The following is a 51,109-nucleotide window of genomic DNA, read 5'->3' on the forward strand; positions in this document are numbered from 1 at the left end:
AGGATGCGCCGGTAAAGAATCAGTCATCGAACAGCAACCACGCGTTCGACGAAAGTGGTCGAAGCGCTTCGACTACAACGTCGGCGACAACCCGGCTTCGATGCGCGCCGCCAGGCTCCGCGCCGCCGTGTACCCGCGTGCTGCCCAATCGGCGAGTGTGGCGTCATGATTGCCCAGCGCGTATCCGTCCCCTGCGGTCCGCCGAGCCGCGCCTCGAAGGCGGTTGATCCGTACATCCTCGCGCTGCTGAGCTGCGTCGCCCTGGCCGCGGCCTTCCCCGCCACCGGGGCGGCGCAGTATGCGGTGAACCACGCGGCCGACGCGGCCGTCGCGCTGCTGTTCTTCCTCTACGGGGCTCGCCTGTCCGCTCAGGAGACGCTCGCCGGGCTGCGCCACTGGCGCCTGCAGACCGCCATCGCCACCAGCACCTTCGTGTTGTTCCCCGTGCTCGGGCTGGCCCTGTCGCCGGTGCTGAGCGGGCTGGTCGGTGCGCGTCTGGCGACCGGCGTTCTGTTCCTGTGCCTGTTGCCGTCGACGATCCAGTCCTCGATCGCCTTCACCTCCGTCGCACGCGGCAACGTTCCTGCGGCCGTGTGCGCGGGCACCTGCTCCAGCCTTCTGGGCATGGTCCTCACCCCGCTGCTCGCTGCCGGGTTGCTGGGCACCGCGGTGCGGTTCGACGCCGCGCGCCTGGGTGACCTGGCTGGCAGCATCCTGTTGCCGTTCGTCGTCGGGCAAGCCGTTCGCCGCTGGATCGGTGTCAGCCTTGCCAGTCGAAGGCGCCTGCTCGGCTACATCGACCGGGGCTCCATCCTGCTCGTCGTCTACACCGCGTTCAGTCAGGGTGCCGCCGACGGGCTCTGGAACAGCCTCACCCCCGCGCGCCTGCTCACGCTGCTGGCCATCGACGTCGGCCTGCTGGCCGTGGTCCTGGGCGTCACGTCAACCGTCGGGCGATTGCACGTCTTCGAACCCGCGGACCGGATCACCCTGGTCTTCGCGGGTTCGAAGAAGAGCCTCGTCAACGGCATGCCGATGGCGGCGGTGCTGTTCGGGCCGGACGCCGGCTCCGTCGTCCTCCCGATCATGATCTTCCATCAGACGCAGCTACTCGTCTGCTCCGTCATCGCCAGACACTGGTCGCACGCGCCGCCACCAGAGCGAGCGTCAGAACCAGAGTCGGCTCCGGCACCACCCCCACTAAGCGTCCCGCTTGCGAAACAACACCGCCCCACCAATAAGCGCGATCGCCGCGTAAGCCGTGAACACACCGAACCCGGCCCACGCCGACAGCATCGGCACCGCGTCGCCGCCGAGCTTGTGGATGCCCCAGATCTGGCTCCCGGCCAGGAACGGAATCCACTTGTCGACGTGCACCGCCCAGTCGTGCGGCAAGAACTGCGTCATGATGAAGGTCACGAACAGCAGCGCGATCGCCGCAGTGATAGCCCCAGCGGTGTGCCGTAGCAGGGCGGCCAGGCCGAAGGCGAGCAGGCTGCTGACCGCCAGGTAGAGCCCGCCGCCGATCACCGCCTGCAGCACGTGCGGGGCGCCGAGGGTGGTCGACAGGTGCAGGTGGACCGGGGCCGACGGTACGGGCTGGTCCGGGGAGCCCGGCTTGACCGGTCCGAAGTCCTGCAGGGTGACGTCGTTGAAGAACGTCTGGCCGATGAAGAAGGAGGTGAAGCTGCAGAACAGGCCGGTGACCAGCGCCACGAGCGTGAACACGGTCAGCTTGGCGCCGAACACCACGCCGCGGCGGGGCATCGCCGACAGTGAGGTGCGGATCATGCCGGTGGTGTACTCGCCGGACAGGGTCATCGCCCCGATGACGACGATCACCAGCTGGCCGAACACGATCCCGAACATCGAGCTGCGCACCGGGTCGAAGTTCGGCAGGTCGCCCTGGCCGAGGTGGCCGGACTGGCCCCAGGCGAACAGGGTGCTGATGCCGATGGTGACGATGGCGGTGGCCAGCAGGGTCCAGGTGGTGGAGCGGACCGAGCGGATCTTGGTCCACTCCGAGCGCAGGGCGCCGGGGAAGCCGGCGCGGCCCTTGGCGGGCGGTAGGCCGACGGCGGTCAGGGTGGTCATCGTCAGGCCTCGGCCTTCTGCTCGGCGCCGGATTCGGTACGTTCGGCAACTTCGGCACGCTGAGCGGCGGGGACGGCGGCGTGGTACTCGACGCTGTCCTTGGTGAGTTCCATGAACGCCTCCTCCAGGGAGGCCTGCACCGAGGTCAGCTCGTGCAGCCGGATCCCGTTGTCGAAGGCCAGGTCGCCGACGCGCTCCAGCGGCAGGTTGGCCACGTGCAGGGTGCCGCCGTCGGCGGTGACCCGGCCGCCGGCCGCGGAGACCAGCTCGGCCAGCTTGTCGGCGTGCGGGCTGCGCACCTTGACCTGCTGCTCGGAGTTGCGCTCGATGAACTCCGCGACGGTGCAGTCGGCGATCAGCCGGCCGCGCCCGATCACCAGCAGGTGGTCGGCGGTGTGCTCCATCTCGGACATCAGGTGGCTGGAGACGAACACGGTCCGTCCGTCGGCGGCCAGCGCCTTCATCAGGTTCCTGATCCACAGGATGCCCTCCGGGTCCAGTCCGTTGACCGGCTCGTCGAACATCAGCACCCGCGGGTCGCCGAGCAGCGCCGCGGCGATGCCCAGGCGCTGCCCCATGCCCAGGGAGAAGCCCTTGGACCGCTTGCGCGCCACCTCCGCCAGGCCGACCATCTCCAGCACCTCCCCGACCCGCCGGGTGGGCAGGTCGTTGGTCTGGGCCAGGCACAGCAGGTGGTTGTAGGCCGAGCGGCCGCCGTGGATGGCCTTGGCGTCCAGCAGTGCCCCGACCTCCCGCATCGGATGGTCCGCGGCGACGAACGGCTTGCCGTTCACCGTCACCGTCCCGGACGTGGGCGCGTCCAGCCCCAGGATCATCCGCATCGTGGTTGACTTCCCCGCCCCGTTCGGCCCCAGGAAACCGGTCACCTGACCGGGCCGGACGCTGAAGGACAGATCGTCGACGGCGAGTTTGTCGCCGTATCGCTTGGTGAGGCCCGCAGCCTCGATCATGACAGTCGCCTCCCGTTCGGCGGGCGGGCCACGGCGTCGCGCCGGGCCCGGGGCCGACGGTAGCGCCGTCGAGCGGCGGCGAGCGTCCGACTGGGAGGGGAGAGGGTCGTACTCCGTGAGGATGAGAGGCGTCATCCTCCGATGTACCGCTCCCGGCTCATGCGCCGAAGCGGTACCGGGTCTGGCTGTACGGGCTCTTGCCGAACGCGAGGACCTTCACCGGCGCGACACCGAAGACGAGCACGTCCCCGCTCGGGCTCTGGGGATCGCGGAACGCGTCCTCGGCGACGTCGAAATCCCAGTCGAGCTTCGATTTCCACAGCGCCGCGAGCCGTTCGAGCTGAGCCCGGTCGATGACGCGGACGGCGCTTCCCTCGACCACCACGTCCAGACCCTCGCGGAAGTGGTTGGAGCCCGTGCTCAGGACGCAGTGTGCGTTGGACCGCAGGTTCACGGCCTTCTGCTCCCGGGAGCCGGTGCAGAAGTGCAGCGCTCCGTCCAGCCAGACGGTCGGCAGCGGCACGACGTGCGGACGGCCGTCCGCACGCACGGTCGACAACCAGAACATCTCCGAGCTCGACAGCAGCTCGGCGACCTCGGCCCAGGGCCGGGCGCTGGCAGCCGGCTCGCTGAAGTCCGCGTTGAAATCCACGGTCGGTTCGGTCTGGGACATCGGTGTCCTCCTGCGCGGGTTCGAGGTCGGGCTCGTGGTCGGGTTCCTGGTCGAATGGGTGGTCGAATGCGTGGTCGAAGAGGTGCCCGGTCGGAATCCTCCCGCGATCCTGCCACGGCGTCGCCCCGACGCTGCCGTCCGGCATCGGTGATTACTCGAGCGGGTGCTCCGCATCGAGATCAACGGCCGGACGCCCGACGCCGACGTCCTGACCGCCGCGCGTCCCGTGGAGCCTGCGCAGCGTGCGCTACCAGCGGCCGCTGGCCCACATCAAGCAGGTCGGCGGCAGCTTCGGCCAGATCTACCACGGCCGCGCCGCCGAGGACGCCGGCTACGCCGACGCGCTCCTGACCGCGGATGACGGCACGGTTTCCGAAACCTCCATCGCCAACATCGGGTTCTTCGACGGCGCGGCGATCACCTGGCCCGACGCCCCGGCGCTCGACGGCATCACCAAGCAGCTCCTGCAACGCCACGGCCCGAGCGCCGGACTGCTTTCGAAGACGGCCCGAGTGACGCTCGACGACGTGGCGACCTACCGCGCGGCGTTCGTGACGAACTCGCAGGGTGTCGCGCCGGTCGCAGCGATCGACGGGATGCCGCTGGCTGTCGACGACGACCTCATGACGACGCTCTACCAGGTCTACGAATCAGCGCCCTGGGAGATCGTCTGACATCGTTGAAGTTCGCGCGACGCGAAGCAACGCAGCGACGCAACGCGGCCTGAAGCGACCCGAACCTAACGCGGCCCGATCCGGCCCGAAGCGACCTGACCGGCCCGAACCGGCCCGCCGGACCACCTACTCCCGATGCCCCCGCCGCCGCAGCACCCGCGGCGCACCGACGTGCCGCGCGAACCCCAGCGCACGCCGTGCGTCGTCCAGGCAGGTCCAGCGCGGGTCGATCGGCGGGCTCTCGGCGAGGCCGACCACCTGCTTCAGGCTCGCCTGGATCCGCCATCGGTTCCCGCAGCGACAGGCCACGTCGACGTGCGTCCCGGTCGCGGCGATCAGCCAGTCGGTGACGCGATGGCAGCGCGGGCACTCGATCAGACCCTGGATCTCCCGGCCGTCGCCGGACGGTGCGGATCTGACGTGCGCCCGATCCGCCACGCGCAAAAGCGTCGTCGATTCCCACCCGACGGACACGGTGCCTCCCTCGTCGGCTCCACTCGTGCGTGTCGAGGACGACTCGACGTTCGCACAGTGGCGGGCTGCTGTCCACCGTACGGTCGTGGATCGTTGGTGGATGGTTATGGTGGATGGTTCGGGCAAACGGCCCGGCGCGGCCTTGCGGCCGGGCGGCGCGCGCCGACTAGGATCAGAGTTCTGATCAGACACTCGCATCGCTCGGCGACGGGGAGAGGCGGTCCGCGGTGGAACCGACGACGTTTCTGGTGGCCGCCGGATTCAAGGCGCTGAGCGCGGCGGGCGGCGCGGTCGCCAAGCGGGTCGGTGAGGGCGTCGGTAAGCCCGCCGGAGACGCGATGGTCGACTGGATCCGTGCGCACAACGCGACGGCCGCCAAGCTCCTGAAGCGGAAGAAGGCGCTCAGCGACTCCGACGCCCGCGACCTCGCGCTGCTGGTGCTGCGCCAGGTCGACTCCGCGCCGGACTTCGCCGGTCTCCTCCGCGACTGGCTGGCGAACCTCATCGACGCCGAGATCATCGGCCCGGAGTTCCAGCTGCGCCGTGCCGAGCCCGAGTACCCGCCGGAGCCCCGGATCTTCGCCGACCGCGAAGCCGAGCGGGCCGCGATCGTCAACGCCGCACACGCCGGCGGCGACATCGCGACGCTGTTCTACCTCGCGGGCCAGCCGAACATCGGCAAGACCGACCTGGTCCGGCACTGGGTGCACCATCCGGAGACGCAGCACTTCGCCGACGGCATCTACTACGTGGACCTCAAGGCCCTGAGAGCCGGCGTCCCCGCGGACCCCGGCGCGGTCGCCGCGCGGCTGCTCTTCCAGATCGGGCTGGTGCCCTCACTGATCCCGCTGGAGCCCGGCCGCGCCGTCGAGTGGTGGCGACGGCTCACCCGGGGCCGGAGCCTGTGCGTCGTCTTCGACCACGTCACGCAGCCCGGCGAGGTCGAGCCGCTGCTCCCAGCCTCGGCGACCAGCATGGCGATCGTGGTCGCCGACCAGAAGATCGCGGAGTTGCTCGGCGCCCGGACGATCCACCACGAGCTGCGCGGCTTCGGCCCGGAGGCCGCAGCCGAGTACTTCGAGCAGGTCCTGCTACCCGGCCAGCTCGATGACGACGACGCCCTGGAACAGGTGGTGCGCGCCTGCGCCGGAATCCCCGCGGTGTTGTGGATCGCCGCCGGGATCCTGGTGGGCGAGACCGGGAGCACCATGAGCGGCCTGGCCCGCCGCCTGGCCGACGGCGCTGCGGAGATGGACGAGCTCCGCTCCGTCGGCACGGGCGCGATGCGGGTGTTCGACGAGTCCTACGCACGCCTGCCCCCAGACGCTCAGCAGGCCTACCGCACGCTGGGTCTGCTACCGGACCAGGGATCGGCGTTCGGCGCCGCCTGGCTCGCGGAAGTCTCCGGGCTGGGAGCCGCGACGCGGCGGGCACTCCTGGACCTCAAGGTGCGGTACCTGATCGACGTGGCTCTGACCGGGCCGGATCTGTCGGCCAACCACGTGATCCGGATGCACGCGCGGGAAATGCTCCAGCAGGCCGGGGAGTACTCGACCGCCAGGCACGAGGAGGCGCGCGTGGCCCTCCGTGACTGGTACGCGGCCATGATTCAGTACGCTGACACGGCCACCTCCCGCAACGCCCCCCTCCGCCTGGCGAGAGTGCCCCTCGACGCCGCCACGAATCCGTTCACCTCGTCGTCGCAGGCTCTGACATGGGTCGGGCAGCACGAGGACCGGCTGGTCGGCCTCATGAACGAGGCGTTCCTCGAAGAGGAGTACGCCCTCGTGGTCCGGATGGCCGAGGCCATGCAGACCTACTTCGTCAACCGCCGCCCCGGCATGGCGTTCGTCGACGTCTACCGGCTCGCGGCCACCGCCGCTCAGCGCCTCGGCGACAACCGGTACGAGGCCAGGATGCGGTGCCTGCTCTCGCGTCCGCTAAGGGAAGCCAGACGGTTCGACGAAGCCCAGGAACAAGTGGACGCCGCCGCCGCGCTCGTCGCGGGCCCCGCCGATACCTCTCTTGACGCGAAGCTGAAGGCCTCGGTGACGGAGTTCGTCGGACTCGTCGCGCTGGACAAGAGCGAGTCCGAGGCGGCGTACAGGCTGTTCCAGCAAGCCCGACACGGCCACGAGCAGATCGGCAACGACCGCGGCGTCGTGCTCATGTCGCAGCTGATGGGCCGTGCGCTCACCCGATCGGGGAAGTCCGATCAGGCCGTCCCGATCCTGCAGGAAGCGCTGCGGCGGGTCGGCGAGAAGGACGACCGGCTGCACGGTCGGCTCTGGCTTGACCTGGCAGAGGCACAGCTCGCCGTCGGCGACGGCGCGAGTGTCGCAGAAGCTGCCAAGAACGCCATGCCGTACCTGCGCGATCAGCTCATGTCGGAGGACATGGAGACGGCGAAGATGCTGCACGCACGGGGACTGTCGCTGTCCGGCGACTGACCGAGATCCGCAGCTCCGGCCCGAGCGGCCTGCGCGCCTGGAACACCATCGCGTGCGCTGCGGCGGCGATGACGCGTGGGTCGAACCCGGGCGGCAGCCGATCGGTGACGGCTTCGAACGTCCCCTGGCCGCGCAGGGTGAGGACCACGCGGCCGGGATACACGACGGCTCGCACGTAGGCGGCCGGGTAGTCGGCGAGGTCGATCTCTGCCTCAGAGCTGGCTTCGGCCTCGGTACCAGTCGCAGTGTCCGTCGCGGTGTCAACATGCTGAATCAGCACCGTCGCCGCACGGACCAGCCGGGGGTTCGGGTCGAAGACGTCCGCCAACAGCCGGGCCTTGCCCGAGCCGGCGTCCGGCGACGACCAAGGCGCGGGCCACCTGAGGACCGCCACCTCATCCGCGTCGATCTCGGCTTGGAAGTACCAGGACGTCGGTGCCGAGTCGGGCCGCGTCGGCAGGGGCACGGCCGCCGCCTGCCGAATCCACTCCGGCGCGGGCAGATCCATCAGGCGATAGGCGACCGTCGTGATCCGATCGAGCGACCGGCCCTGGTAGTCGAACGAGCGCGCTGCCAGGGCCTCGGCCTGCTCGGCCACCGGGCCCGGAACCCGGCCGGCCGCCTCGATCAGCGCCTCGACCTGCGGCCAGACCGGCTTCTCGGCGGCGAATCCGGCCGACGTCCCGGTCAGCGCGGCCATCGGCGTGTCAGGGGCGATCTCCTCCCAGCTGAAGCAGGCCAAAGCGGTCGGCCGGCCCAGCGCCGCCGCGTAAAGCGTCACCGATCCGTGGTCGCCGATCACCGCGTCGGCGGCGACGACGGCCGCTCGCCACTCGTCATCCGGCGACAGCAGCATCAATCCGCGGTCCAGCGCGGGCCGCAGCCAACGGCGGACCTGCTGTTCGGAGTGCCAGGCCCGGACCGCCGGGTGCAGGACCAGCGCCACGCGATAGTCGTCCCACGGCAGGTCGGCGGTGAGCCGTTCGACGAGGTCGGGATGCCGCGCGAACAGCGAGGCCGGGCCCCAGGTCGAGCTCACGACGACCAGGCGTTCCGGACCGAGGCCGAAGGCGGCGCGGTACTGCGCGCGGCGGTGCCTGCTGGCCAGAAGCCGGTCCCAGCACGGGTCGCCGATGATCTCGGCACGCGGCAGCGCCGGCGGGCACTGCTCGGCCAGCCGGCGCGCGTCGTCCGGGTGCGGCAGTCCGATCGCGGCCGGGACGACGCGGCCGTCGTGCATCAGCTGGTCCGGCGCCATGCCGAGCACCGGCGCCGAGCCGCCGGGTGTCAGACGTCTGCTGTGGCCGGCGCCGTGCGGGACCACGAAGACCGGGGCGGACAGGCGGTGCAGCGGACCGTTCGCGCTGGCGGCGAGGGCCAGGTCCCACGGCTCGTCGGCGGCGCGCTCGAAGGGGACGGCGGTCACGCCGGAGGCGGCCAGCTGGTCGGGCACCTGGGTGCCGAACGCGGAGCCCGCGTCATAGGCGAACGTCACGCTGACCCGGCGGTCGCCGTCGAGGACCGCCAGGAGGTCCAGGACCCGGCGGGTGGCCGGCACGGTGCGGGCCACGGCCAGGACTCGCCGGTCCACGGTCAGGGTCGGACGCGGCACGGCCTCAAATGCCGGCCTCATGTCCGGTGTCCGGTGTCCGGTGTCCGGTGTCCGGTGTCCGGTGTCCGGTGTCCGAAAGATCATGCATTCTACCCTAGTCGCCCGGCGGACGCAGCGCTGATCTCCTCCCGCCCCGATCCGCCCCGATCCGCTCCCGTCCCTGCGCCGCATCGGTTACGCGGACATCTTGCGCCATCAGGGTATTGGGATGCATGTTCTCGGTATGCCCGTAAGGATCCTGTCAAAGCGGGCACTGTCAAGCAGCCGTGGATCGCGCGGAATCATCGGCGCTTCGGTGACGACCCGGCCAGGAAACAGCAGGGAGATTCATGTTCCGCATGGTTCGATCAGGGCGTCGCACGCCACAGCGAGGTGGTTTCGTCGCGGTGCTGTCCGCCGCCGCGTTGGCGTGGGGCATGTCGGCGCCGGCCGCGGCCGCCGGCGCGATACCGAAGACGGCACCCACAACCGCCGGGGATTCCGCCGCCGGCACTCCGACCTTCCAGTCCGTCTGCGGCGTCCCGAAGCCGGGGACGTTCTCCTGCTTCGCGCTGCGCCGCACGGACGTCAAGCAGTCCACCCACGCGCAGGCCCTCGACGCCGCCCCGGCCGGCTACGGCCCGGCCGATCTGCGAAGCGCGTATTCCCTGCCGTCCGACGGCGGATCAGGGCAGACCATCGCCATCGTCGACGCCTACGACGACCCGACCGCCGAGGCCGATCTGGCCACCTACCGCCAGCAGTTCGGTCTGCCCGCCTGCACCAGCGCCGGCGGCTGCTTCAGCAAGGTCGACCAGACCGGCGGCACCCAGTACCCGCCGCCGAACGGCGGCTGGGCCGGGGAGATATCCCTGGACCTCGACATGGTCTCCGCGATCGCGCCGAACGCCCACATCCTGCTCGTCGAGGCCACCGACCCCAGCAGCACCAACCTCGGCGCGTCGGTGGACGAGGCGGTGGCTCTCGGCGCCAAGTTCGTGTCGAACTCCTATGGCTCGGAATACACCTCCGTCCCGGGTTCCGGTGAGGACCCGGCCGACCCGACTCAACTGGACCCCTACTACGACCACCCCGGCGTCGCCGTCATCGCGTCCTCCGGCGACTCCAGCTACGGCGTGGCGTACCCCGCGGCCTCGCCCTACGTCACATCCGTCGGCGGCACGAACCTGACCCGTGCCCCGGGCACCGCTCGCGGCTGGACGGAGTCGGCGTGGTCCGGCGCCGGATCCGGCTGCTCGCTCTACGAGCCCAAGCCCGCCTTCCAACGCGACACCGGCTGCGCGCACCGGGCGGTCGCCGACGTCTCCGCCGTCGCGGACCCGAACACCGGCGTGGCCGTCTACCAGAGCGGCGTCTGGAGCGTCTTCGGCGGCACCAGTGTGGCCGCCCCGATCATCGCCGGTGTCTACGCCGACGCGGGCACCCCGGCCGCCGGGACCAACCCCAACTCGTATCCGTACTCTGCGGGCACGGGCCTCAACGACGTCAACATCGGCACCAACGGCGGTTGCACGGTCGCCTATCTGTGCAATGCAACGTCCGGCTACGACGGCCCGACCGGCCTGGGCTCCCCTAATGGGCTCCAGGCGTTTCGGACCGGCCCGCACGGCACGCTGACCGGCACGGTCAAGGACCGCCGCGCAGACCGGCCGATCGTCGGAGCCGAGGTGAGCGACGGGACCGACGTGACCCACACCGACTCTCAGGGGCATTACTCGCTCGCTCTGCCTGCCGGACGCCGCGACCTCACCATCACCGCGTACGGATACAAGACCGACAGCACGACGGCAAACGTCGAGGCGGGAACCACTGCCACGAAGAACATCGGTCTGACGCAGGTGCCCAGCGCGACCGTCTCCGGCACGGTCACCGACGGCTCCGGCCAGGGCTGGCCGCTGTACGCGGAGGTCAGCGTCAACGGCGACCCCAATCCCGTCTGGACGGACCCGCGCACCGGCCGCTACACGCTGACCCTGCCTCAGAACAGCGACTACACCCTCGACTTCGCGCCCGCGACGCCCGGCTATGACGCCGTCACCAAGACCGTGCACGTCGCGCGATCTGCGCAGTCGGTGAACGTGGCGGCGACCGCCGACCCGTGGCAGGCCACCGCACCTGGCTACAAACTCACGCTGACCGGATCCACCGAGACCTTCGACTCCACCACGTCGGCGCCCGCCGGCTGGAGCGTCGTCACGGCTCCCGGCACGCCCGTCGGCTGGCAGTTCGACGACCCTGGCCAGCAGGGCAACCAGACCGGCGGCAGCGGCGGGTTCGCCGTCGCCGACACCAACCAGAACTTCTTGAGCAGCTTCAACACCGCGCTGGTCACCCCGGTCTACGACTTCAGTCGTGACACGCGCCCGGAAATCGCGTTCGACACCATGTGGTGGGACAACCCGTACTACCAGCAGATCGACGTGCAGGCCAGTGCCGACGGCGGCGCCACCTGGAGCACCGTCTGGACTCCGGACTCTGAGATCAACGCTGGTGAGTACATCCTCACCGACACGCATATCGATGTTCCGCTTACTGCTTATGCGGGCAAGTCGTCCGTGCAACTGCGCTTCCAGTACATCACCACGCGCTACGGCAAGTACTGGGGGATCGACGACGTCTTCGTCGGCCAGCGTGACTTCACGCCTATCGCCGGCGGCGTGGTCGTCGGGACGGCGCGTGACGCCAACACCGGCCAGGGAGCGGTCGACGCTGCGGTCACTGACAAGGACGATCCGTCGGTGCGGACGCAGACTGTCGCCAACCCGAACGACCCGTACCTGCCGGGTGGGTCCTTCTCGCTGTTTGTTCCGGGGCTCGGAAAGCATGTGCTGACCGCTGCCAAGGTCAACTATGTCAGCGCAGCTCAGACGGTGAACGTGCGCGCGAACAGTGCTGTCGCGGCGAACTACTGGCTCAAGGCCGGGCAGTTGCAGGTGCGGCCTGGTTCGATTTCGGCTTCGGTGGAGCCGGGTGGGCATACTCGCAGGACACTGACGGTCACCAATACGGGGAGTGCGCCGGCGACGCTGTTGATCGGGCAGCAGGCCGCGGCTTCGGCTTCAGCGTCGGCTCTCGCGCCGAACGCAACTCAGGGCGCTCCGCTTCAGCGGATCCCGGGTAGCTACGCGATGGGGCATATTGCGGGAGCCCCTCAAACTCAGGTTCCTGACACTAACCACCCGGCGCCGTCGCCGCCTGACGCGTGGCAGAACACGCAGTCGTTCCCAGGCGTCGTGATGGACGACGTCGCAGATGCCTACAACGGTCAGGTTTACGCAGGCTTCGGAGACGCGGGGCTGTCCTTCGGCGACGACACCAGCGGCAACCTCTACGTCCTCAACCCGACGGCCAACACCTGGACCCAGCTCGCCTCGGCCTCTGACGGCCGCCAGGCGCCCGGGCACGGCGTCATCGGCGGCAAGCTCTACGTTTCCGGCGGCTGGACCGCTACCGGGACCGTCGATAGCAAGCTGGAGGTCTACGACTTCGCTGGCAACACCTGGACCACCGGTGCGTCGGAGCCCACGCCGTACGCCGGGGCTGGCAGCGCCGTCCTGGACGGCAAGCTCTACCTTGTCGGTGGCTGTGGGAGCACGACCTGTGGGACCACCGACGTCTCCGCCTACGACCCGGCGACCGACACCTGGAGCCATACCGCTCCGTATCCCGAATCGATTGCCTGGACCTCCTGCGCTGCCATCAGCGACAGGCTCTACTGCGCCGGCGGCACCAACGCCAGTGGCGCGAACATCCCGCACACTTACGTCTACGACCCGGCTACCGATACCTGGTCCGCGCTGCCCGACATGCCGACTCCGTTGTGGGGCGCGGCGTATGCGGGAGCCGATGGCATGTTGGTCGTCTCCAGCGGCGTCACTACTGGAAGCGTCCTGACCAATCAGAGCGAGGCCTTCGACCCGAATACCGATGGCTGGCGCGCGTTGCCGAACGCCACCACCGCCACTTATCGGGGCGCCGGAGCTTTGGGCTTCTACAAGCTCGGCGGCTCCTCTGCCGGCATCTTGCCCACGACGGACGTGGAGCACCTGCCGGGGTACGCGGTGGACCCGAGTGTGACCGTCCCCTGGCTGACCGAGAGTGCGACGCGCCTTACTTTGCAACCCCGCGAGCGGAGGACCATCACCGTCACCTTGGACGCGAGCGCGTCGCAGAGTACGTCGCAGAGTGCTGAGCCGGGGACCTACACGGCCGGGCTCGTCTTCGGGAGCAGTACCCCCTACGCCATCCCGTCCGTCGCGGTGACTTTGACGGTCGCGGACAAGGGTTAAGGGGGCCCGGGCAAGGGTTCGACAACGTCGGCGGCGTGCCGGAGCCAGGTCAGATCAAGGACTGAGTCAGGGCTCTGGCACGTTGTCTAGACCTGTGGTGGCGATTACGTTGCCGCTCAGCGGGGCGGCCGGTCTCACCTCTCGGCCGACCGCCGATTCCCTGTCCAGGACGGAAGGCTCGTGGCGTGCCGCGAGTCCGTCGTCCCCTTGCCATGGAAAGGAGTCCGAGTGGACACGATTCGCTCGGCGTCACACATGCGGTCCGGGTGGACCGCTCGGCTTGCGGCGTTTGGTGCCGCGGTTGCGCTTCTACGTGGTACTTGACTGGGGCTACGCCGGGGGCGCCGGCTTCTTGGGCGGTTTGGGCGGATGATGGGGGGTGTTGAGCGTGTTGAGCGGGGTGTCCTGAGCGGGGTGTGCTGAGCGGGGTGCGCTGAGTGGGATGTGCTGAGCGGGATCTCGCTGAATTGAGGTAAGAGGGCCAGGCCGGGCAGTTTCTGGCCTGGTCTTTGAGTGCTCCTGGGTGCGACTTGTCTGTGGTTTGACAGGCGTTTTTTGACGGCTTCGCGCACGGTTTGATGACCTCGCAGGGGGACGCAGTTCGGTTGAGCGAAATGCGTCGCGCTGGCGGCCGCTGGTATTCGCGTCCACGACCGCGCGCTGGTCCGAGTCTGTGTATGGTGCGTTGGCGGGTGGCGGTTTTCGCGTGCACGACCGCGCGTGAGTCCGAGTCACTGCGCACACGTCATGCGGGCGGCTGTCTGCCGCGTTTGGTGGGTGCCTTGAGGCCTCTGGCGGGCCTCCTCGACGAGGGGGCGACCCGCGCGTCGGGTTGTTTGGCGGCGGTCCGCGACTGTTCGGCTTTCTATCCGCTGTTGCCTGCGTCGCGTTGTGCGGTGGCGGTCGCTGCTTGTGGTCGCCGGGTTCTGGGTCCCTCGCCGCGTCATCGCCGTAAACGGAACCAGCCCGGTTTGGCGGAATCAAGCCGCATCGCTGCTGCTGTGGTCCAGCTCCGTCCGGCTTGACACCGCCAAACCGGGCAGGTTGGCTGCGCCCGCTGACGCGGCGAGGGACCCAGAACCAACACCCCGCATGGTCCTTCGGACCCCCTAACAACATGGCCCGTCGCGCAGTCCCGTCGCCACTTGCAGTCGCCGGGGCGCCGGTTCTCGCTCGAGCCGTCGGCCTGGCCGCACTGGTCTCGTTCGCCGCGCCGCCGATGCTAGTCGTCGGCTGCCAAGGCGCTGGTTCTCCTCGATGCCGCCGGTTTGGCCGCACCGGCCTCGCTCGCCGCCCGGCCGATGCCAGCCGCCGGCCGCACCGCGCTGGTTCTCCTCGGTCCCGGCCGCCTGGCCGCGTCGGCCTGCTCGCCGCCGATGTCTGCGGCCAGCCGCCAGCTCTCTCAGCGGCAGCCCCGAAGCCCCCTCACACCATCGACCGAGGCCCCGGCACCTGGCTCCGGCCTGCCACCTCCTCGATCCGGCGGCGGTCGAACAGTCGTTCGGCGAATGAGCGCTGCCAGATGAAGTGGCCGCCGTCGAAGCCTCCGTACTCGTCCAGGTAGCCGGTGTCCTCGGGGCGGAAGGCCTCCACCGCCTCGGCGGACACGACCTCTGGGTACAGCAGGCGCGTGTAGTGCAGGGAGTAGAAGGCGCTGCGCTCTACTCCGAACTGCGCCACGCGTTCGCGCAGGTCGTTCAGGTAGTCCGGTGGGGCCTGGCGGATCAGGTGGGCCAGGTCCAGGAAGTTGCGGACCAGGAGGTCCTTGCCGCTCTCGATGTAGTAGAACAGTGTGGCGCGGAGGTGGATCTGGATCAGGGAGTCCAGCATCTGGTCCACCGGGTGCAGCATGCGGGAGGGTTCGCCGTAGAGGGTGGTCGGGAGGCTGCGGGTGAGGAAGTCCTCGGCGTCGTCCTTGATGCCCAGCATCGGTTGGAAGAGGCTGAACATCGTCGATACCAGGTATGACTCGACCACGTCCCGGTCGCCGAGGCGTGCGTAGGGCAGTGATGTGTTCGTCAGGTTCATGCGCCAGTACAGGACTGTGCGGCGGTCGAAGGGGACGATGGAGGAGCCGTCCGCGGACAGCTCGCCCATCTGGAGTCCGAGGCCCGCGGCCAGCTTCTCCCATGTCGGGTAGTTGTCGCGGCGCATGAAGACGTCCAGGTTGGAGATGCGGCGCAGGGCCGGGTCGTGGTAGACGTGCTCGCCGAGGACGGGGCCCTTGCGGATCAGGTATTCCAGGCCTGAGTCGTTCAGGGTGCGCAGTACCAGGGCGTACTCCTTGGCCAGGATCTCGTTGCGGCGGCGGCTGCCCTCGTAGACGTCGGAGTAGATCCAGCGGTAGGGGATCAGGGGCTTGCCCTCTTCGCTGTGCGTCAGGCGGTGGCGGGTCAGCTGGCGCGCGACGATGGGGAGCACCTGGTGGCGGCTCGCCTGGTCGATGAACTCGCCCCACTCCAGGTCGGCGCGGTGCTCGGTGAGGAAGGCGCGGATGGCTGTGCGGTCCGTCGGGGTCAGCTCCGGGCGGGCCAGGGCGACGATCAGGTGGTGCTCGGGGCGCGGCCAGGGGGACGGGGCGAGTGGGCGGTCTTCGCCGATGTCGCTCATCAGGGAACCATCCTCTGCGGGGTCGGGTCGGTCGGCGTCGTGTGCGCGAACTGGGCCGCGTGCAGGCGCGCGTACGCGCCATCGGCGGCCAGCAGCTCGGTGTGCGATCCCTGCTCGACGATCGCGCCGTTGGTCATCACCAGGATCACGTCCGCGTCCTGGATCGTGGACAGCCGGTGCGCGATGACGAAGCTGGTCCGCCCCTGCGCCAGCCGCGTCAGGGCCTCCTGGATCAGCAGCTCGGTCCGGGTGTCCACGGAACTCGTGGCCTCGTCCAGGAGCAGGATCGCCGGATCGGCCAGGACCGCGCGGGCGATGGTGATCAGCTGGCGTTCGCCGACGCTCAGGCCGGTGCCCTCGGCGTCGACGACGGTCTCGTAGCCGTTCGGCAGGGTTCTGATGAGGTGGTCCACCCGGGCGTCGCGCGCCGCCTGCCGGATCTGCTCGGCGGTGGCGCCGGGGCGGCCGTAGCCGATGTTCTCCTCCACGGTGCCGTGGAACAGCCAGGTGTCCTGCAGCACCATGCCCAGGCGCGAGCGCAGCGCGTCGCGGTCCACGTCCCGGATGTCGGTGCCGTCGATCGTGATCCGGCCGCCGGTGACGTCGTAGAAGCGCATCAGCAGATTGACGAGCGTGGTCTTGCCGGCGCCGGTGGGCCCGACGATCGCCACCGAGCGCCCGGGCCGGACTGTGAAGCTCAGGTCCTCGATCAGCGGGCGGTCGGGGGAGTAGCGGAAGGAGACGTTCTCGAAGCTGACCAAGCCCTGGACCGGCTCGTGCAGCTGAGCCGAGAAGTCGCGGTCCTCCTCCGGCGCCGCCAGGAATTCGAAGACCCGGTCGCTGGAGGCGACCCCGGACTGCACCAGGTTCGCCAGGCTCGCCACCGCCATCAGCGGCTGCGTGAACTGCCGCGAGTACTGGATGAACGCCTGCACCTCGCCGACCGACAGCGCTCCGGAGGCCAGCCGGAACCCGCCGACGACCGCGACGACCACATAGCTGGCGTTGCCGATGACCGTGGTGACCGGACCGATCAGCCCGCTCATGAACTGGGCCCGCGCAGAGGCCTGATACAGCGCCTCGTTCTCCTCGCGGAAGCTCGCGACGATCTCCTGCTTGCGGCCCAGCAGCTTGATCAGGCTGTAGGCGCTGTACGTCTCCTCGACGCGCGCGTTCAGCGTCCCGGTGATCTTCCACTGCTCGTCGAACCGGCGCTGCGCGCGAGCGCCGAGCACCTTGGTCAAGTACATCGACAGCGGCACCGCGACGATCGCGACCACCGACAGCAGCGGCGAGATCCAGAACATCATGCCCAGCACGCCGACCAGCAGCAGCGAGGAGTTCGTGATCTGACTCAGGGTCTGTTGAAGGCCCTGCGCGACGTTGTCGATGTCGTTCGTAGTGCGGCTCAGCACTTCGCCGCGCGTCCGGCCGTCCAGGTAGGACAACGGAAGCCGGGTGAGCTTGTCGGCGACCTCGGCGCGCAGCGAGAACATCGCCTTCTGCACGACGCGCGTGGTGAGCCGCCCCTGCAGGATCCAGCACGCGCCGGACCCCGCGTACGCCAGCACCGCCGCGACCAGCGTCCAGGCCAGGTCGCTTCCGTGCTCGCCGTGGAACACCAGGTCGGTGGCATGCCCGAGCAGCCAGGGCCCGCTCACGTTCAGGGCGATGCTGCCGACGCCGAGCGCCGCCACACCCGACAGCCGACGCTTCGGACCGAGCAGCCCGTACATCCGGCGGGCGGACTGGCGGAAGTCCGTGGGCGCCTCGATCGTCTGCTCCGTCACGATCCGACCTCCGCCTCGGTCGCCGCCGCACCGAGCTGCGAGCGAACGATGTCCCGGTAGACCTCGTTGGTGCGCAGCAGCTCGTCGTGGGTGCCGATGCCGGCCACGTGCCCGCCGTCCAGCACCACGATCCGGTCCGCGGCCCGCGCCGTGCTGGCCCGCTGCGCGACCACCAGGACCGTCGAGCCCGCCGTCTCGATCGCCAGGGCGCGGCGCAGCGCGGCCTCCGTGGCGAAGTCGAGGGCTGAGAAGGAATCGTCGAACAGATACACGGCAGGCCGCCTCACCAAAGCTCGTGCGATCGCCAGCCGTTGTCGTTGTCCGCGAGAGAAGCCGGCACCGCCCTGCGTTACCGGTGCGTCGAGCCCGGCGGGCTGGGCGGCGACGAAGTCCTCGGCCTGCGCTGTGCGCACCGCGTCCCACAACTCCTCGTCGGTCGCCTCCGGCCGGCCCATGCGCAGGTTGGACGCGATCGTCCCCGACAGTAGATAAGGCTCCTGCGGAACTAGCGTCACGTGCGCCGCCAACGTCTCAGGCGCCAGGGCTCTGACATCCTGCCCGCCGATCTCGATCCGGCCGTCGGTGGCGTCGATCAGGCGGCAGGCCAGCGCCAGCAGCGTGGTCTTGCCGGTGCCGGTCGAGCCGACGATCGCGGTCGTGGTGCCGGGCTCGGCGACCAGATCGACGCCGGACAGCACGTGTTCCTCGGCGCCGGGGTAGCGGAAGCCGACGCCGTGCAGCTTCACCCAGCCGGGCCGGCTCACCTCCCGCACCGGATCCGGCGGCGAGGCCACCTCGGGCACCGTGTCGAGCACCTCGGCCACGCGCACCGCGCACACCTGCGCACGCGGCAGGCCGATGACGAAGAACGCCGCGGACAGCAGCGCGCCCTGGATCATCACCAGATACGTGAGGAACGCCGTGAGCGCCCCGATCCGCATCCCGTGCCCGACCCGGTTCGAGCCGATCCACACCGCGGCCACCCCGGCGACGTTCACCAGGTTCACCACCAGCGGCATCAGCAGCGTCGAGACGCGGCCCAGCCGCGCCGAGACGTCGGCCAGGCCGCGGTTCGCGCCCTCGAACCGGGCCCGTTCGGCCGGCTGCCGGACGAAGGCGCGGGTGACCCGGATCCCCGCGATCTGTTCGCGCAGCACCCGGTTCACACCGTCGATCCGCTCCTGGAGCGTCTGCGACAGCGGCCGCATCCGGCGCACCAGCGCCGCCACGATCAGCGCGAGCGCCGGCACCAGCGCGGCCAGCAGCCCCGACAGCGCCACGTCCTGGCCCAGCGCCATCGCCACCCCGCCGACGGCCAGCACCGGCGCGGTGACCGCGGCCGTGAGCGCCGCCGTCAGCAGCATCTGGATCTGCTGCACGTCGTTGGTGGTCCTGGTGACCAGCGAGGACACCGGGAGTCGGGCCATCTCCGGCGCCGAGAAGTCCTGGACGTGCTCGAACACCGCCGCGCGCAGGTCCCGGCCCATCGCCGTCGATACGCGCGCGCTGAGCAGCACCGCCGCCACGGCCGCCGCGCCCTGCGCGATCGCGGCGCCGACCATCGCCGCGCCGTACCGGAGCATCAGGGCTTTGTCGTGGCCCAGTACCCCGTGGTCGATGATGGCCGCGTTCAGCGCCGGCAGGATCAGCAGGGCCACGGTCTGTAGCGCCTGCAGGACCAGGACGGCCCAGATCATGCCGGTGTAGGGCCGGGCGAAACGGCGGAGCAGCTCGATCACGACGCCGGCACTCCTTCCATCAGCAGCTCGTTCTTGCCGATCGGCGCGCTGCTCGCCAGGCGTGCTCCGGCTGCGGCGAACATCTGTCGGTACTCCTCCAGCGAGCGGTGCCGGCCGTCGGAGAACACCATCAGCTGCAAGTCCTTCAGCAGGACCTCGATCGGGGCCTGGACGGTGTCCACGACCTCGTCCACGACCAGCACCTTGCCGTAGCGGTCCAGGCAGCGGCCGATCAAAGCCGAAGAGTCGGCGTCGGACCAGCTGTGCACGACCGCCGACAGCAGGCACACGTCGGCCTCGCCGGGCAGATCGGTACGGAAGTCGCCGGCGACGACCTCGCAGCGTTCTGCGACGCCGTAGCCCGCCAGCACCTCCTGCGCACCGGCGACGGCGTACGGAAGGTCGACCAGGACTCCGCCGAGGTGCTGGTTCCGACTAAGAATCTCGCCGAGGATCGCGCCCCGGCCGCCGCCGATGTCGGCGACGCGCCGCACCGAGCCGAAATCGAAGGCCTCTGCGATGGCCGCACCGCGCCGCCGCGCCTCCTCGGTGGTGCGGCCCATCATGGTCTCGCCGACGCCCGGGGTCTTGTCGAAATACTCGAAGGAGTTCGACCCGTAGTGCTGCTCGAAGGCCGACCGGCCGGTCGTCACCGATTCCAGCAGCCGGCCCCAGCTGTCCCACTGCCAGGCCTCGCCGGCCGCACGCACCCGCGGCCACTGCGAGCCGGGGACGTCGGTGCGCACCAGGGTGCCGCGCGCGGTGAGTTCGAACGTCCCGTCGGGCAGCTCGTCGACCAGCTCCATCGCCCGGCACAGGCGCAGCAGCCGGGTCAGCGAGCCCTCGTGCGCGCCGGCCTTCAGCGCGAGGTCGGCCGCCGTGGCGGGGCCGGCGGCCAGCGCGTCGGCGATGCCGAGCTCGGCGAAGACGTACAGGGCCTGGCTGAGCCGGTACCCCAGGGCGAGGGAGCGCAGCGCCTTGGCATCCGGATCCATGGAACCGCCTTTCTCAGTCATCGGACATTGGATATCGGAGTGTGGGGCAGCTTCGGAAACGCCTCGGCGGCGGGCAGGTCGGGGTTGCCGGCGGCTCGGATCAAGGTCTGCTCCAGATCGCGCAGGAAGCCCGCGGGCCCGTGCGATCCGAGAAACCGCCGCTCACCGCCGAGTCGGAGGTAGGCCTGCTCGGAGGTGTTGTGGACGTGCACGAACAGGTTGGCCGTCTTCGGCGCGTTCCCGGGTGGCAGCTCACTGATTCGCGTCCGGGGGAGCGCCGCTTTGATCCCGGCGGCCAGCTCTGATGCCACGATGGGATCCGCGGCGCCATACCGCTGCCGTTCCAACCGGACGTCGTTGACGAAGCAGTACCCTTCGCTGCCGTCCAGACCGCGACTCCGCGCCGTCTCCGCCATCAGGGCATCGAGCTTGCGCGGATCGATCTCGCAGTTCCGCAGCGCGGAGAGCTGAGCGCCGGCCGTTTGCTGCACAAAAGCCGAAATCGGCTCATCGCGGACGCTCACCCGGAACAGGGCATTGAGATTGAACGCGCCGACGAGGTTGCGCGAGGCGGGCAGGAACCGGGTGGCGACGATCAGCCGCAGCGCCGTCTCCGTCTCGCCGGTGTATCCGGCGAGCACCAGCGCCAGACCGGCCAGGACCGGCGTTCCGGCCTCCACGCCGAAGCGGGCCGCCAGCGAGCGTGCGGCCAACGCCATGGCGGGGGAGTCGATCCGGGCCCACAGGAAGTCGGGCTGATCGGCCCGTCCGGCATGCATCAGCATGGGCTCCGGCAGATCGCCGAGCCGGTCGGCCCAGAAGGCCAGGGCCCGGCGCTCGCGCGCCAGACCGGTCTCCGAGGCCTCGTACTCGGCCCGCGCCAGCGGCTGCTGGCCGGCCGGCCCGAGTTCCTGGCCGGCAAGGAGTTCCAACAGGTCCGCCGACAGGATCGGGAAGCTGGATCCGTCGACCGCCATGTGCGAGATCGACGCGAACAACGCCTCGGGCACGCCGGCCCGTGTGACGAGTCCGAACCGGATCGGCAGATCGCGCGCGTTGTCGAACGGCTCCTGCCGCAGCTGCTCGCCGACGTTCTCCCGAGACGGCGCCGGGCTGCCCTCTTCGTGCGCATATATACGAAGCGACAGCTCTCCGGTCGCGTCGACTTCCTGGAGCGGGCCGTTCGGGCCCTGGAAGTACCGGGAGCGCAGCGAGTCGTGGCGTTCGACCAGCGCGGGCAGGGCACGTGTCACGCGGTCCAGATCGGTCCCCGGCGGTAGCTCCCACCAGGCGAGCCGGTTCAGGGTGACTGCGTCCGGACCGAGCCAGGCCAGCACGTCCCAGATCGCGGTCTGGCCCCAGGTGAGCGGACCGGTGCCGGACGTGGACCCGTGGAACGGTAGTGCCACTTCGTTCGCCGGTATCTCCGCCGACATTCCCGCCGACATTCCCGCCGCCCTCACCGGTGCCCGGATCCGGCAGCGGCGCGCACGGCCCGGTCCAGCTCGCCGACGATCCACTCCTGCAGATCGGTCTGCTCCCGCTCGGCGGCCTCCAACCACCGTTGGTACTGCTCGCGGCTCGGCTCCAGTTGCAGGCTCACATTGTGCCCCGGGCCGCGTCGACCGGCACGGCGGGCGTTCGCCTTCACGTGCCGGCGCAGCTCGTTGCGCGACCACTTGAGCCGCACGGCGAAGTCCAACCAGTGGTCCTGCTCGACCTCCGGCAGCGCCGCGACCTCCATGTGGTGCTGGAAAGTCAGGGTGTCTCGCCGGCGAGACGGCACGAAAGCGCGGGCGACCCACGCGTAGTTCCGCAGCGTCTGGTAGTCCAGCGTGGTCTCGGTCATGGCGCGCCGGTAGCGGTCCGGGTAGCGGTCGTGGCCGAAGACCAGCCAGTCGCCGATCCACCACGCCGAGGAGTCGCACACGGTGACCAGCCGCGTCCCGATCCGGCACCAGGCCTGCAGGTTCAGGTCCTCGGGCAGCTGCAGCCGGGTGCGGTCCACGACGGCGACCGCCTCCAGGCCGATGCCGTAGCCCCGCACCGGATCCGGCGGCGGCGCGGGTTCGGCCGGATCATGCGGTTTAGTCGACGCCATGTGCCCACTCACGCGGTGCGATCCCTTCCGGAGGCGACGGTTTCCAGCGCCCGAAGGGACCGTGACGAACGGGTGAATCAGATCTCTGATCGACGTTCGGCGCAGTGGTCCCCGTGGGGTCGAGTATGCATCAAACCCCCAACAACGGTCAGCAAGAACCAGACGGAATTTGGAAATCAGGCAACTGTCCGCACGGGGAAACGCTTCCCAGGACTCGCTGAACCGGTGTAATACGGCTCTTTGCTGACAACAAGGGCAAGCGGTCGGCCCAGCTCGCCGTCTCGCCGGCGAGACGGCGCGAGCACGCGTTCAGAATGCCTTGCGGCGCTTGGAATCCGGTGCGGATAATCCGAAGGTCACCAGCCGGACACGGCCGATATCCCGGATGGATACCTTGGTGGCGCCACGGGGCAGGTCCGGCGCATTTCCACCGGACCCGGCGCGGCGTACCCCGATGCCGTCGCGCGATTCCCGACTTGTCCTCGTCCATCTGCCCTGACCTGCGCCGGACCGGGAGATCTCATGCCTGATTCACTGTTCAGACAAACTGTGCTCAAGACTCCCCAGAAATCCTCGCCGCTGGACTTGTTGCGCCAGGAGATCCTGGATTCCCTGCCCGAATACCGAACGCACGGCCCGACCCACGCCTCCACTTGTTATGTGTGGCCGTCCTCGGAGTGCCCGGTCGGTTGCGGCCACTGCAACTACGCCTCCCCGCTGTCACTGAACCGCATGACCCGCTACAGCGTCGCCCGCGACCCGGGACCGGTGCTGCGGACCATGAACAGCATGGGCCTGTGGAAGGCCGTGCTCTCCGGCGGCGGCGAGCCGATGGTCGAGCCGGAGTTCTGCGAGCGCTTCGTGGCCGAGATCGACTCCCCGAACCTGGACGAGATCGAGCTCATCACCAGCGCGCACTTCGCCGAGACCGACGAGGAGGCCCGCGCGGCGCTGCTGCGGCTGGTCCAGGCCTGGCGCAACCGGACGCCGGACCTGGCCAAGGCCCGGTTCACCGTCCGCATCAGCCTGGACTGGTTCCACGCGCAGCGGATCGGCGTGGGACCTGCGGCGCGCGTCATCAGGATCCTGAGCGAGCCGGGCCTGGAAGACGTCGGCTGCTACATCCGCTCGGTGCTGCTGGACAACGACCCCACGATGGCCGACCTCGCCAAGGAACTCGGCGGGCACCTGACCGAGATGGACGACTACCAGCAGCGCATCGTGATCCCCGGCGGCCGCACCGTCCTGGCCTACCACAAGAACCTGATCATCGAAGGCCGGATGAACGAGCGCAAGCTGTCCCGGCTGCCGATCAGCGTCCCCACCGCCTCCCGCGCCGACGTGTTCGGCAAACGCTTCGAGAACGCCGGCGGCGAACAAGTCCCGGCCCGCACCTACAACGGGCCCACCGTCGTACACCTGGACGGCCTGGCCTGCCTGATCGACGACGACGGCAAAGCCCGGATCCTGGAGGGCAACGACCCCGGGCGCTGCGCCGACGTCCGCGACTTCCCCGACTGGCCGTCGGCCGTCTCCTACCTCTACGCCGACCCGCTCACGGTCTTCCTCGTCGACCACGGCCCGCAGGCACTGGCCGCGCTGATGGGGGACGCGTTCCCCGACGCGCCGCTCGCCGCCTCCGACACCAACCAGCTCTACCACCTCACAGAACTGCTGCTCACCACGCCCGAACGCCGGCTGTACGCGATGCTCCGCGTGCTGGAGATCCACCTCGCCGAGGAGCGCGTCACGGTCGACGCCGCGCTGATCGACCGGGCCTGGCGTGCGCTCGCCGACGAGGGTGTCGCCGTCCCGGATCGGGGCTGAGCGGCTGTGACATCGGCGATGCGTGGGGTGTCAGTGTTCTGTGTCGCGGGTCCACCGGGTGCCGGGAAGTCCACGGCGCTCATCGCGTTGGCCGCACGGCATCCGTGGCTGGCCCGGTTCGGCGTCCGGGACTACGGGATGAGCCTGGCTGAGGCGTCCGACCCGCTCGGCCTCGCGGTGCGCGACAGCCTGCTGCGCGGCGACCTGCTGACCGACGCACAGGTCCGCGAGGAGTTCGAGCACTTCCTCGCCCGGCTTCCGGGTGGCACGGGGGCGGTGGCCGTCGAGGGCTATCCGCGCAGCATGAGCCAGTGCACTGATCTGGCAGCCGCGCTCGACGGATGCGGGGCGCGGCCGGCTGCGCTGATCGTGGTCGACATCCCTGATGCGACGGCGCGCGAACGCGTGGTCGGCCGGGGGATCTGCACGCGCTGTGGAACCTCCGTCCCAGCGAGCAAGGGCCCTGACTGTCCGGATTGCGGTGGCGAAGTCCGAGCGCGCGAGGACGATGCTGCCGACAAACTGACCCGACGTCTCGCGGACTACCGGGCTTGCGATGCGGCGATCCGTGCCTCGTTCGACGAGCCCGGCCGGCTGTTCCTGATCGACGGTCTGCGCGATCCGCAGATCGTGGAGAAGGACCTTGAGACGGTGCTGTCGTCGGGACGGGGCGCGGCGTGGACATGATGACGGCGCGCCGCGAGGCGTTCGACGCTATGGCCGATATCCCTGCTGGCTCGGTCGTGGAGGCGTCGTTGGCGGCTGCCACGATCACCGTGCACGACTACGGTCTCGACGGCATCGCTGTCCCGGACAAGCTGGTGGAGACGGTGACCGATCTCCTGGATCGGGCCACCGGTCCCGGTGCCGCAGTGGTCGAGGGGCTGTCCGACTTCCTCGATGTCGATCTGGCGCGGAGCTTCCACGAGGCACTGTTCCGGCAGGTCTGGGAGAACTGCGCGTCCCGGTTGGGTGCTGAGCGGTTCGGTCGGCACGACCGGATCAAGGTGAATACGACCTCTGACGGCGCGATCCCTGTGGAGCTCTACGGCAGCGAGTGGAGCTTCAAGGACCTGCACAGCGATCGCGATGCCCTGCTGTTCTCCCACCTTTACGGCCCGGTCGCGGGCTTCGACGGCGGTGCGCTGCTGCTGGCCGACGTCCGAGGCTTCATGCGGCGTCATGGGCTTCGCTTCGCAGACCTCTTCGACTGGTCGGTCGAACCCACGCCGGGCAGCAAACCGGTGCTGCGCGCCGAACACGTGCCGCAGGTGCTGGCCGAGGCCGGGATCGACCTCGGTGCGCCGGGTCCGGACCAGATCATCTTCGTCAACAACTTCCCGGACGCCGGAATCCTGCACGGGGTCGCGCCGGTCGTGGTCACCGACCCGCAGCGCTACGTCCGCGAGTTCCATCGGTGCAGCGTCAAGCGAACGACCAGGAGCGATCCATGACCGACTCTTCCCGCCCCGAAGGCCGCCGGACTTCGATCATCGCCACGCTGGGCCCGGTCAGCGAGAGCCGGCCGGTGATCCAGGAGCTGGTCGCCGCCGGGATGGACGTCGTGCGGCTGAGCATGAGCAACGGCACGCGGGAACGCCATCTGTCCACGGTCCGGCTGGCCCGCGAGGCCGCGCGCGAACAAGGCCGCACGGTCCGGTTCCTGGCGGACCTGCAGGGCCGCAAGAACCGGATCGGCCGGCTGCCTGGCGGCACGGAGCAGTGGGACGCCGGGGACCGCGTCGTGCTCACGCGCGAGCCCGGGGAGCCGGCGCTGCGGCGGACGTGGATGACGTTCCCGTGGGATCCGGACACGACGCCGGTGGGCACGGCGATCCTCATCGACGACGGCGCGGTGACCTTGGAGGTCGTCGAGGTAGGTCGGGAGGAACTGCGCTGCGATGTTGTCGAGGGCGGCGTCCTGACCAATGGTCGAGGCCTGACGATCCCCGGCGTCACCGTCTTCCCGCCGGGCCTGTCCGAGCGCGACGCCGACGATCTGAAGTTCGCCGTCGACCTCGGCGTCGAGATGATCGCGCTGTCCTTCGCGTGCCTTCCCGGAGACGCCGAGGCGGTCCGGACGCTGGCCGGCGACCAGGCGGTCGTCGGCAAGGTCGAGAACCAGGCCGCCGCGGAGCGGCTGCCGCAGCTGGCGGCGGAGTTCGACGGGCTCATGGTCGCGCGCGGCGACCTGGCGGTCGAGCTGCCGTTCGAGGAGGTGCCGTTCGTGCAGCGGGCCGTGCTGGACCAGTGCCGGTACGCGGGCAAGACGTCGATCGTCGCGACCCAGTTGCTGCATTCGATGCGGACCGCGCTGCGTCCGACCCGGGCCGAGGTCGCCGACGTCGTGGCGGCGGTCCTCGGCGGTGCGGACGGGCTGATGCTGACCGGGGAGACCGGGTACGGCAGCCATCCGGTGCACGCCGTGCAGGTGTTGCGGCGCATCATCGAGCGCGCCGAGCAGGAGAAGCGGGACGAGGGGGCGGGCTGGTGAACCAGTTCTCTGCGATGGTCGAGCAGGTCGCGCCGGTGCTGCGGGCCAACGCAGCCCTCTGCGACGAGGAGTCGGCCTTTCCGGTGGCGTCGATGGCTGCTCTGCGGGAGAGCGGCTTGATGGGGCTGCTGGTCCCGCATGAGTACGGAGGCCTCGGCGGCGACCTGGCGGCGTTCGTCGAGGTGTCCCAGAAGCTGTCCACGCAATGCCTGTCCACGGGCCAGATCTGGGCTATGCACTGCTTCCAGGTCGACGCGATCGCGCGCCACGGCACGAGCGAACTGGCTGCGGCCGTCCTACCGGCCGTCGCCGACGGCCGCTGCTACATCGCCTCGGTCACCAGTGAGCGCGGCCGCAAGGCGGACCTGTTCAGCGCCGCGTCGCCGCTGCGGGCCGACGGCGATTCGCTGCTCATCGAGCGTTCCGCGCCGGTGGTCACCGGCGGAGCCCACGCCGACGGCTACCTGATCACGATGCGCGCCGCCGAGGACGCCGCCGAATCAGAGGTCTCCTTCGTCTACGCCGACCGTGCCGATCTGGTCTGCGAGGTCACGAGCGGCTGGAACGCGCTGGGGATGCGTGCCACGGACAGCATCGGCATGGAGCTCAAGGGACGCGTGCCGGCGACCAACCTCGTCGGCGGGCCCGGCGGGTTCGGTGAGGTCGCGCGGCAGAGCATGGTGCCGTTGTCGCATCTGGGCTGGTCTGCGTGCTGGCTCGGGGCTGCGCGGGGTGCGTTCGAAGGGCTCACCCGGTTCGCCGCCAAGCGCGGCGCCGACAGCCGGACCGATCTGTTCTACGAGCGGCTGGGGCGCGTCCGGATCGACCTGGAACTGCTCAGCGCCTACCTGCGCCGGGTCCGCGAGGAGGTCGAGCTGGCGCGGGTCGACGGCACGCGGCTGGACCACCCGCGGATCCGGCTGCAACTCAATACCCTGAAGATCACCGCGGCCGAGCTCAGTTTCCAGGCCGCGCACCGGATGATGCAGATCGCCGGGCTGCGCGCGGGCTATCTGAAGGACTCCGAGCTCGGCATCGAGCGGCTGTTCCGCGACCTGCGCTCGGCCGCCCTGAACCACGCCGACGACACCATGACGGTCGGGGTCGGCGCGCTGTCGCTGCTGGACCGCGGCGTGACGCTGATCTGAGGGGGAACCGCTGTGCCGACCTATCTCGTCGACCTCGCCGATCCGCTCCCGGCGCATCTGGCCGATGAACTCGCCAAGCGCGTTTACTACCTGGCCGTCGACATCGACTCGTTCACCTTGGTGCACGTCGGCGATCAGGTGACCGGCGTGCAGATCACGACTGCCGGCGCCGCCGATCGTGACGTCCTGGCTCGCAAGCTCGACCAGGTCAGCCGGGCCGAGGTGCTGCCGCAGCGGATGACGGTGGCCGAGCCGGTGTGGACGTCGCCGCATCCGGTCGTGCCGGTGTCAGGGGTCTATGACGAGTTGCTGGAGCTTGGCGCGGTCGTGGAGATGGGGCCGGGGGCTGTGGCCACCGGGGCGTTGTTCACCGATGTCCTGGATGCCTTGGACCGGCGCGTTCGGCGGATCGCCGTCGAGCTCTTCGGGGCCGTGCAGTACCGGTATCCGACGTTGATCAGTACCTCGGCGCTGCGTCTCGGTGGGTATCTGACGTCGTTCCCGCAGTTCGTGTTGTCTGCGAGCCATCTGTCCACCGATCTGGATGTCTATCGGGAGTTCGCCGACGCTGTCGCAGGGGTCGAAGATTTGGCCGAACTGTTCGAGCGCGGCAGTGCGCATGCCGGGTACTGCTTGGCCCCGACGATGTGCTTCCACACGTACTTGCAGTTCGCCGGTCGCCGGTTGCCGGCGGAGCCGACCGTGGTGACGTCGCGCGGGAAGTCCTTTCGCTTCGAGTCGCGGTACAGCCGGTCGCTGGAACGGTTGTGGGACTTCACGATTCGGGAGGTCGTTTTTCTTGGGGACGCTGCCACGGTGGCCCGGCAGCGGCAGGAGTTCCTGGACGCCGCGTGCGCGCTCGTCGAGGAGTTGGGGCTGGCGGGTCATGTGGAGCCGGCCAGCGATCCGTTCTTTGCCGGGGCTGAGGTGCCGACGCGGATGCTGGCGCAGCGGTTGCGGCGGTTGAAGTACGAGCTGCGGTTGCAGGTGGAGGACGGCCGGACGGTCGCGGCGGCTTCGTTCAACGTCCATGGCACGACTTTCGGCGAGCCGTATGGGATCGCGCTGGCGGATGGTGGGACCGCGTACAGCGCTTGCGTCGGCTTCGGTTTGGAGCGCTTCGCGTTCGCCTTCTTCTGCCGGTACGGCACTCGGCCGGACCGCTGGCCCGTCCGCATTCGCGAGCTGCTTGATGAAAGGCATCCATGACTGAGCACAGTGCGCCGGCCGCTCCTTGGCCACAGAGCTTTGACAAGTTGTTCCGCTCCTATCTCACGCTCGGCGAGGGTGAGGAGATGACGGCTGAGCTGAACCCGGCCGAGCGCGGGCTGGACTCGTTGGCGACCGTCGGGCTGCTGCTCGATTTGGAGCAGGCCTTCGGCGTCACGATTCCGGACGATCTGCTCGCGTCCCTGACCAACGCCGACATCGGCGGTTGGTGGGGGCTGTTGGAGCGTGCGGGGGCGTCGGCCGAGCAGCAAGCGGATCAGTAGAGGAGACCCCGATGGCGAGGAAGAACGGCCGCGAGCAGCATCTTTCGGCCCTGAGAAGCTTGTCCAGCATGCAGCCGCGCGAGCCGTTGGAGCGCGGTGTCGAGGCGATCCGGGCGCTTGGCGCTACCGAGGCGGCCGAGTTCCTGGACGCGCTGCGGATGCGCACGCTGGTCTCGCGGCGGTTGGCCGGTGTTGCCGAGACGGACCCTGTGGTGCGCGAGTGTGTCAGTGTTCTGTCGGGCAAGGTCGAGCGGCTGCGCTTCATGCACGAGGTGCTGGAGACGAACCTGCGGCGGGTCGAGGATATGGCGCTGGACCTCGGCATTCCGGTGTTCGGCGGGAAGGGGATCGGCGCGCACACGATGTATCCGGACCGGTCGGTGCGCGACTTCAATGACATCGACCTGTTCTTGCGGGACCGTGCCGATGCGGCGAAGGTGGCCACGGAGCTGCGGGTCGTGCACGGGTACCGGTATCAGCAGTATGAGTTGCCGTGGTTCAAGGTCGATCCGCGGGAGCGGGTGGTGTACGGGCAGATCGCGCTGGTCGCGCCGCCGGATCGGCCGGATCTGCTGAACGTGGACATCCACTTCGGGGACTATTCGGTGCGGCACTGCGGGCGGCTCGGGATCGCGGACGCGTTTTGGGCGGACAAGCCCGGGTTCCATGTGCTGGCGCCGGAGGAGAACCTGGCGTGCATTGTGAACAATGCGGCTGGGGACTACTTCGTGACGGCGAAGGACACCAACGACGTGCTGATGGCGCTGTCGCTGCCCGGCTTCGACACGGCGCGCTTCGCGGATCTGCTGCAGGGGGCGCATCTGGACGGATTCTTCGGCTTCATCGCCGCGACGCTGCGCGGCTCGACGGCGCTGACTGCGGAGCAGGAGCGTCGGCTGCGGGAGATCCCGGTCCGGCCGACGCTGGAGCCGCGGCCCCGGCCCGACACCGCGGACTGGAACCGGCGGTGCTTGGGGACGACGGTGCACGCTTTCGCCACGCGGCGGGAGTATGGGGTGGTGTCGGCGGTGCGGGTGGCGGCGGATGCGTTTTCGTACTACCGGAAGCGGCTGAAGCTGACAGCGGCTCCGGCTCCGGCTGGGGCGGGGGCGCCGGCGCGGCGCGAGGCGGCGAAGGCGATTGAGCTGAACCCGTGGACGTGCGTGCGGCTGGTGCCGGTGGACTTGGCGCTGGAGCTGGTGGCGGGTCGCGGCGGCTTTGGGGGCGGCGGGGGCGCGGCAGCACCGAGCGTCGCGACGCTGGACCTCGACCCCGGCATCGAACGCTTCGAGTCGCCAGCCGGCACCTACTTCCGCATCGACGGCGAGGTCTTCATCGGCACGGTGGACTACGTGCTCGACGAAGAGGTGATCCGCCAGGCCGCCGGGTCCACCGGATGATCGACCTGACGGGCCCGCCGCGCCCCTGGTCGCCCCGCCTGGCGCAGCGCTTCGCACACTGCCAGCAGGAGGCCCTCCGCACGCCCGAATGGTGGCGCGGCCCGGCACCGTTCGGAGAACCGGAGCTGCGCGACCGGCTGGCAGAGCTGTTCGGCGCACCGCCGGAACGGACGGTGGTCACCGGCGGGGTACGGCAGTTCGCCACAGTTTGGGCGGTGGTGGCACCCGCATCTGTACCCGAAGCTGGACGGGCTCCGATGGTCGTAGAGGTGCCGACGTTCGCTGATGTGCCCGAGATCATGGGCGCCGCGATCTCCGTCGAGGCTCGGGCATGGTCGAATCTCGGCGCCGTGCCGCAGATCGTCCCGCTGTGGCTGACCAACCCGTTCCGCAACCCCGATGGTCGCAGCCTCGGGCCGGAGCAGATCAGTGTCCTGGCCGACCGCATCGCTGCCGGCGTGCCGGTCGTGATCAACGAGGTCTACCGCTGGTACGGCCGCCCTGGCCCCGTTCCAGAGGGCGCGTGGATCGTCACGTCTCTCGCAAAGCTCGTGGGGCCGGGCGTTCGCCTCGGCTGGTTCGTGGCCCCGGATGCCGCGTCGATTGCCCGGCCACTGACCAGCGATGGCCCGCCGACCGCCTGGCAACGTTGCTGGGCCCGCTTCCTGGACGCGCATACCATCAATGCCCTGCGATCAGACATCGTCGAGGCCACGCTCGATGCCAAACGCGCCTTCCTCCAGCAGCTCACCGGCACGCCCGAGTGGCAGGGGAACTCCCCGCACCTCACTGTCGCGCACTCGACCATGGACGAGCCGACCGCGCTGCGTCGACTCGCCGACGCCGGCGTCCGGGCCTCACCGGGGGCCGCGTTCCGGACCCCGATCGCCGCGCTGCGGCTGGCGTTCTCCGGCGTGACGGTCGCTGAAGCCGCCGAGGCTGCGCGTGTCTTTGCGAAGGTCGGCGGCTTCAGTCCGGTGCTCTTCGACTGAGCATCGTCGGGGACTAGGGGAATAGTCGGGCTAGTCGTGCTGGTGCGAATGCTTCGCCGAAGTGGCCACCCGGCCGGCGTAGCGCTGCGTCCACGTCGTGTCGCTGTCGACCGTCAGGACCACGTCGTAGTAGCCCTGCAGAGTCGGCCACGTCACGACCCGCGTCTCGCCGGGGGCGACCGAGACATGCCGCGTTTCGCCGGCGTAGTCGTTGGCGGTCAGCGTGTACGCGACCCGCTTGGTGCCGTCGTTGTGCAGGGTGAACTTCACCTCGGCGCGGCTCTTGCCGTGGCCCTTGACCAGGTCCGCCTGCACGCAGGGAAGGCCCCCGTCGTGCTTGCCGGCGGGCGCGAGCTGACCGGCGAAGGAGCGGACGAAGCCGTCGTTGGCGTAGATCGAGAACGCGTACTTGCCGTCGTTGGCCTTCGCGTCCCAGACGTACGTGCGCGACTTCTTCTCGGTGACCGTGAACGGGGTGCTGGAGAACGGCTGGTACTTGTCCGGGAAGACCTGGAAACTCAGAGCCTTGCCAGTCGGGCCGCCGGCCAGCGTCATCGTGGCGGTGACCGTGCCGGCCTTGCGGTCCTCGGAGAGCGTGGCGTGCGGCTGGAAGCTCAGCGCGCGCGGCGTCATGTGGTCAGCGCTGATCGACACCGGCTTCTCGGCGAGCGGGTCCGGGAAGGCGGCCGGGCCCGGCTGCGGGTGGGCGAAGTCGATGGCGCTGGTCAGGTCGCCGGCGATGGAGCGCCGCCAGTCGCTGATGTTGGGGCAGGTGAAGGGCTTGCCCAGGGAGGCCGCCCAGACTTCGAGGAACCTGATCGTCGAGGTGTGGTCGAAGACCTCCGAGGCGACGTGTCCGCCGCGGGTCCACGGCGACACCAGTAGCATCGGCACACGCGGGCCGAAGCCGAGGGGGTAGGCGCCGGCGTACTCGTGGGCCGTGCCCGCCTCCGGCCACGGCGGGAGCACGTGGTCGAACTTCCCGTCGTTCTCGTCGTAGTTGAGGATGAACAGGGTGTGGTTCCAGATGTCGGGGTTGCTCTGCAGGATGTCGAGCACCTTCTTGGTGTAGCGCTCGCCGTGCATCGTGTCCGCGCCGGGGTGCTCGGACCAGCCGTAGGGCGCGACGATCCAGGAGACGGCCGGCAGCGGGTGCTCGGCGCCGGGCTGGCAGGCGTCGTGCAGGTCCTTCAGGACGGCGTCGAGGTTCACGTCGGAGTCGTCGTTCGGCGTGGTGGTGCCGGAGTAGTAGGCGGCGTTGCCGCGCCAGATCAGGCCGGTGCCGGGCTTCAGCTTGGGATCGTCGGCGCTCAGTCCGGCCGGCTCGAAGCCCTTGAAGTACTTCAGCTCGTTGTCGCCGTAGTCGCCGATCCAGCTGCTGACGTAGCCCTGCCGGCCGTCGCCGCTGTTGTCGGAGTAGAGGCGCCAGTCGATGCCGGCCTGCTGGAGCTGCTCGGCGACCGTGATCCAGGGGCGGGAGTAGTTGGACTCGTCGGTGTTGCCGGTCTCGCTGTTGGAGGTGCCGCTCCACAGGTACTTGCGGTTCGGGTCGGTCGGACCGAACTCGGAGCAGAAGTTCTGGTCGGCGATCGTGTACTGCGCCGCGACCGAGTGGTAAAAGCCCATGTAGGCGCTGCTGTGGTAGTTCATGCAGCTGGCGCCGTTGTGCTGCACCCACAGGTCCCACTTGCGGTGGTTCACGTCGCCCCAGGCGCCGTGATCGTTGCCCCACGCGCCGTCGTCGACCTGCGGGGTCACGACGTGGCCGCCGGTGCCCTTCTGCTGGAAGACGCTGGTGCCGTCCTGGAAGCGCAGCGCCTGCTTGTCGTTGAAGCCGCGCACGCCGGGGAACGCGCCGAAGTAGTGGTCCAGGGACCGGTTCTCCTGCATCAGGATGACGACGTGCTTCAGGTCGGACATGTCGCCCTTGAACCCGCGCGGCAGAGCGGCCCGGCCCGTCGCCGCGGCGGCCTGCGCACTGCCGGCCCCGGCGAACCCGCCGAGCACGAGCGACCCGGCGACCACGCCGGAGCCCTGGAGGAAGCGGCGGCGGGTAGCGCCGGTGGCGGTCTCGGGGCTGTTGCCGGGCGTCGAGTCGGACGTCGCGTCGGACGTCGCGCCAAGCGTCGAGTCGGGGTCGGGGGCGTTCGGATTGCGGATCATGGAATCTCCTGACAGAGGACTTGGACGCGCAGAAACGGCTGCCGCGGCCCGACCCGCTCGTGGAGGCGGGAGGTGTCACCGGCTCAGTCGGGGCACCTGCCGGAGGGTGGTGAGCGAGGGGTCGGGTGGCCGGGTGGCGGTGCGGCTAGGGAGCCGTGGCGTGGCAGAACTCCGGCTCACGACATGGGAGTGCCATCTCGTTGCGCCCAAGTTGGCTGTACAACTTTTGCGTTCTAGTAGGCGCGGCGATCAAGGCTCTTCCGTGAACCGGAGATGGCGGGGAACCGGAAGATCGTCGAAGACTTCGGTTTCGCGGGCGGGACGCAGGAAGCGAATACCGGCTCTTCGTCAGTACTTGTCCGTCGTGTCGTGCCACTGCCGGCTGGCTTTGGGCGTGACGTCGCGGACGTCCTGGAGGAACATCTGGAACAGCAGCTGCGTCGCCTCGGTGTTGGAGCCGACGTGCAGGCTGAAGTCGCCGTGCTGCTCGGACTTCATTCCGACGTAGCCGGGCAGGCCGCCTTCGTTCCCTGAGCCCGTCTGGAACGTGCGGCCGGGGAAGGCCCTCCGGAGGTTCGCGGGGCCTTCGCCCTCGCTGGCGGGGGCCATGTAGTCAGGGCTGAACAACACCTCGTGGGCGCCGGGCTTGAGGGTGAATTCCAGGGTGCGTTGGCTGGGGCGGCTTGCTGCCTCCGGGACGCGGCGGCCTGTGTTGCCCTTGGCCGCCTCGTCGTAGCTGCGGTCGTGGTTGAGCTTGTAGTAGTGGTGCGCCTGCTCCCAGTCGCCGAGGTGCTTCTTGACCGGCATGGCGCCGATCTGGGAGTCGGGGGCCGTCTTGGCCGCGTGGAAGGCTGTCGCGGACCTGTTTCCCGAGCTCCGCAGCCACTGTTCGGTGCCCGCGTGCTTGCCGGCGCCCTTCCAGGCCAGGATCGCCTCGGCCTCGTCGGAGTCCATCGTCCGGTACAGCTTCAGCTGCTTCTGTCCCGCCGCGCCTCTGCCCTCGCGCCGCAGACGCTCCAGCAGGTCGGGCGCCACCTTCTTGATGACGTCGTCGAGATCCCGCTTGCTTCCGCCGGCGCTGGCGGCCACCGGCGGGTTGTTGCCGGCCCGCGCCTGCCAGTGGGAGTTGGTCAGGACTTCCTTGGCGTCCGCCACACGCTGCACGGGACCGAGGGCCCGATTCACCGCGGCGTTGCCGACGGACCGCTGGAGCGCCAGGATCGAATCGGCGGTGGCAGGGCCCGGGCGTGCAGTGGTGTCCGTCCGGATCTGCGGCGTGTTCGTGCGGCGGGCCGGGGAAGTCTGACGCTCTGAATGCTGCTGCACCACAAAAGGATCTCAGAGGATCGCACGAACGGACGCGCCGCCGCTCAGAACGTTGAGGCTGCGACGACGGAGTGCACCGGCGCGCTTACCCGGCCGACCATGTGGTTCGGTGGGTCCGACGGACCATTTACGGGGCTTCCCCGGAGCAGTCGAGGCCGCCGGTGGTGTCCCATGTGGCGCCGGTGCTGTCGGTCACGGTGAGGTCCAGCGACCCCTGGCGGTTGACGTCGCACACGCCGATCACGACCTGGCCGTTGGCGCCGCCCCTGATGGCCGCGTTGTAGATGGGGGTCCAGGAGTACGCGTAGGGTGCCGTCCCGCCGGTCACCGTGGCGACGCAGACGAAGTGGCCGCCTCCGCTGCTGGAGCAGTCCGCTGAGGCGTACAGGCTGGTGGCGTGCGCCGGCGTGGCGATGCCGAACGCGGCGGCGGTGAGGAGCGCGGCGAGCGGTACGGCGGCGCGGCGCGCCGAGCGGTGCGCTGCGGACATGGTGGCCTCCCAGGGGTGTGAGTCAGGATCCTGCTTCAGGGCTTTGCTTCAGGGTTCTGTTTCACTGGTGATGCTGCATCGGGGGTGTCCGGGTCGCAAGACCTGTCGTCGGTGTTTTCCCCGAGCCGCCGTGCGCCGCGATGACGTCTTTCGAGTGACGTGGACCCGTTCGCATTGACGGCCGCGCCGTATCAGGCTTCTGTGATCCGCATGCGTAGAACCCTTCTGGCACTTGTCCTGGGCGCCGCGGGCTTGGCAGCCGCGGCTGTGCCTGCAACCGCGTCCGCCGCCGCGTCCACTGCATCCACCGCGTCCACCGCCGGCACCTCCGTCACGTCTGCGGCGAACCTGTCCGACAGCTGTTCCTCGGATTTCTTCGACGGCGATCGGCGCCTGGGGCCGAACACGCTGCCCGAGTGGGGTCCCGTCGGCTTCGAGCTGATCGGCTATCAGCGCACCGGCGGCTTGGCGGCCTCGCAGTTCCTTGCGACCTACTACAACCCGGCGGCCAACGGCGGCTCGGGCGGCTGGATCTACCCGCCCGACAACGGCTATGTGATCGCCCCCAACGGTCAGCCGCTGGAGTTCCACCTGACGCTGCCGCCCGGTACGGACATGGACCGGTTCGGCAGTGAATACGGGTCCTTCCTGGCGCCTGCGGGCCTTCCCTACGCGGCGCGCTCCATTCCGCCGCAGAGCCTCGTCAGCAATCCGGCCGCCACCTGCAATTATCACGACTACCAGGTGCTGAAGCCGTTCACCGTGGACGCGGGTCCCATCGCGGCGTGGTTCGCCCAGCCCGGCGGCGGCCTCCAGTACCAGCTGGACAGCACGCTCGTGCCCGGCGCGCCGAGCCAGCTGAACGTGATGTGGTTGGTCAACAACGGCTATCTGGGGCGGATCGGCTGACCGGTCGGGACTCCGCGCCCGCGCCCAAAACGTAGAGCGCTCGGCTGGGTATGACCCAGCCGAGCGCTTCAGCTTTCTGCGTTCAGTTCCGGACCGGACTGCCGACGACCTCCGGCTGGAGCGCCGGGCCCGGTGTCACCGTCTGCCGCCCCTTGCGACCACGGCGCCAGTTGCGCTCGCCGAGCAGGATCATCACCGTCGGCAGCAGCACCACGCGGATCACCGTGGCGTCCAGCAGGATCGCGACCGCGAGCCCCACGCCGAGCTGCTTGAAGTCCTGCATGTCGAGCGTCCCGAAGACCGCGAACACCGCCACCATGATCGCCGCGGCGCTGGTGATGGCGCCGGCGGTGGCGCGCAGGCCGTGGGCGACCGCGTCCTTGGTGCTCAGGCCGCGCTCGCGCGCCTCGCGGATCCTGGAGACCACGAACACGTGGTAGTCCATGCTCAGGCCGAACAGGACCACGAACACGAACAGCGGGATCCAGGACTCCAGCGCGCCGACGGCCTTGGTTCCGACCAGCCCCGCGCCCCAGCCGTGTTGGAAGACCGCGACCATCACCCCGTACGCCGCCGCCGTGGACAGCAGGTTCAGCACGATCGCGGTGGCCGCGATCACCCAGCTGCGGAAGGCGAAGAGCATCAGCAGGAAGGTCACGGAGACCACGAACACGAACACCGGCAGCAGGCTGCGGTCCAGTTGGCGGTTGAAGTCGGTGCTCAGGGCCAGCGAGCCGCCCGTCGCCGCGGTGGTGTGCGGGATGGCGCCGAAGGTGTGCGGGACGATCGTGTCGCTGATCTTCGTGATCGCCGCGACGGCCTGGGCGTCGGCGTCCCGGCCGGCGACCGGGAACAGGATCTTCAGGACGTGCTGCGCCGGGTACGGTGTCACCTGGACCGGCCCGGAGCCGAGCGCGCCGTCGGCCGCGGCCTGGGTCTTGAACGCCTCCACGGCCTGGGTGACGGCGGGCGCGGCCACATCAGGGGTCTGCACCACGATCATGCCCGGCGACGGGCTGGCCGGGAACTCGGCGCTGATCTCGTTGTAGGTCTGGACCAGCGGGCTGTTGGCGGGCAGGAGCTGGTTGACGCTCAGGGACTGCGTCTTCATGCCGAGCGCGGGGATCGCGAGGACGATCAGGGCGCCGGTGGCGAGGGCGGCGAAGAACTTGGGGTGGTTGAGGACCTTGGCCATGGTCGCGTTCCAGAGGCGATCAGTCTTCGCGGGGGCCGGCCGGGCCGGGTGCGCCGGGTAGGCCGCGTTGGTCGGGCTGCCCGGGTATCCCGGGTTGATCGGGTAGCTCTGGACGGTTGCGTAAGCCGGGCCGGCCTGGCGGGCCGAGCGGTGGCGCCGGTTCTTGCGCCGTCCCCAGTCGATCCGGTCGCCGAGCATCGACAGCAGCGCCGGCAGCACGGTGACCGAGCCGAGCATCGCGATGGCCACCACCAGGATGGAGGCGAGGGCGAAGCCGTCGAAGATGTGCATGCCGGTCAGGAACATCCCGGCCATCGCGACCATCACGGTGATGCCGGAGACCAGGATCGAGTGCCCGGAGGTGGCCGCGGCGACGTTCAGCGCCTCCTGCGGGCTCCGGCCGGCCGCCCGCTCCTGGCGTTCCCGGCGCAGGTAGAACAGGCAGTAGTCGACGCCGACCGCCAGGCCCATCAGCAGCATCACCGAGGTCGAGGTCGAGGCCACCGGGATGGCGTGCGAGATGAGGTCGAGCAGCCCGAGCGCGGCCACGAACGCGGTCACCGCCAGCAGCACCGGGAGCGCGGCGGCGATCAGCGCGCCGAAGGCGGCCAGCAGGATGCCGAAGGCCAGCGGCACCGCGGTCCACTCGGCGCGCTTGAAGTCGCTGCCCAGCGACTCGTTCAGCCACTTCTGGCCCGAGGCGTCGCCGAACTCGTCGAACTTCATGTCAGGGTGCTGAGCGCGGACCTTCGCGACCGCGTCCAGGATCGGCTGCGCGTGGTCGGACGCCTTGTCGGGGGCCCCGACGACGTCGAAGACGACCAGCGCGGAGTGCTTGTCCTTCGAGATCAGGCCGGCGCTGTAAGGGCTCTGAATCGGCGCGCTCTGCTTGGTGTTTTGCACCCCGGAGACGACTGCGTCCACGGCCGTCCGGAAGGATGCCGCGTCAGTGGTCTGCGACGCACTGTGCACCAGCACCATTTCCGATGCCGGGTCGGACAGCCCGGCGTTCTGCAGGATCTGCAGCGCCTGCGCCGAGGAACCGACGCCGTTCTGCGCGTCGGTCAGCCCCTGCTGCCCGACGGCGCCGCCGACGACCGTCGCCAGAACCACGAAAAGGAGCCAGCCGAACACGGCCGTCTTCCGATGCCTTGCGCTCCAGCCGCCTAGCGCGGCGGCGACGCTGCGTTCGCGAGTCATCGTCTCTCCTACCCCCTCCGGGACCACCGGTGCGGGTCACCGGTACGTCCTCAAAGGTAGAAAAGACCAGGTCAGCGAGACATAGGGCTAGGTGGTGTCTTGACGGTGTAACTAAGTACACCCCTAAGAGGGCTGTTAGACCCCGTGTGCGGCGGGCGCGCGCGTGCGGGGCCGCCGGGGCGTCAGGGCGTCAGCCTCAGGACCGCAACGCGTCGATCCGCTTCCAGACCCGCACGGCCAACTCGTACGCCGTGAGCTCGTCGCACAATGTCGCCGTCTGCCGCAGCAGCGCCAGCGCCTCCTTGGTCCGGTCCACCGCGGCCAGGGCCTCGGCCCGGACGAGGTTGGCCCGGACCAGTTCGGTCTCGGTCAGCGGGGCGTGGCCTGCGGTGAGCCCGGTGCGGGCCAAAATCGAGGTGGCGGCGGGCGGCGGTGGGCATGCCGAGGCGGGAATAGGCGATGCACGCGACCCAGTGCGTGCGGCCGCGGACCGCCGTCGAACTGGTGCACGTAGTGCCGGCGGAGGTTGTGCGGAAGGCGCTGGTCGCGGCCTGATCCCTACGCGGCCTGGTCCCTCGGACGCCGCTGGAACGTCAGATGCACGACCCCACTCGGGCTCGCCACCGTCTCGACGTCGAACCGCTCCTCGATCCCTTCCAGCCCGTCCCAGAGCCGGACGCCGCGCCCCAGCACGATCGGCACGACCACCAGGTGCATCTCGTCGATCAGGTCGGCGGCCAGGAACTCCCGCACCGTGGTCGGCCCGCCGCCGATCCGCACGTCCAGATCGCCGGCCGCTTCCTGTGCCACCCGCAGCGCCTCCTCCGGCTTCGCGTCGAGGAAGTGGAAGGTGGTGCCGCCTTCCATCGTGATCGGCGGGTGCGGGTGGTGGCTCAGGATGAAGCACGGGGTGTGGAACGGCGGCTCGGCGCCCCACCAGCCCTTCCAGTCGTCGTCGTCCTTCCACGGGCCGGTCTGCGGGCCGAACTTGGCGCGGCCCATGATCTCGGCGCCGATTCCCTCGTTCCACCTGGCGGCGAAAGCGTCGTCGACGCCGCGACCGCCCCCGCGCGGGCCGAACATGGCACGGAAGGTGCTGGTGGCCAGGAGCCACTTCGTCAGCCGCTGGCCGGCGGTGCCGAACGGGGCTTCGAAGGTCTGGTCCTCGCCGGTTCCGTAGCCGTCCAGAGAGATCGAGAAGTTGTGGACGCGGACCAGGGGCATCGCGGTGGCTCCTTGCTGTGCTGGGGTGCAACCTCGCCGACTTTAGTGAGATATGGGACGAAATGGGGTTGGGCGCGCCGCACCAGCCGGAAATCGATACGCCGGTTCCGCGGTCGCCCAGTCGGCACCCGCCTCGTAGGCTGCTTGCGTCACCGGCCCGAGGTATGGAGGTACGTTGAGATGAGTGAGCGACGGCCACCCTCGGCCGAGGACTTCGACCAGTGGTACGCGAACATGGCCGTCACGTCGTCGGGGGACGAGGTCAAGCGGCGGTTCCTGGGCCTGCCGGCCCACGTCCTATCGTCGAGCCTGCTGGCCTGGGACGGCCTGGCCGAGGTAGTCGAGGCCCTGCGCCTGCAACCGGGGGATCGGCTGCTGGACCTGGCGTGCGGGCGCGGCGGATACGGCCTGGAGATCGCCGCGCGGACCGGCGCGACGCTGACCGGTGTCGACTTCTCCCGCGAGGCGATCACGCAGGCCAGGGGGCTCGCGCAGCAGCGCGGCATCGACGCCGAGTTCCGGGTCGGCGACCTGGCGGACACCGGCTTGCCGGCCGCGTCGGTCGACGCCGTCGTGTGCGTCGACTCGATTCAGTTCAAGTCGGACGTCGCATCCTTCCAGGAGATCCACCGCGTGCTCGCCCCTGGCGGCCGCGTCGCCCTCACGACCTGGGAAGCCCTCGACCGCACCGACGAGCGTGTCATGAAGCTGATTCGGGTGGTCGACACCGAGTCGGCGCTGAAGCAGGCAGGGTTCGTCGACGTCGAGGTCCGCGACCGTCCGGAATGGTGCTCGACCGAACGCGCGCTGTGGGACGAGGCCGCGAGCCTCGACCCCGGCGACGATCCCGCCCTGCAGTCCCTGCACGACGAGGCGCTCCGCGTACTGCCCAGCTTCGACCTGACCCGCCGAGTACTCGCCACCGCGAGCGTTGGCCAGTGAACGAGGCCCAGCACTCCAGCGCCGGGCGCCTGCTCACCCCATCAGTCACACAAAGAACTTGTTGAACTGGTCGATGACGGCCTGAGGCTGCTCCTCAACGAAGTAGTGCCCGGTGTCCGGCACCACCACGACCTCCACATCAGTCCCCTGCGTCGGCAGCGTCGCCTGCATCTGCGGCGCGAAGACGGAGTTGACCATCCCGAGCAACGGGACTGTCACCTTGCCATAGCCGGCCAGGTCGGCGATGTCCTGCTCGAAAGTCTGGTACCACCCGTTGCCACCCCGGATGCCATCCGGCGTGTTGTACGCATGCGCATAGACAGCGCGGTCCAGAGGCGTGACCGAGTCCTGATTCACCAGCAGGTTGTCGAACATCCAGTCCACGATGTACCGCGCACGCCCCGCCACCAACTCCTCCGGCAGCCCCGCCACCTGGTTGAACGCGAACCACCAGGGATAGAACGGCGCACCGGCCTGCGGCAGCATCGGGATCTGGTAGTACCCCGGGTTCGGATGCACGACGTCGAGCATCGCCACCCGCCGCGCCGCCCCCGGATAGTTGACGGCGAAGGCAAAGGCGACCATCGACCCGATGTCGTGCCCCGCAACATCCGCCTGCTCGTAACCCAGAGCCCGGATGAAGCCATGCACATCGCCAGCCATCGTCTTCTTGTCATAACCCCCAGCCGGCTTGTCCGAACCCCCCATCCCCCGCAGATCCAGCGCAATCACCCGACGCCCAGCCGCAGCCAACCCCGGCATCACCTTCCGGTACTCCCACCACGTCTCCGGCCACCCCGGCAACAGGATCAAAGGCGCCCCCTCCCCACCAGCCACGTAGTGCAGGCGCAGCCCATCCACAGTGACGTAGTCACTGACGAACCCGGCCCCCAGGGAGCCGGCCAACGCGGCGTCATCGCCGACAGCAGCAGGGTTCAGAGTCACGGTTCTGTCTCCTCAGCGGGTGAAGGGGCTACATCAGAGCTCTGCGTTACCAGAACTCAAGCTACCCCACCAGAACCAGCCGCACCGCCCCCCGCATTCATATCAGCAGCCGCAGAAAGCCGCACCCGACCATTTGAGCTGGTCCGACCGGACCACGCGGGGTGTTGGTTCTGGGTTCCGTTTACGGCGATGACGCGGCGAGGGACCCAGAACCCGGCGACCACAAGCAGCACCGCCACCGGGCAACGTGGCGCAGGCAACAGCGGATAGAAAGCCGAACAGTCGCGGGCCGCCGGCATCAAGCAGGTCGCGCGGGTCGCCCCCTCGTCGAGGAGCGCCCGCCGGAGGCCTCAAGGTGCCCACCAAACGCGGCAGACAGCCGCCAGACCAAACGCATGCGCAGTGACTCGGACTCATGCGTGGTCGCGTACAGCAATACCGCCGGCCGCCAGCGCAACCTGCGGGGCACAGCCGAACTGCGTCCCCTTGCGAGGCCATCCAACCATTGGCGAAGCCGTAAAAATCGCCTGTAAACCCCCAGGTCAACCGGACTCGACCCGACACCAGCACCCACACGTAAACCAGAAACGCCTACAGGCCCGCACCCCGCCATGCGAGCTGGCGATGAGCCGACTCAGCACAGAACCCAGCGACCAACCCAGCACCAACGCAGCAACCGACCGAGCCCAGCTCAGCAGCCGACCCACCCCCCAACCTCATCACCGCCGCCCGTCGGTATAAATCCCCGTACTATCACCAGTCCGCTGATGCTCCTCATAGATACCGATCTTGTGCCGAATAGCCTCAAGGTTCTCCGCCAGCGCCCGCTGCTTCGCGATCACCGCCGCCTCGTGCTCCCGCAGCATCCGGAGTCGGCCGCTGTAGTCGTCGGGGCGTGTGCGGATGAGGTCGGCGAACTCCTTGATCTGGGCCAGTGGCATGCCGGTGTCGCGTAGCCGGTTGCACAGCTGGAGCCACTGCAGATCATCGGGGCTGTAGACGCGGTGGCCGCCGGCGGTGCGCGTCGGCGCGTGCAGGAACAGGCCCTCGCGTTCGTAGAAACGCAGCGTGTGCACGCTCAAGCCAGTAGCCGAGGCGACCTGTCCGATGGTGAGTCCGACTGCCGGCGGTGTCATGACAAGCCTCTCGAAGGTGATCGATGGCGATCCAGAGCGTTGGCGCCCCACCTCAATATTGACCTAGAGCAAGCTCTAGTTTCTAGGGTCCTTCACGTAACCAAGCGAACGTGAGGTGAGAGCGTGACAGGACAGAAGTTCGTCAAGCCGACGGCCCGGCGCGAGTGGGGCTGGATCGTCGCAGCCCTAGTAGCCCTCCTGGCGACGCCGGTGTCGATCGCAGGCGCGGCGATCACGCTGCCACGAATCGCAGCCACACTGGGCACCAACCCAGCCGGCCTGCAAGGAGTCGTCGACGCGTTCAACTTCGCGTTCGCGACGGCCACCCTCGCCTGCGGCCCGCTGGCCGACCGCCTCGGACGGCGCCGCGTCCTCCTCGGCGGGATGCTCCTGGTCGTCATCGGAAGCCTCGGCGCGGCCTCGGCCGTATCGCTCCTCACCCTCGACCTCGCGCGCCTCGTCGCCGGGGCGGGCTGTGCCGCGGTCTTCGTCGGCACGACGTCCCTACTGTCCGCGACCCTCAACGGCGCCGACCGCGCCCGAGCCTTCACTGCACTCGGCGTCGTCCTCGGCGCAGGTCTTGCATTCGGCCCGGCCCTGTGCGGTCTGCTCGTGACGGTCGGCGGGTGGCGAGCCGTGTTCGTCACCATCGCGGTGGTGACAGCCGCTTCGGGGGTCGCGAGCATGCTCCTGAAGACCCCCGACGAGGTGACTTCCGTCGGCGCCAAGCGAGACGGGCTCCTGGTCGTCCTCCGCAACCGCCGCTTCCTCGGCTTCGCCCTGATCCCGGTCGCCGGGGCGTTCGGCTACGTCGCCCTCCTGACCTACCTTCCGGTGGCGCTGTCCGCCGTCAAAAACATCGCCGCCGATCAAGCGGGCGTCATCATGCTGCCGATGACGGTCCCGACCGTCCTGGCCCCGGTCATCGCGCCACGCCTCGCCAAAGCCTTCGGAGGACCAGCCCGCCTAATGCTCGCCGCGACGGCACTACTGGCTACGGGGACCCTGCTCCTGCTCCCAGCCCTAACACCGACAGCGCCAGAAGGAGCCCTCATCCCCGGCATGCTGCTCCTCGGATGCGGATTCGGGCTCCCCATGGGAATGGTCGACCGCGAGGCCATCGGCTCGGTCCCTGACGACCAGTCAGGCACCGCAGCGGGAGCGATGAACTTCCTCCGCCTCGGAAGCGAAGCGGTCGTGATCGCAGGCTTCGGCGCGGGCATCGCCCAAGTGATCGCCGCCAACCTGCACGACACGGCGCTCGCCGCGCGCGTCGCCGCCGGCGGATATCTCAGGCCCCAGGCTTACGCCGATGCGTTCGAGTTGCTCTCGGCGGTGATGGCGCTGTGCACCGTAGCCGTACTTCTTATGAGCATGCGGCTTCTGCGGCGCCGCCCCACACGACGCCTCCAGAAGCCACTGCCGGCGGCAGACGACGACTCATCGAACGCTGCCGCACTCACCCGATCGCATGCGTCCCATACGTGATGGCCGCAGCCCTTAACCTCAGCTAGTCCCAAGCGCCGCCCGCAGCACCCCAACAGCCTGACCGATCGCCCCCTAAGCAGCATGCGTCCCACGCAGGGCGTTGAGCATGACGAAGTCATGAATGACGCCCTGATACCGCACCGCCGTCACCGCCACCCCGGCCGCCCGCAGCTTGTTCGCGTAAGCCTCGCCCTCATCGCGCAGCACATCGGCCTCCCCGGTGACGACCAGCGCCGGCGGCAGACCCGCCAGCTGCTCCACGCTCGCGCGCAGCGGCGAGGCAGTGATCTCCGCACGCTGCGCCGGGTCGGTCGTGTACTGGTCCCAGAACCACTGCATCGCGTCCCGCCGCAGGAAGTAGCCCTCAGCGAACTGCTGGTAGGACCCGGTGTCGAAGCTCGCGTCGGTCACCGGGTAGAACAGCACCTGCTGCACCAGCGGCACACCGCCGCGCTCCTTGGCCATCAGCGTCAGCGCCGCGGCCATGTTGCCCCCGACGCTGTCGCCCGCGACCGCGATGCGCGCCGCGTCCAGGCCCTTGGCCGCCCCCTCGGTGACGACCCACCGCGCCACGGCGAAGTTCTGCTCGATCGCGACCGCGATGCGCGCCGCGTCCAGGCCCTTGGCCGCCCCCTCGGTGACGACCCACCGCGCCACGGCGAAGTTCTGCTCGATCGCGACCGGGTAGCGCGCCTCCGGCGACAGGTCGTACTCGGGGAAGACGACGGCGGCCCGCGCCCCGACGGCCAGCTCGCGCACCAGGCGGTCGTGCGTGTGGGCGTTGCCGAACACCCAGCCCGCGCCGTGGATGTAGACGATCACCGGCAGGACCCCGGTGCTCCCGGCCGGCTTGACGATCCGGGCCCGGACCGTGCCGGTCGGCCCGCCGCTGACGGTCACCCACTCCTCGTCGACGGCCGGCTTCTCGATCTCGCCGGGTGAGCGGGGAAGCTCACAGCCAGAAGACTAGTGTGCGATTACATCGTGCACAAGCTAGGTGTTCCCGAGGGGATCGCCTCCAGAGCTATGCTGGTGGTCATGAACACCGCACGAACGGTGAACGACGCGACCGCCCCCGACCCGGGCTTCTCGATGCTGCTGGACGACCAGCTCTGCTTCGCCCTGTACGCGGCCTCGCGCGCCGTGACCCAGCGCTACCGCCCCCTGCTCGACGACCTGGGCCTGACCTACCCGCAGTACCTGGTGCTCCTGGTGCTGTGGGAACACGGCGCGGTCCCGATCAAGGACATCGGCGCCGCCCTCCACCTCGACTACGGCACCCTCACCCCGCTGATCAAACGCCTGGAGGCCAACGGCCTGGTCCGCCGCGAACGCGTCGCGGACGACGAGCGCACCGTCCAGGTCAGCCTCACGGAGCAGGGTGAGGACCTGCGCACCCGCGCCGACGACGTGCCGGCCGCCATCGGCGCGGCGATGGCGCTGACCCCGGAGCAGTTCGACGAGGCGAAGCGGCTGCTGCGGCTGCTCGCGGACAACGTGTCGGGCGGCTCGGCCTGATCCGCTTCTGCCCGGGCCTGCGCTTGCCCGCGGCCGCCGCGCATTCCTCAGCCGGGAACGTGCAGGCGAATCAGAGCGCGAACAGGAGAAACCACGTACAGGTGAATCAGAGCCCGTACAGGTGAATCAGAGCCCGTGCAGGCGAATCAGAGCGCGAACAGGAGAAACCACGTACAGGTGAATCAGAGCCCGTACAGGTGAATCAGAGCGCGAACAGCCAGAACCACTGGTTCTGGTCCCCGGTGTTGCACGGCGCCATCGTGAGCCACTGCTGGTTGCCCTTGCCGGCCAGGCAGGTCCCGGTCTGCTTGTTCTTCAGCACCCCGTAGGTGCCGTTGCCGGGAACGCTGGTGAGGGACCACTGCTGGTAGTCGGCCACCAAGTGCGCCTTCAGGCCGGCCACGCCGCCCCAGTCGTCGGAGATGGTCACGTTGGCGTTGTTGCCGGGGTCCGCCTGCAGGACCTTCGTGCCCGCGCTGTCCGGCTGGTCGTTGGACTGGATGACCAGGTTGTAGTCGCCGATGCCGGTGCCCGCGTAGAGCCAGACCGTCCAGGTCTGGTCGTTGTTGTGCAGGGTGGGCCAGATCTCCACCTGCTGACCGTCGGTGAAGTGGTCGTTGTACAGGTCGACCGAGGCGTTGGCCGCGTAGTTGAGGATGTTGGTCGTCTTGATCTGCGCCGTCGTCAGCGGCTTGGAGGTCGACGGCGGCGGGGGAGCGGCGGGTTTGGAGCTGGAGGCCGGAGGCGGTGGCGGCGTGGTGGCGCCCGATGTGGGTGCCGGCGGCGCGCCGCTGGACGACGACGTCGGCTTCGGCGCCGGTGTCGGCGACGGCGATGGCGACGGACTGCTGGCCGGCGCGGATGGCGTCGGCTGGATGACGATCACCTGCGGCCCGGTGGCAGAGGGCTGCGGTGAAGCCTGCGTGCTGGACGCGAAGGACGGGTGGATCCCGAACCACAGCGCCAGAACCGCTGCCGCGGCTGCGGCGAAGAACATCAGCAGTCGTTGAAGCCAGCGTGGCAGCAGTGCCGATTGCAGATACGTGCCTTGGAGGCTGACCGGCTGCCCCAACCCCGACGGCGTGATGGTGATGTTGTACTGGTGCCGGGCTTTGACGCCGAACCACAGCAGCCGCCCCGGTCGGACGGCGAATTTGCTGAACTGCGCGCGCCCCGGCTGTAGCCGTAGTGCCGGGGTGCGGATGTCGATGTGCAGGTTGGTGTTGTTGGAGGTGGTGGCTACGGCGGCGCTGGTGGCGACGTTGCTGTAGTTGTCGACGGCCAGTCGGACGCGGCCGCGGTGCCAGCCGCGGGTGGTGGAGGGTACCAGTTCTGCGCGTAGGTCGGCGAATTCTGCGACGCGCAGGATGCCTTCGATGGCGAAGGTGTTCTCGCGGTCCTCGCGCGGGGTGATTTTCACCGCGTAGGGCTGTGGCCCGGCCTGTGCCTCGGAGCTGCGCGGCGGCGTGAACGTCAGCTGCGCGGTGCCGGTGGTACCGGGGTACAGCCGCAGGGTCTGCGGTTCGACCACGGCCCATTGTCCGGGGTCGCCGGTGGCCTGCAGGTGGTATTCCTCGACGATGTCGCCGGTGTTGCGCACGGTGATCGCCACCGTCGCCTCGCCACCCGGCTCGACGTCCGCCGTCACCGGGTTCAGGTCAACCCACACGATCCGCTGCTTCCTGCCGGCCCACCGCCCCGAGCCCGCCTACGAACATCGGTCGGGCAACCTTGTCCGGACACCTTACGGGCCGGTCAGGGACGGTAGAACGCTGCGTTGAGAATCCCGGACGCAGGGTCCCGCCACCAACGCTCGTTCGGGCAACCGCAAGTGCCCTCGCGTCCATACCCACGGATGTCCCTACGGACGTTACGGACGTTTCAGCAGCGACCGCCCGGCCGTCAGCGTCAAGCGTCCGCCACCCGCTCGTGAACGAACAGCAGCAGACATCCGCCGGGGCTGCGCGTCTGATGCTCGACCCCGACGGGATAGTCGAACCATCCGTCGGGCCCGTATCCGTCCGGCGAAGACTCGCCGAGCGCGGGGCCCGTCAACCGCAGCAGCACCGCCGCCGCGTCCGGCGCGCGCAGGGTCAGCGATCGCGCGGCGTCCCCGCCGCTGCCATCAATACCCGCTCACGGTCGCCCGTGCCTCCAGCCGTTGAGGGAACGACTCCTCGGCGCCGGGCCGTAGCAAGGGCAGGCCTTCCCGCGCCGCCGCGTACGCGAGGTCCCAGTCGAGGTCGCCGTGGCGGTCTAGCAGTTCCGGTCGGAAGTAGTCCTTCTCGGCGGTCGGCAGGATGTCCGGCGTCATCCCATCCCACCATCCCAGGCTGTTGCAGGTCACGGTACGAACGCCACGCCGTGCGAACGCCGGTGTGTAGCCGTCGAGGACGAGCACCGGGGTCTCCAGCTCCCCCTGCACGTCGAGCAGGGCGTTCTCGTCTCCCCACCGGCCGAAGCACGCCTGCGCAACGCGCACCGAACCCTCCACGATCACGCGGGCGCCGCTCGCGAAGAACAGCGTCTCCGCGTGCAGGTCGCCGGTGACGACGATCAGCCCGGGGATGTAGTCGTCCGTGCCGAAGTGGACGTGGTCCGACGTGACGAGGTCTCCGTTGACGACCGCCATGAACGGGCCGCCGGCGGTCTCCACCGGCTCGTCGGTCGACAGCCCTTCCGGATAGAGCCGCACCGACCCGGATTGCTCCGCCGCCTCCAAGCCGTCCACGTCGTCCAGGAACGTCAGCTCGCCGTCGAGCCACGGACGGGTGGCACCGAACGCGGCCAGCAGCCCGGCTGTCGTGCCCGGCTCACCTTCCTTGTCGAGTCGCACGATCGTCTCCCCTCGCATCGCCGGCATCACGTCGGCGGCATCGCGCCGTGTCATCGATTCGGTGTCATCGAGTCGCCGGCCGAGTATCCCGCACATCCGCCTGAGGTCGGAGGGGACTCCGCCTCAAGTCGCAAGCCCCGGCGCGCCTCCAGGCTGAAGCGATTCAGTGCCGGCCGGTGGTCTACTTCGAGCATTGATGATCGGGCGGAGAGGACAGCGCGTGAGTATTCGACGGATCGCGGCGGTCGTGGCGGCAGTCGTGGCGGTGGCCGTGATGGCCCTGGTGCCGACGGTCGCCGTGGCCGATGGGACGACGACATCGGTCGCATCGGTCGCATCGGTCGAACCGGCCGCCTGGCAGGCGTGCCAGGACGGCCTCCAGTGCGCGACGGTGAAGGTGCCACTGGACTACCGGCATCCGGACGGCAAGAAGATCAGCATCATGATGATGCGCCATCAGGCCACTGACACTGCGAACCACCGAGGGACACTGTTCTTCAACTCCGGCGGTCCCTACGAGCAGCTGACGAACTTCCCGCGCTATCTCAGCGTGCTGCCGGCATCGTGGGTGGCGCAGTACGACATCATCAACTTCGACCCGCGCGGGTTCGGCTACAGCACCTCAGTACGCTGCTTCCCCAACGAGGCGGCGGAGAACAGCTTCCTGGCGGGACTCCCCGCCGACGTCCCGGTCACCCCGGCGCAGATCTCGACTTGGGACCAGATCATGGCCCGGTACTCCGCGCTGTGTGCCCGGACCAACGGCAGCCTGCTCCAGCACACCAGCACCGCCGACGTGGCCCGGGACATGGACCTGCTGCGCCAGTCGGTGGGGGAGCCCCAGCTGAACTATGTTGCGGGCTCCTACGGCACAGGCCTCGGCGCCGTCTACGCCAACCTCTTCCCCGCCAAGGTCGGCCGCATGATCCTGGACGGGAACGTCGACCCCGCGGTGTGGACCGGCAGCGACGGCGGGAAGCTGCCGCCGTTCGTCGCGATGCGTGCGGACGTGGCCAGCGCGCGGACGCTCGACGGCCTGCTGAACCTGTGCGGCCAGACTTCGACCGCCAAGTGCGCCTTCTCCGCCGGGACGCCGGCCGGCACGCGCGCCAAATACAGCACCCTGATGCAGCTCCTGCACACGCATCCGGTCACGGTCGGCACTCCGCCCAACACACAGACCTGCGACGACGTCTGCGCGACCTTCAGCCTGCCGCTGACCCAGGTCAGCCAGTGGGCGGACGGGGCGTCCTTTCTTCAGCAGCTCTGGCAGGCCGCGCACACCGGCCAGACGGTCGCCAGCCCCGCCGGACTCGCCAGCGCCATCAGCGCCGCCGCCCCCGCGAATCCCGCCGCCGCCTCCGCGCCGACCACAGAGCCGACGCCCTACACCGGCGGCGAACAGACCATCGCAACGATCTGCTCCGACAGCGACCACCCTCGCGACCCCCGCGCCTATACCGCCGCCGCCCGGATGTCGCAGGCCCGGGCCGGCCTGGTCGGCCTGTCCTGGACGTGGACGACCGAGATCTGCGCCACCTGGCCCAAGAGCGAGGACACCTACACCGGCCCGTGGAACCATCCCACGGCCCACCCGATCCTGATCGTCGGCAACACCGGCGACCCCGACACCCCCTACTGGAACTCGGTCGCGATGACGCACGAGCTGTCCCGCGCCGGCCTGCTCACGATCGACGGCTACGGCCACACCGAACTCCTCAACCCCAGCACCTGCGCCACGGACTACGAGAGCACCTACCTCCAGACCGGAGCCCTTCCCGCGCCCGGCACGGTGTGCCACCAGGACGCCCCGCCGTTCTCCTGACCAGGGCCAGGACCAGCCGGGGCGTCAAGGGCCGCGGGACTCCGACCTGCCACAAAGGACCTCGGAGTCCCGCGCCACCCAATCCC

Annotated in this window: 39 protein-coding genes and 1 pseudogene; 18 read left to right on the forward strand and 22 right to left on the reverse strand. The window is 69.4% G+C overall.

What is annotated here, in order from left to right; all coding sequences use genetic code 11:
- Positions 1-165 precede the first annotated feature (165 nt).
- Positions 166-1,209: pseudogene (locus tag GWK61_RS17715) on the forward strand (bile acid:sodium symporter family protein); the annotation flags it as partial.
- Here the strand turns inward: GWK61_RS17715 and GWK61_RS61545 are convergent.
- The 3 genes from GWK61_RS61545 to GWK61_RS17725 form a co-directional block, all read right to left on the reverse strand.
- Positions 1,201-2,094, reverse strand: a complete 894-nt coding sequence (locus tag GWK61_RS61545; protein WP_228562492.1) for an ABC transporter permease — start codon at positions 2,092-2,094, stop codon at positions 1,201-1,203. The pseudogene GWK61_RS17715 and the gene GWK61_RS61545 overlap by 9 nt on opposite strands.
- Positions 2,095-2,096: 2 nt before the next feature.
- Complete coding sequence (locus tag GWK61_RS17720) at positions 2,097-3,065, reverse strand: ABC transporter ATP-binding protein (RefSeq protein ID WP_194909494.1); 969 nt, start codon at positions 3,063-3,065, stop codon at positions 2,097-2,099.
- 157 nt (positions 3,066-3,222) lie between these two features.
- A complete protein-coding gene (locus tag GWK61_RS17725) occupies positions 3,223-3,738 on the reverse strand; it encodes a pyridoxamine 5'-phosphate oxidase family protein (RefSeq protein ID WP_194909495.1) in 516 nt (171 codons plus the stop codon).
- 242 nt (positions 3,739-3,980) lie between these two features.
- On the opposite strand from GWK61_RS17725, the gene GWK61_RS17730 reads away from it, so the two are divergent.
- Entirely contained in the window at positions 3,981-4,412 is a 432-nt protein-coding gene (locus GWK61_RS17730; RefSeq protein ID WP_194909496.1) for an aminotransferase class IV, read from the forward strand.
- Between the two features lie 126 nt (positions 4,413-4,538).
- On the opposite strand, the gene GWK61_RS17735 is transcribed toward GWK61_RS17730, so the two are convergent.
- Complete coding sequence (locus GWK61_RS17735; protein WP_194909497.1) at positions 4,539-4,850, reverse strand: hypothetical protein; 312 nt, start codon at positions 4,848-4,850, stop codon at positions 4,539-4,541.
- Positions 4,851-5,113: 263 nt separating this feature from the next.
- Here GWK61_RS17735 and GWK61_RS17740 point away from each other — a divergent pair, with 263 nt between their 5' ends.
- Entirely contained in the window at positions 5,114-7,336 is a 2,223-nt protein-coding gene (locus GWK61_RS17740; protein ID WP_194909498.1) for an NB-ARC domain-containing protein, read from the forward strand.
- Here the strand turns inward: GWK61_RS17740 and GWK61_RS17745 are convergent.
- Entirely contained in the window at positions 7,269-9,032 is a 1,764-nt protein-coding gene (locus GWK61_RS17745; RefSeq protein ID WP_194909499.1) for a hypothetical protein, read from the reverse strand. The two genes, GWK61_RS17740 and GWK61_RS17745, sit on opposite strands and share 68 nt — an antisense overlap.
- 245 nt (positions 9,033-9,277) lie before the next feature.
- On the opposite strand from GWK61_RS17745, the gene GWK61_RS17750 reads away from it, so the two are divergent.
- Positions 9,278-13,237, forward strand: a complete 3,960-nt coding sequence (locus GWK61_RS17750; protein ID WP_194909500.1) for a Kelch repeat-containing protein — start codon at positions 9,278-9,280, stop codon at positions 13,235-13,237.
- A gap of 1,425 nt (positions 13,238-14,662) precedes the next feature.
- On the opposite strand, the gene GWK61_RS17755 is transcribed toward GWK61_RS17750, so the two are convergent.
- From GWK61_RS17755 to GWK61_RS17780, 6 genes are read right to left on the reverse strand one after another with little or no spacing between them, the layout of a single operon-like run.
- Entirely contained in the window at positions 14,663-15,847 is a 1,185-nt protein-coding gene (locus GWK61_RS17755; RefSeq protein ID WP_194909501.1) for a nucleotidyltransferase family protein, read from the reverse strand.
- On the reverse strand, positions 15,847-17,583 hold the full coding sequence (locus GWK61_RS17760; RefSeq protein WP_194909526.1) for an ABC transporter ATP-binding protein: 1,737 nt from the start codon (positions 17,581-17,583) through the stop codon (positions 15,847-15,849). Before GWK61_RS17760 ends, GWK61_RS17755 begins: the two co-directional genes overlap by 1 nt.
- Positions 17,584-17,633: 50 nt before the next feature.
- A complete protein-coding gene (locus GWK61_RS17765; RefSeq protein ID WP_194909525.1) occupies positions 17,634-19,334 on the reverse strand; it encodes an ABC transporter ATP-binding protein in 1,701 nt (566 codons plus the stop codon).
- Between the two features lie 38 nt (positions 19,335-19,372).
- Entirely contained in the window at positions 19,373-20,392 is a 1,020-nt protein-coding gene (locus GWK61_RS17770) for a methyltransferase (protein ID WP_194909502.1), read from the reverse strand.
- Positions 20,389-21,807: a condensation domain-containing protein gene (locus tag GWK61_RS17775; RefSeq protein ID WP_194909503.1), complete on the reverse strand. Its 1,419-nt coding sequence runs from the start codon at positions 21,805-21,807 to the stop codon at positions 20,389-20,391. Before GWK61_RS17775 ends, GWK61_RS17770 begins: the two co-directional genes overlap by 4 nt.
- A gap of 23 nt (positions 21,808-21,830) precedes the next feature.
- Positions 21,831-22,472 carry an LmbU family transcriptional regulator gene (locus GWK61_RS17780; RefSeq protein WP_194909504.1) on the reverse strand — a complete coding sequence of 214 codons (642 nt, stop codon included), beginning with the start codon at positions 22,470-22,472 and terminating at the stop codon, positions 21,831-21,833.
- Positions 22,473-22,994: 522 nt separating this feature from the next.
- On the opposite strand from GWK61_RS17780, the gene GWK61_RS17785 reads away from it, so the two are divergent.
- From GWK61_RS17785 to GWK61_RS17825, 9 genes are read left to right on the forward strand one after another with little or no spacing between them, the layout of a single operon-like run.
- A complete protein-coding gene (locus GWK61_RS17785) occupies positions 22,995-24,299 on the forward strand; it encodes a hypothetical protein (protein WP_228562493.1) in 1,305 nt (434 codons plus the stop codon).
- An 18-nt stretch (positions 24,300-24,317) separates the two neighbouring features.
- Complete coding sequence (locus GWK61_RS17790) at positions 24,318-24,986, forward strand: adenylate kinase family protein (RefSeq protein WP_228562494.1); 669 nt, start codon at positions 24,318-24,320, stop codon at positions 24,984-24,986.
- A complete protein-coding gene (locus GWK61_RS17795; protein WP_194909528.1) occupies positions 24,983-25,753 on the forward strand; it encodes a hypothetical protein in 771 nt (256 codons plus the stop codon). The genes GWK61_RS17790 and GWK61_RS17795 overlap by 4 nt, the downstream gene beginning before the upstream one ends.
- The gene (pyk, locus tag GWK61_RS17800; RefSeq protein ID WP_194909506.1) at positions 25,750-26,793 is read left to right on the forward strand and encodes a pyruvate kinase; all 1,044 of its coding nucleotides are present in this window, start codon (positions 25,750-25,752) and stop codon (positions 26,791-26,793) included. Before GWK61_RS17795 ends, pyk begins: the two co-directional genes overlap by 4 nt.
- Positions 26,790-27,941, forward strand: a complete 1,152-nt coding sequence (locus GWK61_RS17805; RefSeq protein ID WP_323747624.1) for an acyl-CoA dehydrogenase family protein — start codon at positions 26,790-26,792, stop codon at positions 27,939-27,941. Before pyk ends, GWK61_RS17805 begins: the two co-directional genes overlap by 4 nt.
- Before the next feature lie 12 nt (positions 27,942-27,953).
- Entirely contained in the window at positions 27,954-29,150 is a 1,197-nt protein-coding gene (locus GWK61_RS17810) for a class-II aminoacyl-tRNA synthetase family protein (RefSeq protein ID WP_194909507.1), read from the forward strand.
- Complete coding sequence (locus tag GWK61_RS17815) at positions 29,147-29,434, forward strand: phosphopantetheine-binding protein (protein WP_194909508.1); 288 nt, start codon at positions 29,147-29,149, stop codon at positions 29,432-29,434. The genes GWK61_RS17810 and GWK61_RS17815 overlap by 4 nt, the downstream gene beginning before the upstream one ends.
- An 11-nt stretch (positions 29,435-29,445) precedes the next feature.
- On the forward strand, positions 29,446-30,834 hold the full coding sequence (locus GWK61_RS17820) for a nucleotidyltransferase family protein (protein ID WP_194909509.1): 1,389 nt from the start codon (positions 29,446-29,448) through the stop codon (positions 30,832-30,834).
- On the forward strand, positions 30,831-31,826 hold the full coding sequence (locus GWK61_RS17825) for an aminotransferase class I/II-fold pyridoxal phosphate-dependent enzyme (protein WP_194909510.1): 996 nt from the start codon (positions 30,831-30,833) through the stop codon (positions 31,824-31,826). Before GWK61_RS17820 ends, GWK61_RS17825 begins: the two co-directional genes overlap by 4 nt.
- 30 nt (positions 31,827-31,856) lie before the next feature.
- On the opposite strand, the gene GWK61_RS17830 is transcribed toward GWK61_RS17825, so the two are convergent.
- The 3 genes from GWK61_RS17830 to GWK61_RS17840 all read right to left on the reverse strand — a co-directional run bounded on the left by GWK61_RS17830 (position 31,857) and on the right by GWK61_RS17840 (position 35,805).
- Complete coding sequence (locus GWK61_RS17830; protein ID WP_194909511.1) at positions 31,857-33,989, reverse strand: alkaline phosphatase family protein; 2,133 nt, start codon at positions 33,987-33,989, stop codon at positions 31,857-31,859.
- Between the two features lie 348 nt (positions 33,990-34,337).
- Complete coding sequence (locus tag GWK61_RS17835; RefSeq protein ID WP_194909512.1) at positions 34,338-35,315, reverse strand: hypothetical protein; 978 nt, start codon at positions 35,313-35,315, stop codon at positions 34,338-34,340.
- Between the two features lie 127 nt (positions 35,316-35,442).
- A complete protein-coding gene (locus GWK61_RS17840; RefSeq protein WP_194909513.1) occupies positions 35,443-35,805 on the reverse strand; it encodes a hypothetical protein in 363 nt (120 codons plus the stop codon).
- A gap of 210 nt (positions 35,806-36,015) precedes the next feature.
- On the opposite strand from GWK61_RS17840, the gene GWK61_RS17845 reads away from it, so the two are divergent.
- Positions 36,016-36,714 (forward strand): TNT domain-containing protein, encoded by a 699-nt coding sequence (locus GWK61_RS17845; protein ID WP_194909514.1) that lies wholly within the window; start codon positions 36,016-36,018, stop codon positions 36,712-36,714.
- A gap of 82 nt (positions 36,715-36,796) precedes the next feature.
- Here the strand turns inward: GWK61_RS17845 and GWK61_RS17850 are convergent, their stop codons facing one another.
- From GWK61_RS17850 to GWK61_RS17860, 3 genes are all read right to left on the reverse strand, one after another.
- Positions 36,797-39,109 (reverse strand): MMPL family transporter, encoded by a 2,313-nt coding sequence (locus tag GWK61_RS17850; protein WP_194909515.1) that lies wholly within the window; start codon positions 39,107-39,109, stop codon positions 36,797-36,799.
- A gap of 196 nt (positions 39,110-39,305) precedes the next feature.
- Entirely contained in the window at positions 39,306-39,518 is a 213-nt protein-coding gene (locus GWK61_RS17855) for a hypothetical protein (protein ID WP_194909516.1), read from the reverse strand.
- 149 nt (positions 39,519-39,667) lie between these two features.
- Complete coding sequence (locus tag GWK61_RS17860; protein ID WP_194909517.1) at positions 39,668-40,333, reverse strand: dihydrofolate reductase family protein; 666 nt, start codon at positions 40,331-40,333, stop codon at positions 39,668-39,670.
- 180 nt (positions 40,334-40,513) lie between these two features.
- Between GWK61_RS17860 and GWK61_RS17865 the strand changes: the two genes are divergently transcribed.
- Entirely contained in the window at positions 40,514-41,275 is a 762-nt protein-coding gene (locus GWK61_RS17865) for a class I SAM-dependent methyltransferase (RefSeq protein ID WP_194909518.1), read from the forward strand.
- Positions 41,276-41,320: 45 nt separating this feature from the next.
- On the opposite strand, the gene GWK61_RS17870 is transcribed toward GWK61_RS17865, so the two are convergent.
- Together GWK61_RS17870 and GWK61_RS17875 are read right to left on the reverse strand one after the other, a co-directional pair.
- A complete protein-coding gene (locus GWK61_RS17870) occupies positions 41,321-42,214 on the reverse strand; it encodes an alpha/beta fold hydrolase (protein WP_228562498.1) in 894 nt (297 codons plus the stop codon).
- A gap of 725 nt (positions 42,215-42,939) precedes the next feature.
- Complete coding sequence (locus tag GWK61_RS17875) at positions 42,940-43,356, reverse strand: MerR family transcriptional regulator (protein WP_194909520.1); 417 nt, start codon at positions 43,354-43,356, stop codon at positions 42,940-42,942.
- A gap of 123 nt (positions 43,357-43,479) precedes the next feature.
- Here GWK61_RS17875 and GWK61_RS17880 point away from each other — a divergent pair, with 123 nt between their 5' ends.
- Positions 43,480-44,844, forward strand: coding sequence for an MFS transporter (locus GWK61_RS17880; RefSeq protein WP_194909521.1), 1,365 nt, complete (start codon positions 43,480-43,482; stop codon positions 44,842-44,844).
- A 72-nt stretch (positions 44,845-44,916) separates the two neighbouring features.
- On the opposite strand, the gene GWK61_RS17885 is transcribed toward GWK61_RS17880, so the two are convergent.
- A complete protein-coding gene (locus GWK61_RS17885; protein ID WP_194909530.1) occupies positions 44,917-45,774 on the reverse strand; it encodes an alpha/beta hydrolase in 858 nt (285 codons plus the stop codon).
- A gap of 108 nt (positions 45,775-45,882) precedes the next feature.
- Here GWK61_RS17885 and GWK61_RS17890 point away from each other — a divergent pair, with 108 nt between their 5' ends.
- Positions 45,883-46,362: a MarR family winged helix-turn-helix transcriptional regulator gene (locus GWK61_RS17890; RefSeq protein WP_228562496.1), complete on the forward strand. Its 480-nt coding sequence runs from the start codon at positions 45,883-45,885 to the stop codon at positions 46,360-46,362.
- A gap of 202 nt (positions 46,363-46,564) precedes the next feature.
- Here the strand turns inward: GWK61_RS17890 and GWK61_RS17895 are convergent, their stop codons facing one another.
- A complete protein-coding gene (locus GWK61_RS17895) occupies positions 46,565-48,031 on the reverse strand; it encodes a hypothetical protein (protein WP_194909522.1) in 1,467 nt (488 codons plus the stop codon).
- Positions 48,032-48,487: 456 nt separating this feature from the next.
- Complete coding sequence (locus GWK61_RS17900; protein ID WP_194909523.1) at positions 48,488-49,252, reverse strand: hypothetical protein; 765 nt, start codon at positions 49,250-49,252, stop codon at positions 48,488-48,490.
- A 166-nt stretch (positions 49,253-49,418) separates the two neighbouring features.
- On the opposite strand from GWK61_RS17900, the gene GWK61_RS17905 reads away from it, so the two are divergent.
- Positions 49,419-51,023 carry an alpha/beta hydrolase gene (locus GWK61_RS17905; RefSeq protein WP_194909524.1) on the forward strand — a complete coding sequence of 535 codons (1,605 nt, stop codon included), beginning with the start codon at positions 49,419-49,421 and terminating at the stop codon, positions 51,021-51,023.
- Positions 51,024-51,109 lie beyond the last annotated feature (86 nt).

This window comes from Catenulispora rubra (genome assembly GCF_015356825.1).
Taxonomy (GTDB): domain Bacteria; phylum Actinomycetota; class Actinomycetes; order Streptomycetales; family Catenulisporaceae; genus Catenulispora; species Catenulispora rubra.

Coding starts and splice junctions, on each gene's coding strand:
- GWK61_RS17765 (WP_194909525.1), bottom strand. CDS start 19,334: ATGATCTGGGCCGTCCTGGTCCTGCAGGCGCTACAGACCGTGGCCCTG.
- GWK61_RS17865 (WP_194909518.1), top strand. CDS start 40,514: ATGAGTGAGCGACGGCCACCCTCGGCCGAGGACTTCGACCAGTGGTAC.
- GWK61_RS17830 (WP_194909511.1), bottom strand. CDS start 33,989: ATGATCCGCAATCCGAACGCCCCCGACCCCGACTCGACGCTTGGCGCG.
- GWK61_RS17795 (WP_194909528.1), top strand. CDS start 24,983: ATGATGACGGCGCGCCGCGAGGCGTTCGACGCTATGGCCGATATCCCT.
- GWK61_RS17860 (WP_194909517.1), bottom strand. CDS start 40,333: ATGCCCCTGGTCCGCGTCCACAACTTCTCGATCTCTCTGGACGGCTAC.
- GWK61_RS17845 (WP_194909514.1), top strand. CDS start 36,016: ATGCGTAGAACCCTTCTGGCACTTGTCCTGGGCGCCGCGGGCTTGGCA.
- GWK61_RS17825 (WP_194909510.1), top strand. CDS start 30,831: ATGATCGACCTGACGGGCCCGCCGCGCCCCTGGTCGCCCCGCCTGGCG.
- GWK61_RS17785 (WP_228562493.1), top strand. CDS start 22,995: ATGCCTGATTCACTGTTCAGACAAACTGTGCTCAAGACTCCCCAGAAA.
- GWK61_RS17770 (WP_194909502.1), bottom strand. CDS start 20,392: ATGACTGAGAAAGGCGGTTCCATGGATCCGGATGCCAAGGCGCTGCGC.
- GWK61_RS17780 (WP_194909504.1), bottom strand. CDS start 22,472: ATGGCGTCGACTAAACCGCATGATCCGGCCGAACCCGCGCCGCCGCCG.
- GWK61_RS17725 (WP_194909495.1), bottom strand. CDS start 3,738: ATGTCCCAGACCGAACCGACCGTGGATTTCAACGCGGACTTCAGCGAG.
- GWK61_RS17875 (WP_194909520.1), bottom strand. CDS start 43,356: ATGACACCGCCGGCAGTCGGACTCACCATCGGACAGGTCGCCTCGGCT.
- pyk (WP_194909506.1), top strand. CDS start 25,750: ATGACCGACTCTTCCCGCCCCGAAGGCCGCCGGACTTCGATCATCGCC.
- GWK61_RS17820 (WP_194909509.1), top strand. CDS start 29,446: ATGGCGAGGAAGAACGGCCGCGAGCAGCATCTTTCGGCCCTGAGAAGC.
- GWK61_RS17720 (WP_194909494.1), bottom strand. CDS start 3,065: ATGATCGAGGCTGCGGGCCTCACCAAGCGATACGGCGACAAACTCGCC.
- GWK61_RS17790 (WP_228562494.1), top strand. CDS start 24,318: ATGCGTGGGGTGTCAGTGTTCTGTGTCGCGGGTCCACCGGGTGCCGGG.
- GWK61_RS17775 (WP_194909503.1), bottom strand. CDS start 21,807: ATGTCGGCGGAGATACCGGCGAACGAAGTGGCACTACCGTTCCACGGG.
- GWK61_RS17840 (WP_194909513.1), bottom strand. CDS start 35,805: ATGTCCGCAGCGCACCGCTCGGCGCGCCGCGCCGCCGTACCGCTCGCC.
- GWK61_RS17850 (WP_194909515.1), bottom strand. CDS start 39,109: ATGACTCGCGAACGCAGCGTCGCCGCCGCGCTAGGCGGCTGGAGCGCA.
- GWK61_RS17745 (WP_194909499.1), bottom strand. CDS start 9,032: ATGATCTTTCGGACACCGGACACCGGACACCGGACACCGGACACCGGA.
- GWK61_RS17755 (WP_194909501.1), bottom strand. CDS start 15,847: ATGAGCGACATCGGCGAAGACCGCCCACTCGCCCCGTCCCCCTGGCCG.
- GWK61_RS17760 (WP_194909526.1), bottom strand. CDS start 17,583: ATGTACGGGCTGCTCGGTCCGAAGCGTCGGCTGTCGGGTGTGGCGGCG.
- GWK61_RS17815 (WP_194909508.1), top strand. CDS start 29,147: ATGACTGAGCACAGTGCGCCGGCCGCTCCTTGGCCACAGAGCTTTGAC.
- GWK61_RS17890 (WP_228562496.1), top strand. CDS start 45,883: ATGAACACCGCACGAACGGTGAACGACGCGACCGCCCCCGACCCGGGC.
- GWK61_RS17750 (WP_194909500.1), top strand. CDS start 9,278: ATGTTCCGCATGGTTCGATCAGGGCGTCGCACGCCACAGCGAGGTGGT.
- GWK61_RS61545 (WP_228562492.1), bottom strand. CDS start 2,094: ATGACCACCCTGACCGCCGTCGGCCTACCGCCCGCCAAGGGCCGCGCC.
- GWK61_RS17900 (WP_194909523.1), bottom strand. CDS start 49,252: ATGACACGGCGCGATGCCGCCGACGTGATGCCGGCGATGCGAGGGGAG.